Source organism: Micromonospora radicis (assembly GCF_003583405.1).
GTDB lineage: Bacteria > Actinomycetota > Actinomycetes > Mycobacteriales > Micromonosporaceae > Micromonospora > Micromonospora radicis.
The window spans coordinates 1-57,671 of the sequence record NZ_QXEC01000024.1 but is presented as its reverse complement, the minus strand read 5'-3'; the positions used below and the strand labels follow the sequence as shown (position 1 = coordinate 57,671).

Here is a 57,671-nt window from a genome sequence, read left to right as displayed (position 1 = left end):
CCTGGTCTGACCCTGGCCCGGTGGAGCCGGTCCGGCCGGCTCCACCGGGCCGCCATCGACGGGTCGGGTACGGAGAGCGGGGGTGGGCAGGTGGGCGAGGTGCGGCTGCGCGGCTTCGGCTGGCGCCACGCCGGGCGCCGGGCCTGGGCGGTACGCGGCGTGGACCTGCGGGTCCGACACGGCGAACGGGTACTACTGCTCGGGCCCTCCGGCGCCGGCAAGAGCACCCTGCTCGCCGCGTTGGCCGGGCTGCTGCCGGAGGACTCCGGTGAGCGGGAGGGCAGCATCGAGATCGACGGCCGGCCACCGGCGCAGACCCGCGAACGGGTCGGCATCGTCTTCCAGGATCCACAGTCCCAGCTGGTCATGGCCCGCAGCGGCGACGACGTGGCGTTCGGGCTGGAGAACCAGGGCGTACCCGCTGGGGAGATCTGGCCCCGGGTGGACGAGGCCCTGCACCGGGTCGGCTTCCCGTACCACCGGCACCGCCCCACCGCGGCGCTCTCCGGCGGCGAGCAGCAGCGGCTCGCCCTGGCCGGGGTGCTCGCGCTCCGCCCCGACCTGCTGCTGCTCGACGAGCCCACCGCCAACCTCGATCCGGCCGGGGCCGACCTGGTCCGCGCCGCCATCTCCCGCGCGGTCGACGACGACACCACGCTGATCCTGGTCGAGCACCGGGTGGCCGACGCCCTCCCGCTGGTCGACCGGGTGGTGGTGCTCGACGCCGGTGGCGGGGTCCGCGTCGACGGCCCGCCGGATGCCGTCTTCACCGACCACGGTGACGCGCTCGCCGCCGACGGGGTCTGGGTGCCCGGCCGCCAGGTCCCGGCCCGCCGGGCCGGCAACCCGCCGGGCGAGGTGCTGCTCACCGCCGACCGGCTCGGTCAGCCGCCCCGGCTGGCCGCCACCGACCTGGCGGTACGCGCCGGTGCGGCGCTGGCCGTGCTCGGTCCCAACGGCGCCGGCAAGTCCACCCTCGCCCTGCTGCTCGGCGGGCTGCTCAAGCCGGGCACCGGGCGACTGGTGGCCGACGCCGGCCTGGCCGGGGCGGACGCCCGTACGCCGCCGCACCGCTGGCGGGCACCCGCGCTGGCCCGCCGGATCGGTTCGGTGTTCCAGAACCCGGAGCACCAGTTCGTCACCGGCACGGTCTTCGACGAGTTGGCGCTCGGCCCCCGGCGTACCGGTGCCAGCGAGGCGGCGGTCCGCCGGCGCGTCGACGAGCTGCTGCAGCGGCTGCGGTTGGACCGGCTGGCCGGGGCGAACCCGTACACCCTCTCCGGCGGGGAGGCGCGACGGCTGAGTGTGGCGACCGCCCTGGCCACCGCGCCCCGGCTGCTGGTCTGCGACGAGCCCACCTTCGGCCAGGACCGGCGCACCTGGCGGGAGTTGGTGGACCTGTTCGCGGAGCTGCGCGACGCCGGTCACGCCCTGGTGGCGGTCACCCACGACGCCGAGTTCGTGGCCGCGCTGGCCGACCGGACCCTGACCCTGGCCCGCCCGCCGGACACCGGAGTCGCGCCGCCGGTGGCGCCGACCGCCCCGTCCGTGACCGCCCCGTCCCCCGAACCTCCGCCGCCAGCGACTCCGGCGGGGTACCGATGATCGGCCTCGAACCGGTCGCCCGGCCGGACGCGCCGCTGGCCCGGCGCAATCCGGTGGCCAAGCTGGCGGCAGCGCTGCTGTTCGCGGTCCCGCTGCTGGCCACGCTGGACCCGGTCGCACCGGCCATCGCGATCACGATCGAGTTGGCGGTCCTGCCGTTGTTCGGCGTGCGTTACCGGGTACTGTTCCGCCGGGTCTGGCCGCTGCTGGCCGCCGCCGTCGGTGTCCTGGTCACGCTGGTGCTCTTCGCCGCGGACCGGTCGGGCCGGGTGCTGCTCGACGCCGGGCCGGTCGTGGTCACCTCGACGGTGCTGCTCACCGCCCTCGGCCTGGTGCTGCGCCTGTTCGCGGTGGCCCTGCCCGGCGTGATCGTCTTCGCCACCACCGATCCCACCGACCTGGCCGACGCGCTGGTGCAGAACGCCCGCGCACCGGCCCGGTTCGCGATCGGCGCGCTGGCGGCGTTCCGGCTGCTGCCGCTGCTCGGGCAGGAGTGGCAGATGATCGTCATGGCCCGTCGGGCACGCGCCGTGGAGGCGGGACGCAACCCGGTGGCGAAGCTGCGGCTGTTCGTGTCCACCGCGTTCACGCTGCTGGTCGGGGCGATCCGCCGGGGCACCCGGCTGGCGGTGGCGATGGACGCACGCGGCTTCGACGCCGGAGTGCCGCGTACCGTCGCCCGCCGGCAGCACTTCGGTGCGGCCGACTGGCTGCTGGTCGTCGCCGCGACGGTGGTGGCCAGCGCGGCGCTGGGCGTCAGCGTCGCACTCGGCACCTTCCGCCCGCTGGTCGGCTGAACCCTGCGACCGTGGTGGGTAGATCTGTTGTCGTTCCAGCGACAACAGATCTACCCACCTGCGTTCACACGGGACGCACCGGCCGGTCAGCCACGCGGCGGCCGGTGACGATCCGCCCGCCGTAGCCGGTCACCTCGTGTCACACCACCGGCCAGGCTGGCGGCAGCACCACCGACCACGGGTGCCGGCGAGCGTTGTGCGACCACCTGATGACCAGCCGTGGGGGGACGGCGCACGGCCGGACCGGACCGCGATACCGTCGCAGCACTACAGGTAGACGGTGGAAGGTGGCGACGAGATGGCGGATCGGGCTACAGCGCAGATCGGTGTGACCGGGCTGGCGGTGATGGGCCGGAACCTGGCCCGGAACCTGGCCCGCAACGGCTTCACCGTGGCGTTGCACAACCGCTCGCCCGAGCGGACCCGGTCGCTGGTGGCGGAGCACGGCGACGAGGGCACGTTCGTCCCCACGGAGTCCCTGGCGGACTTCGTCGCCGCGCTGGAACGCCCCCGCGCGGTGATCATCATGGTCAAGGCGGGCGGCCCCACCGACGCCGTGATCGACGAGTTGGTGCCGCTACTCGAAGCGGGCGACATCATCATCGACTGCGGCAACGCGCACTTCGCCGACACCCGCCGCCGGGAGGAGGCGCTGCGGGCCCAGGGCCTGCACTTCGTCGGCACCGGCGTCTCTGGTGGTGAGGAGGGTGCACTGTGGGGGCCGAGCATCATGCCGGGCGGCTCGGCCGAGTCGTACCGCAAACTCGGGCCGATCTTCGAGAAGATCGCCGCGCAGGTCGACGGTGAGCCGTGCTGCCAGCACGTCGGGCCGGACGGTGCCGGGCACTTCGTCAAGATGGTCCACAACGGCATCGAGTACGCCGACATGCAGCTCATCGCCGAGGCGTACGACCTGCTGCGGGCCGGGCTGGGCGCCACCCCGTCGGAGATCGCGGAGATCTTCCGGGAGTGGAACACCGGCGAGCTGGAGTCCTTCCTGATCGAGATCACCGCCGACGTGCTGGCGCACACCGACGCCGCCACCGGTGAGGCGTTCGTGGACGTGGTGCAGGACCGGGCCGAGCAGAAGGGCACCGGCCGCTGGACCGTCCAGATCGCCCTGGACCTGGGCATCCCGATCACCGGTATCGCCGAGGCGACCTTCGCCCGGTCACTGTCCGGGCACGTCGACCAGCGCGCGGCCGCGGTCCGGGCCTTCCCGGAGCCCGGCGAGAAGTGGCAGGTCGCCGACCGGGAGGCGTTCGTCGAGGATGTCCGCCGGGCGCTGCTCGCCTCCAAGATCGTCGCGTACGCCCAGGGCTTCGACCAGATCCGCGCCGGCAGCGCCGAGTACGACTGGAACATCGACCTGGGCGGCACGGCGACCATCTGGCGGGGCGGCTGCATCATCCGGGCCCGCTTCCTGGACCGGATCAAGCAGGCCTACGACGAGCAGCCGGAGCTGCCCACCCTGCTGGTGGCGCCGTGGTTCGCCGACACCGTACGCGACGGGGTGCCGAGCTGGCGGCGGGTGGTGGCCGACGCGGCCCGGGCCGGTGTGCCGACGCCCGCCTTCGCCTCGTCCCTGTCGTACTTCGACGCGCTGCGCGCCGAGCGGCTGCCGGCCGCCCTCATCCAGGGCCTGCGCGACAACTTCGGGGCGCACACCTACCGCCGCACCGACCGCGACGGCTCCTTCCACACCCTGTGGGCCACCCCCGACCGCGCCGAGGTCGAAGCCTGACCCACCCCCGCGCGCCCGACGGCCGCCCGGCCCCCGCGAACGGGAGCCGGGCGGCCGTTACGTCGGTCAGAAGAAGCGGCGACGCTTGGCCTTCTGCGGACGGATCATGTCGGCTCCCTGGCTGAGCAGACGACTGGCCCGCGACGGGCCACGCCGGGACTCCAGCGACTGGCTGAGCCGGCGGGCACCGGCTGCCGCCACCGGAACCGCCACGGCCATCACCGCCCACTGGGCAACGCGCTTGCGGATCATGTGGGTTCACCTCCGTCAGTGGCTGCTATCAGCGGTGGTACCCAGTTCGGTCGGACGCTAAGCGTCAGGTGGTCGGCGCCACCGGGTTGGGCAACGCGCCACCGAAGCGACGGTCCCGTTGGGCGTACAGCTCGCAGGCGTACCACAGGTGCCGGCGGTCGAAGTCGGGCCAGAGCGTGTCCAGGAAGACCAGCTCCGCGTACGCGCTCTGCCAGAGCAGGAAGTTCGAGGTGCGCTGCTCGCCGGAGGGCCGCAGGAACAGGTCCACCTCGGGCACCTCGGGGTGGTACAGGTAACGCCCGATGGTCTTCTCGGTGACCTTGCCCGGGTCCAGCCGGCCGGCGGCCACGTCCCGGGCGATCGCGGCGGCGGCGTCGGCGATCTCCGCCTGCCCGCCGTAGTTGACGCAGAACTGGAGGGTCAGCGTCGAGTTGCCCCGGGACATCTCCTCGGCGGTCTGCAACTCGGAGATGACGCTCTTCCACAGTCGCCCGGCCCGACCCGACCAGACCACCCGTACGCCGAGGTCGACGAGTTGGTCCCGGCGGCGCCGGATGACGTCCCGGTTGAACCCCATCAGGAACCGGACCTCGTCCGGCGAGCGCCGCCAGTTCTCGGTGGAGAAGGCGTACGCGGACAGGTAGGGGATGCCCAGCTCGATGGCGCCCTCGACGGTGTCGAAGAGGGAGAACTCCCCCGCCTCGTGCCCCTTGGTGCGGGGCAGCCCACGGTCCTTGGCCCACCGGCCGTTGCCGTCCATCACCACGGCGACGTGCTGCGGCACCGCACCCGCCGGCAACGCCGGTGGCCGGGCACCCGACGGATGCGGGGTCGGCGGCACCGGCTCGCGCCGGCCGGACCTGCTGGCTCGGATCACTCGGTTCTCTCCCTGCTCACGTCCTGCGTCGCCCGCTCGGGCGCCGACCCGCCCGACGGCCGGGCCGCGGCGGTCGTCGGGCCGCCCCGGTCGACCAGCGGCAGCGAGCGTAACGCGCGTTCCAGATGCCACTGCAGGTGCGCCGCGACCAGGCCGCTGCACTCCCGGCGGACCGGGTTCTCGGTGGCGTCGGCGACCCGCCAGTCACCGACGACAAGCGCGGACATCAGGTCGATGGTGGCCGGCGCCGGGTGCGCGGCGCCGGGGGGGCGGCAGTCCGGGCAGACCGCGCCGCCGGCCGGCACGGAGAAGGCCCGGTGCCGCCCGGGGGTGCCGCAGACCGCGCAGGCGATCAGCGCCGGCGCCCAACCGGCCAGGGTCATCCCCCGCAGCAGGTACGCGTCGAGCACCAGGGTGGTGGCGTGGTCGCCCTCGGCCAGTGCCTTCAGCGCCCCCAGGGTGAGCTGGAACAGCCGCAGCGACGGTTCCCGCTCCACCGGGGTGAGCCGCTCGGCGGTCTCGGCGATCGCGCTGGCCGCCGTGTAACGGGGGTAGTCACCGAGGAACCGCTTGCCGTACAGGTCGATCCCCTCGACCTGGCTGACGCTGTGCAGCGAACTGCCCAACTCCCCCTTGGGGTCACCGGCGAGTTGCAGGTCGACGTGCCCGAACGGTTCCAGCCGGGCACCGAACTTCGAGGTGGTCCGGCGTACGCCCCGGGCGACCGCCCGCAGCCGGCCGTGCCGCCGGGTGAGCAGGGTGATGATCCGATCCGACTCGCCGAGCTTCTGGACACGCAGCACCACCGCGTCGTCGCGGTAGAGCTGTCGGCGGTACCCGGCCATCGCGCCATTCTCCCTCCCGGCCGGATCCCCGGTCCGACCCCGGGTCGGATTTCAGGGTCCGCTCGGGGTAACGGTGCCGACGAACCCGGATGTGCGCCGACCGGGACCGGCCGTAGCGTGCTCGCATGGCTCAGCACCGGACCGCCGCCGTCGCTCGACCCGCCGCCATCCGCCGGACCGGCGTGGCGCTCGCCGCGGCCGCCGCCCTGATCGTCCTCGCCGGGTGTGACAACCTCTCGTTCAGCCGGCTCGACTACGACACCACCGAGCAGGTCCGGATCACCAGCGTCCGGCTCCTGCCCGGCTCCGGTGACGTGGTGATCCGCGCCGACAGCCGCCCGGATCAGGTCCGCATCAAGCGGGTGGTGCGTTACCAGGGCGACCAGCCGGGGACCACGTACGAGATCAAGGGCACCGAACTGGTGCTGGACACCTCGTGCGGCCCCCGGTGCAGCGTCTCCTACGAGGTGATCACCGGCGAGGGGGTGCGGGTGCAGGGTGAGACCCGCTCCGGCAACGTCGACCTGAGCCGGGTCGGCCAGGTCGAGATCACGGTCGGCTCCGGCGACGTGCGGGTGGCCGGCGCCGCCGGCCCGGTCCGGGTGGAGAGCGGCTCCGGCAACATCGAGGTGTACGACGTCGCCGCCACCCTGATGCTGCGGGCCAACTCCGGGGACATTGACGCCACCCGGCTCGGTGGCGAGGTCGACGCGCAGGCCAGGTCGGGCAACGTCACCATCGAACTGGACCGCCCCGCCTCGGCCCGGGCCCACGCGTCGAGCGGTCACGTCGAACTGCGGGTGCCGGACGGCCCCTACCAGATCCGGTCGCAGGCCGGCTCCGGTGACGTGGACGTGTCCGTGCCGAACGATCCGGCCGCCGCCCTGGTGCTCGACGTGCGGACCGGCAGCGGCGACATCACCGTCATTCCGCGTTGACCTGGCCGCCGCGACCACGCTGACCCGGTACGCCGTCCTCCCGGCCCTCGCCGACCCGTGCCGCCGGTGCTCCGGCGGCACGTGCGGCCCCCACCGGCGGTGCCTCGGCGGCACGCCCGGCCTCGACCGGCGGGGAGTCGCCGGCCGGTCGGGCGGTCCGGTCGGGCTCCTCGCCGCGACGGGACTCCGCGTGGTGGCGGGCGGCGGGCAACGACGCCGGACGGCGCCCACCGGGGATCAGCTCCGCGGGCCGCTGCGCGGCCACGTCCTCGACCCAACCGACCAGCGCGGTGACCACGCCGACCAGCAGGAAGACCAGCGCGATCCGGATCGCCAGGCCCAGCGGATCCTGGTGCGACCAGCCGACCACGTCCACCAGCGGGGTGAGCGCCACCACGAACGCCATGTGCCACAGGTAGACGGTCAACGCCCGGCGGTTCAGCACGGTCACCGCACGACCGAACAGCTCGTTGCGGTCGACCCAGTGCGCGGTCGACGGGGCCCGACCCAACGCGACCAGGATGAACGCGGCCGACCAGAGGGCATTGCCGAGCGGGTTGTCGTTCAGGTCGTAGCCGCGCGGTCCGGGGTGGGCCAGGATCCAGGCACCGCCGACCCCGGCGAGGACGAGCACGGTCGGCACCAGTACCCGGTTGGCCAGGCGGCGCAGCATGCCGGCCTGGTGGGCGAAGCCCAGCAGCCAGGCGCCGAAGTAGAGGCCGAACTCGCGCAGCACCCCGGGCGCGTTCGGGTAGATGCCCAGCTCGATCGCCAGCAGCAGGCAGTACGGGGCGAGCAGGGTGGGCAGCGGGAACCGCCGGAACAGCCAGAGGGCGATCGGCGAGGCGAGGACGAACCAGAGGTAGTCCCGCAGGTACCAGATCGGGCTGAGCGCCAGCGCACCCCAGTAGTTGGCCGGCGGGTCGGACACCGGGAAGAGCCAGAGCAACACCTTCGGCGTCAGCGGCAGCCCGGTGAGCAGCATCGCCGGCACGAAGACCGCCGCCACCACCCACAGCGACGGCAACAGCCGACGCAGCCGGCGGCCGACCGCGGTGGGTCCGGACCGGTGCAGCGAGGCCGCCATCAGCGAGCCGGCCAGGGCGAACATCACCGACATCGCCGGGAACAGCAGCGTCAACGACGCCCAGCCGGTGACGTGGTAGACGACGACCCGCACGATGGCCAGGAAGCGGAGCAGGTCCAGGTAACGGTTTCGCATCAGCCTGCATCTATATCCGGGGGCAGAGGCATACCCCACCTACCCTCCGGGGCGCACCCGCGAAACTGCCAGCGTCCCGCCCGGATAGTGAAACTTCCCATATGCCTGACCGGTGCCGACCAGCGCCGCCAAGCACCGGACGTCCGATCCGGCGGACCGTTTCCGGACGCTACCCGACGCCGCTCAGAAGCCGAGCTTGCGCAGCTGCTTCGGGTCGCGCTGCCAGTCCTTGGCCACCCGAACATGCAGGTCGAGGTAGATCCGGGTACCCAACAGCTCCTCGATCTGCCGCCGGGCGGCGGTGCCGACCTCCTTGAGCCGACTCCCCCGGTGACCGATCACGATCGCCTTCTGGCTCGGCCGCTCCACGTACACGTCGGCGTAGATCTTCGTGAGCCGCCCCTCGGGGATCATCTCCTCCACCACCACCGCGATCGAGTGCGGCAGCTCGTCCCGCACCCCCTCCAGCGCGGCCTCCCGGATCAGCTCCGCGACCAGCACCTGCTCCGGGTCGTCGGTGAGCATGTCGTCCGGGTAGAGCTGCGGCGACTCCGGCAGGTACCGCGTCATCACCTCGACCAGCGTGTCCACCTGGTGCCCGGAGACCGCGCTGACCGGCACCACCTCGGCGAACTCACCCAGCTCGGTGACCGCCAGCAACTGTTCGGCCAGCCGCTTCTTGTCGACCAGGTCGGTCTTGGTGACCACCGCCAGCACGGTCGCCTTCAGCTCCGCCAACTCGCCGGTGATGAACCGGTCGCCCCGACCGATCGCCTCGTCGGCCGGGATGCACAGGCCGATCACGTCGACCTCGCTCCAGGTCTGCCGGACCAGATCGTTGAGCCGCTCGCCGAGCAGCGTCCGCGGCCGGTGCAGACCCGGCGTGTCCACCAGCACCAGCTGCGAGTCCGGCCGGTGCAGCACCGCCCGGATGACGTGCCGGGTGGTCTGCGGCTTGTTCGAGGTGATGGCGATCTTCTGCCCGACGATCGCGTTGGTCAACGTGGACTTGCCGGCGTTGGGCCGCCCGACGAAACAGGCGAACCCCGCCCGGTACGGCTGCCGCTGCACCCCGCCGCCACCGGCGCTCACTCGGTCACCGTGCCCAGCACCGTGCCGTCCGGCGCGGCCAGGTGCACCGGCGCGTCGGCGGCCAGGTCCCGCACCGCCGCGTACCCGGCACCGTCCAGGGTGGACGCCTCGGTGACCACCACCGCCGCCTCCAGCCGGGTCGCGCCGGCCGCCGCCGCGGAGGCGACCGCCAGCTGGAGCGCGGTGATCACCAGCGAGGGCAGCGACACGCTGGCCGCCGCGTACGTACGGCCGTCCTGGTCCCGCACGGCGGCGCCCTCCACGGCGCCCACCCGACCCCGGGCCCCCCGGGCGAGGATGACCAGCTTGGCGTCCTCCGCGCTCAGCTCGGAGCCGACGGGTCGAGCGGCTGGTACGGCGGGTGACTCAGGCATCGGCGGACTGCCTCTCCTCTGATCGATCGGTGTCGCCCCGGAGGGCGGACGGCCCACCACCCGGGTTGTCCTGCGCGTCGGCCGGCTCCGCCCGGCGCACCAGCACCGTGTCGATCCGGTTGCGCCGGCCGGTGGTCCCCTCGGCGAGCAGCCGGAGCCCGGCCACCTCGACCTCGGCACCCGGGATCGGCACCCGCCCGAGGGACTGGGCGAGCAGACCGCCCACGGTCTCCACCTCGTCGTGCGGCAGCTCGGTGTCGAACAACTCGCCGAGGTCCTCCACCGGCAGCCGGGCGGTGACCCGCACCTCGCCGTCGGGCAGCTGCTCGACGGGTGGGCGTTCCACGTCGTACTCGTCGGTGATCTCCCCGACGATCTCCTCAAGGATGTCCTCGATGGTGACCAGCCCGCCGGTGCCACCGTACTCGTCCACGACGATCACCAGGTGGTTGCGGGCCGCCTGCATCTCCGACAGCAGGTCGTCTACGGGCTTGGACTCCGGCACGAAGGTCGCCGGTCGCATCAGCTCGGCCACCGGCAGCTGGCGGTCCTCCGCGGCACCGCCCTGGGTACGCCGGACGAGATCCTTGAGATAGAGCACGCCGAGCACGTCGTCGACGCTCTCGCCGATCACCGGGATCCGGGAGAAGCCGGAACGCAGGAAGAGCGCCAGGGCCTGGCCGAGCGTCTTGCCGGACTCGATCCACACCATCTCGGTACGCGGCACCATGACCTCGCGGGCGATGGTGTCACCGAGGGCGAAGACCGAATGGATCATCTGCCGCTCGCCGTGCTCGACGACCCCCCGCTGCTCGGCGAGGTCGACCAGCTCACGCAGCTCGACCTGGGTGGCGAACGGCCCCTCCCGGAAGCCGCGCCCCGGGGTGACCGCGTTGCCGATCAGGATCAGCAGCGACGCGAGGGGATTGAGTACCCGGCCCAGCCAGCGCACCAGCGGCGCGGCGAACCGACCCACCGTGTACGCGTGCTGCCGGCCGAGGGTACGCGGACCCACCCCGACCACGACGAAACTGACCACGGTCATCGCCCCGGCGGTGACCAGCGCCGCCCGCCAGCCCGCCCCGAAGGTGTCCACCGCGACCAGCGCCACCAGCGTGGTGGCGGTCAACTCGGCGAGCAGCCGGAGCAGCAACAACAGGTTCAGGTGCCGGACCACGTCAGCGGCGACGGTCTGCAGGGTGGCCGCGCCCCGGGCCCCGTCCCGAGCCAGCTCGGCGGCGCGGGCCGGCGAGACGGCGGCCAGGGCCGCCTCGGTCATCGCGATGAGGCCGGCGAGCACCACCAGCCCGGCGGCGAAGACGAGCAGTTGCAGATCGGGAAGGCCGGTGGCGGGCGCGGCCAGCGAGGTATCCATCACCGGGTGCGGGTCGACCGCCAGCTGGACAACAGCCGGGCCTGGAGCCCGAACATCTCCCGCTCCTCCTCCGGCTCCGCGTGGTCGTAGCCGAGCAGGTGCAGGACACCGTGCACGGTGAGCAGGTGCAGCTCGTCGTCGGAGCTGTGCCCGGCGGCCGCCGCCTGTTTCGCCGCCACCTCCGGGCAGAGCACGATGTCACCGAGCAGCGCCGGTTCACCACCGGCGGCGGCGTTCTCACCTGGACCGTGGTCGACGCTGCCCTCGTCCATGGGGAAGGCGAGCACGTCGGTCGGACCGTCACCACCCATCCAGCGGTGGTTCAGGTCCGTCATGTAGGCGACGTCGACCAGCAGCACGGACAGCTCGGCGAGCGGGTTGACCCCCATCTCGTCCAGGGCGTGCCGGGCGACGGCGAGCACGGCGTCGGTGTCGACCACGACACCCGACTCGTTGGCGATCTCGATGGACACTTTCTTCCCTCGGTCTTAGCGGCGCCGGCCGGCGCGGTTGCCCTGGGCACTACGCCCGGGCACCGCGTGTACGCCCTGCCCCTGCTGGTTCTCCCGCTCGGCGTCCCACCGGGCGTACGCGTCGACGATCTCGCCGACCAGTCGGTGCCGCACCACGTCGGCGCTGGACAACCGCGCGAAGTGCACGTCCTCCACCCCGTTCAGGATCTCCTGCACCACCCGCAGCCCGCTGGTCGTGCCGCCCGGCAGGTCCACCTGGGTGACGTCACCGGTGACCACGATCTTGGAGCCGAAGCCGAGCCGGGTGAGGAACATCTTCATCTGCTCTGGCGTGGTGTTCTGCGCCTCGTCCAGGATGATGAACGCGTCGTTGAGCGTACGGCCCCGCATGTATGCCAGCGGGGCGACCTCGATGGTGCCCGCCGCCATCAGCTTCGGGATCGTCTCCGGGTCGAGCATGTCGTGCAGCGCGTCGTAGAGCGGGCGCAGGTACGGGTCGATCTTCTCGTTCAGCGTGCCGGGCAGGAAGCCCAGCCGCTCCCCCGCCTCGACCGCCGGCCGGGTCAGGATGATCCGGTTGATCTGCTTGGCCTGTAGCGCCTGGACCGCCTTCGCCATCGCGAGGTAGGTCTTGCCGGTGCCGGCCGGGCCGATGCCGAAGACGATGGTGTGCGCGTCGATGGCGTCGACGTACCGCTTCTGTCCCAGCGTCTTGGGCCGGATGGTGCGCCCGCGCCGGGAGAGGATGTTCAGGGTGAGCACCTCGGCGGGCCGCTCGGCGCCGCCCTGTTCGAGCATGCCGACGGTACGCCGGACGGCGTCTGTGGTCAGGGTCTCGCCTTTCTCGATGAGCTCGAGCAGTTCACCGAAGAGCCGCTCGGCGACGGCGTTGTCAGCGGGCGCGCCGGTGATGGTGATCTCATTACCCCGCACGTGCACGTCGCTGTTCACCGAACGCTCGACCAGTCGCAGGATCTCGTCACCCGCGCCCAGCAGGTTGACCATGATCTTCGAGTCGGGGACCGTGATCCTGGTCTGCACCCGGGGCGGGCCGGGAGGTGGGGTGCCGGTCATAGGTCGGGCCGAGGGGCCCTGCGCCACCTGCTCTCGATCTCGGCGCCGGGTCTGTCGCCACGGCGTGCTGACGTTACCTCCATCGTATCGGGTCAACTGCACGGGCACGCTGCCCAATTCCGCCGCCCGGCCGCCCCCGCACCAGCGGACAAAAGGGGCGGAAACTCGAAGGTCGGGCCACCTCAGACACGGAAGTCGTAACGGTCGAAGGTCTCCTGGTGCCGGGTGAACCGGTAGGTCGCCCAGTGCATCCGGACCACCACCCCGTCGCCGTCGCGGGTCAGCCGGAGCAACTCGCCGACCTCCCGCCCGGAGACCGTCCGGAACACGTCCGGCTGCTCCGGCACCGACGCGAAGACGGCCGGCGGGCGCCCGGCCGGATCACCGGCGCCCCGGGCCCGCAACGTGCCGTCGTGCCAGGAGAAGACGTACTCGAAGCCCTCGCCCCACCATCGGCCCAGCAGGCCGCGCAGGTGGACGGGGGCCGGCTCGCCGGGCCGCCAGGCAGCGATGTCGGCCGGGTCGTGCTCGACGGCGGCGGCGAGCAGCCGGTGCGGCAGCTCCAGCAGCTCCGTCGCGGTGCCCGAGGAGCCGAGCACGGCGGCTCCGAACGCGGCCGGGGTACCCTCGCCGCGCCGGCCGTAGACCCCGGCCAGGAAGCCGGGCATCGCCCCGTCGTGCCCGACGTGCAGCACCCGGTCACCCCGCGGCACCAGGATCAGCCCGAGGCCGAAGCCACCGGCCCACACCGTCTCGTCGGTGACCGTGACCGGCCAGCGCATCTCGTCCAGGGTGGCCGGGGCGAGCACCCGACCGGCGGTGTCCAGCGCCGCCGGATCGGCCAGGAAGGCCGCCCACCGGGCCATGTCACCGGCGGTGCTCCACAGCTGCGCGGCGGGGCCGACCGCGCCGAAGTCGGTCGGTGGTTCCGCACGGGCCTCGTCGGAGTACGCGTCGACCAGGAAACCGATCGCCGCCCGTGGACCCGGCGAGACCGTGGTGGCGGTCAGCCCGAGCGGGGTCAGCACCCGCTCGGTCAGCACCTCGGCCCAGCTGGCCCCGCGCAGCCGGCCGACCAGCCGGCCGAGCAGCGCCATGCCCAGATTCGAGTAGTGGTAACGCCGGCCGGGTGGCAGTACCCGCTCGGCCCGGGCCAACTCGGCGACCAGCCGGTCGGTGTCCGGCGCGTCCAACGTGTCCCACACGTCGCCGTACGGCTCGCGTTGCAGCCCGGCGGTGTGCGACAGCAGCCGGCGTACCGTCAGTTCACCGTGGGCCGGCAGGTCGAGGTGCCGCGCCAACGGGTCGTCGAGGTCGAGCAGGCCGTCGTCGCGGCACTGCATCGTCAGGACCGCGGTGAAGGTCTTGGTCACCGACCCGATCCGGAACCGGGTCTGCTCGTCCAGCGTGGTGTCGTTGCCGGTGCCGCCGACCGTGCACGTCCACAGCGCCCGGTCGGCCCGGTTCACCGCCGCCGCGACCGCCGGAACCCGGGCCTGCGCCTGGACCCGCCGGACCATCCGTTCCAGCTGGTCGGCGGCGGCGGTACGGCCGGCGACCAGGCTCACGCCACGCTCCGGGCCAGCATCGGGCCGAGCGGCGCCCCACCCAGCAGGTGTGCGTGCGCGTGGAACACCTCCTGACCGCCGTACGCGCCGGTGTTGAACAGCAGCCGGAACCCGTCGCCGAGCAGCCCCTCGTCCTCGGCCACCGCGGCGGCCGTGGCGAGCACCTCACCGGCCAACGCCGGATCACCCTGTCCGAGGGTGGCCACGTCGGCGTAGTGCTCCTTCGGGATGACCAGCACGTGCACCGGCGCCTTCGGATCGATGTCCCGGAAGGCGAGCGTGGTGGCGGTCTCGCGGACCACCGTGGCCGGGATCTCCCCGGCGACGATCCGGCAGAACAAGCAGTCAGGAGTACTCACCCGGGCAGTGTAGGAAACCCGGAGGCGTCCCGCCCCACCACGCACCGCACACCCCACCACGCACCCCGCCGCCAACTCACCCACGCCCACCCGGCCACACCAAGTCACCCACCCGCCGCCCGGCCACACCACCCGCCGCCCACGCCCACTCACCGCGTCCACCCACCCTCGCCCTACCCCTGCGTTCACCCACCATCGCCCGCCCTCTCCCTACTCCCCTTTGCTCTGCTTCACCGGACGCAACGGTTGCGACGCCGCCGATGGACGCAACGGTCACGACGCCACCGACCCTTGCGTGGGTTGAAGCAGAGCAAGGGCGCGCAGAGGAGTACCTGTCGGCTTCCCGGAGAGCTGGGTGGTCGGGCACCCGACGGCGGAGCGCGGCGCGGCCAGCGAGCTCGGGCGCGGCCAGCGGGGCCGGACGGCGCAGGCGAGGGGCGGACGCGGTGCGGCCGGGCAGGGTGGGCGGGTGGCGCGGGATGGTGTGGGGGCTACCAGCGCAGCAGGCGGGTGGCGAGGACCGCCAGGGCGGCCACCCCGGCGGTCGAGGTACGCAGCACCGAGGCGCCGAGCCGGACCGGACGGGCGCCGGCCTCCTGGAAGGCGGACAGCTCGGCCGGTGCGACGCCACCCTCGGGGCCGACCACCAGCACGATCTCGCCGTGGTCGGGCAGTTCGGCGGTGGTGAGCCGGTCGGTCGCCTCCTCGTGCAGGACGAAACCGGCGGCGGCACCGCTGATCCGCCGCGCGACCGAGCGGGTGGACTCGTCCGGAGCGCCCGCCACCACCGGCAACCAGGCGCGGCGGGCCTGTTTGGCGGCCTCCCGGGCGGTGGCCACCCACTTCGCCCGCGCCCGTACGCCCCGTTCCCCGCGCCACTGCACCACCGAACGGCCGGCCGCCCAGGGGACGATCTCGTCCACCCCGACCTCGGTCATCGCCTGCACGGCCAGTTCACCCCGGTCGCCTTTGGCGATGCCCTGCACCACCACCAGCCGGGGATTCGCCGCGTCGACGTACCCCCGGCCGGTCACCTCGACGTCGAGGGCGCCCCGGCCGACGGCGGTGACCACCGCGCTGGCCGTGCCGCCCCGGCCGTCGGCGAGGAGCAGTTCCTCGCCCACCCGCAACCGCTGCACGGTGGCCGCGTGGTGCCCTTCAGGGCCGTCCAGCACCATCGCGGCGGCGGTGGGCAGCGCCTCGACCAGGAACAACGGAGCGGACATGAGCCGGCAGCCTCGGTACGCGCCGGTCAGGCGTGGCCGTTGAAGGCGTCGCGCATCCGGGAGAAGAAGCCGCCCTGCTTGCTGAGTTCGGCGACCTCCTCGCCGCGGGTCTTGGCGAAGTCGCGCAGCATCCGCTCCTGGTCGGCGTCGAGCTTGGTGGGGGTACGCACGTCCAGGTGGACGTACAGGTCACCCCGGCCGGTGCCGCGCAGGTGCGGTACGCCCCGAGCCCGCAGCCGCAGCGTGCTGCCCGGCTGGGTGCCGGGCTTGACGTCGACCGGTTCCTCACTGTCCAGCGTCTTGATGGTCAGCCGGGTGCCGAGCGCCGCGGCGGTCATCGGGACGGTCACCCGGCAGTGCAGGTCGTCGCCCTTGCGGGAGAAGACGTCGTGCGGCCGCTCGTGGATCTCCACGTACAGGTCACCGGCGGTGCCACCACCCGGGCCGACCTCACCCTGCTGGGCGAGCCGGATCCGCATGCCGTCCTCGACCCCGGCCGGGATCTTCACGGTCAGCGAGCGGCGGGTGCGGACCCGGCCGTCGCCGGCGCAGGTCGGGCAGGGGTGCGGGATGGTGGTGCCGTAGCCCTGGCAGACCGTGCAGGGCCGGGCCGAGACGACCTGGCCGAGGAAGGTGCGCTGCACCGACTGGACCTCGCCCCGGCCGCCGCACGCCTCGCAGGTGGCCAGGTGGGTGCCGGCGGCGGTACCGGCGCCGGAGCAGGTGGTGCAGAGCACCGCGGTGTCGACCGTGATCGGCGCCTCGACACCGAACGCGGTCTCCTGCAGGTCCAGTTCCAGCCGCAGGATCGCGTCGGCGCCGGGCCGGGTACGCGGCCGTGGGCCCCGGCCGGCGCCGGTGGCACCGCCGAAGAACGCGTCCATGATGTCCTGGAAGCCGACGAACGGGCCGGCACCGCCGGGCCCGCCCGGGCCACCGGCACCACCGCCGCCCGGGGCCAACGGATCGCCGCCGAGGTCGACGATCTGCCGTTTCCGATCGTCCGAGAGGACCTCGTACGCGGCGTTGATGTCCTTGAACTTCTCCTGTGCCTCCGGATCCGGATTGACGTCCGGGTGGAACTGCCGCGCCAACTTGCGATAGGCGCGCTTGATCTCGTCGTCGGAGGCGCCTCGGCTCACGCCGAGAATTCCGTAGTAGTCCCTGGCCACTGCGTTCCGTGTCCTCGTGTTAGTCGCGTTACACGCCGTCGGCGGCGGCAGCCCGCCGTCGGCCCTGACTGGTCAGTTCTGGGCCAGCAGCTCGCCCACGTAGCGTGCCACGGCCCTCACCGTGGCGATGGTGCCGGGGTAGTCCATTCGGGTCGGCCCCAGCACACCCATCCCCCCGAGGATGGTCGCGCCCGGGCCGTAGCCGGTGCTGACCACCGATGCCGCGCGCAGGTTGTCGATCTGGTTCTCGTCGCCGATACGCACCCGCAACGTGCTCGGCTCCACCTCACCGATGAGCTTGAGCAGGACGACCTCCTCCTCAAGCGCCTCGAGGATGGGCCGTAGCGAGCCCTGGAAGTCCAGCAGGCCGCCGCGGGTCAGGTTGGCGGTGCCGGCCAGGGCGATCCGTTCCTCGTGCCGCTCGACGAGGGTCTCCAGCAACACGGTGGAGAGCGTCGTCATGGCCGGACGCAGGTGCGGCGGGCACTCGTCGATGAGCGCCTGCACCAGCGGCGGGGTCTCCGACAGTTGGATGCCGACCAGCTTCTCGTTGACCGTACGACGCAGTTCGAGGACGTCGTCGGCGGGAATCGGGGCGGGCAGCTCGACCAGCCGCTGCTCGACCCGGCCGGTGTCGGCGATCATGACCAGCGTCAGCCGGGTGGTGGAGATCGGCACCAGTTCCAGGTGCCGAACCCGGGAGCGGGCCAGGCTCGGGTACTGCACGACGGCTACCTGACGGGTCAGCTGCGCCAGCAACCGGACCGTGCGATGCACCACATCGTCGAGGTCGACCGCCCCGGCGAGGAAGCGCTCGATCGCCCGGCGTTCGGCCGGGCTGAGCGGCTTGACCCGGCTGAGCCGGTCGACGAAGAGCCGGTAGCCACGGTCGGTGGGCACCCGCCCGGCGCTGGTGTGCGGCTGGCGGATGTAGCCCTCCTCCTCCAGCACGGCCATGTCGTTGCGAACGGTGGCGGGTGAGACGCCGAGCTGGTGTCGTTCGACCAACGCCTTGCTGCCGACCGGTTCCTGGGTGGCGACGTAGTCCTCGACGATTGCCCGGAGCACGGCGAGCTTACGGTCGTCGAGACCCAACACTCCCACCTCCTGTCGCAGGTCAGCCCCGAGCGTCGAGCCGACGGCGGATCGCTCTGGCACTCGACTGTAGCGAGTGCCAGTCTACGTCGGGGCACCCGGCAACGCGATGATCAAGACCGCAGAGGTGTCCGGGGGCCGATCGGAGGGTTGACACCTGCCGGTGTCGCTATGGTGCGCCGTTGCCGGTGGCACCTACCGTGACCTCCATGACTGAACCACCTCGTCCCCCAGATGCCGGCGACGACCCCACGACTCCACTGTCCGGGTCGCCTGGCCAGGCCGGCTATCCCCCGCCCGGCGGCTATCCGCCTCCCTCCGGCGACCAGCCGCCGCCGGCCGGCTACCCCCCGCCGGGTGGCTACCCGCCGCCCGGTGGTTACCCGCCGCCCGGTGGTTACCCGCCGCCTGGTGTCGGCTACCCGACCGGCGGCTACGGCGCGCCGGGCGGCGGCTACGCCACCAGCGAGGACAAGACGTGGGCGCTGATCGCCCACTTCGGCGGTCCGCTGGGCGTGTTCGTCGGTGGCGGCCTGCTCGGCTGGGTCGCCCCCCTGATCGCGAACATGACCCGTGGGCAGCAGTCGCCGGTCGTCCGGGCGCACGCCGTGGCGTCGCTCAACTTCCAGCTCACCTGGGCGATCGTCGGGCTGCTGAGCTGGCTGTTGACCGCGATCACCTGCGGCATCCTCTTCTTCGTCCCGATGCTGGTCTGGGTGGTGCCGGTGATCTTCGGCATCATCGGCGGGGTGAAGGCCAACGAGGGCACCCTCTACCGCTACCCGATGACCTACACCTTCGTGAAGGGCTGATCCCGCTGCCCTGACCTCGGCCGACCCGTTCGACGGTCAGGGCAGCAGATCACGTACCACGGCGTCGGCGAGCAGCCGGCCGCGCAGGGTCAACACCGCGCGGCCGGCCGCGTGGGCGGGCCCGGCCAGCAGGCCGTCGGTCACCGCCCGCGCCGCCGCCACGCGGCCGACGTCGTCGAGAACCGCCAACGGCAGACCGTCGGCCAGCCGCACCCGCAGCATCACGTCCTCCATCCGGGCCTCGGCCGGGGTGAGCACCTCCCGCGCCAGGCCCGGCGACTCACCGGCGGCGAGGCGCTGGGCGTACGCGGTGGGGTGCTTGACGTTCCACCAGCGCACGCCGCCGACGTGGCTGTGCGCCCCCGGGCCGAGGCCCCACCAGTCGCCGCCGGTCCAGTAGAGCAGGTTGTGCCGGCACCGGGCGGCCGGCGTACGGGCCCAGTTGGAGACCTCGTACCAGGAGAAGCCGGCGTCGGTGAGGGCGGCCTCGGCCGCCAGGTAGCGGTCCGCGGCCACGTCGTCGTCGGGGTACGGCAGTTCGCCGCGGCGCATCCGGGCGGCCAGCCGGGTGCCGTCCTCGACGATCAGGGCGTACGCGCTGACGTGGTCCACCCCGGCGGCCACGACCTGCGCCAACGAGGCGGCGAAGTCCTCGGCCCGCTCCCCCGGCGTGCCGTAGATCAGGTCGAGGTTCACGTGGTCGAACCCGGCGTCGCGGGCCTCCAGCGCGGCGGCGGTGGCCCGGCCGGCGCTGTGCCGGCGGTCGAGCACGGCGAGCACTCCCGGTGCGGCGGACTGCATGCCGAGCGAGATCCGGGTGTAGCCGGCCGCCCGCAGCTCCTTCAGCGACTCGGGGGTGACCGACTCCGGGTTGGCCTCGGTGGTCACCTCGGCGTCGGCCGCCAACCCCCAGGTCCGGTCGATCGCGTCGAGGATCCGGGCCAGGTCGTCGGCGGGCAGCAGGGTGGGGGTGCCACCGCCGACGAAGACCGTCTCCACCCGGCGTGGCGGGGCGTCACCCAGCACCCGCGCGGCGAGCGCCAGCTCGGCCAGCACGGTGTCGGCGTAGCTGTCCCGGCTCGCGCCGCCACCCAGCTCGGCGGCGGTGTAGGTGTTGAAGTCGCAGTAGCCGCAGCGGCTGGCGCAGAACGGCACGTGGACGTACACCCCGAAGCCCCGCGCGCCGACGGCGGCGCGGGCGGACGTGGGCAGCGTGCCGTCGCCGGGGACGGGTTCGCCTGCTGGAAGGACGCCGGGCATGGCCACTAGTGTGCCCTCACATGACCTCTCCCGACGCGCTCGTACGGGTCACCACGGCCCGCGGGGTGACCACGCTCACCCTGGACAGCCCGCACAACCGCAACGCGCTCTCCACCCCGTTGATGACCGAGTTGCTGGCCGGGCTGGCCGCGGCGGTCGCCGACGACACGGTCCGGGTGATCGTGCTGGACCACACCGGTCCGGTCTTCTGTTCCGGGGCGGACCTGAAGGAGACGGCGGCGGCGTACGCGAGCGGGACGGTGCCCGCCGGGATGCTGGGTGACGTGCTCGCGGCGGTCTGGGAGTGCCCGAAGCCGGTGCTGGCGAAGGTCGCGGGCCCGGCCCGGGCCGGTGGCCTGGGCCTGATCGCGGCGGCCGACCTGGCGGTCTGCGCCGCCGAGGCGACCTTCGCCTTCACCGAGGTGCGGATCGGGGTGATCCCGGCGGTGATCTCGGCGACCGTGCTGCCCCGGCTGCATCCCCGGGCGGCGGCCGAGCTGTACCTGACCGGCGACACCTTCGACGGCCGGCGGGCGGCGCAGGTCGGGTTGGTCACCGCCGCGGTCCCGGCCGAGGAGTTGGACGCGGCGGTGGACCGGTACCGCGACTCGCTGCTGCGCGGCGCCCCCACGGCGGTGGCCGGGGCGAAGGGGTTGCTGCGCCGGCCACCGGCCGCGGACCTGCGGGCCGAACTGGCCGAGTTGGGTGCCCTCTCCACCGGGTACTTCCGCTCCGTCGACGGCGTCGAGGGGGTCCGCGCCTTCCGCGAGAAGCGGCCGCCGCGTTGGGTCGCCGAACTCGACAGGTGAACACCGGACCGGACGGGGAACCTCCGACAGCGGCGGGGCGTCGCGCGCGGGCCGGAACCGGTCGGACGACCCGGACCGGTCGATGCGGGACGTACGCTTTGCGCTGACGTCGTACGGGAGGTGTGGGTGCGGACTCGGGTTGTCGTGGCCGGTTTCGTGGTCCTGGTGCTGGTCGCCGTGATCGGCATCGTGCTGGGGATGCGGCAGGTCGGGGAGCGGCTGCGGCTACCGCTGGCCAGTCGCAGCTGCACGGTGCAGGCCGACGGGAAGGTCACCCTGGACGCGCACCAGATGGCCAACGCGGCCACCATCGCCGCCATCGGCATCCAGCACGACCTGCCGGACCGGGCCGTGGTGGTCGCCCTGGCCACCGCGTACCAGGAGTCCGGGTTGCGCAACCTGGCCGGCGGCGACCGGGACTCGGTCGGGCTGTTCCAGCAGCGGCCGAGCCAGGGCTGGGGTAGCCCCGAGGAGATCCGCGATCCGCGGTACGCGGCGGACCGGTTCTACGCGGCGCTGAAGAAGGTGCGCGGCTGGGAGGACATGCGGGTCACCGACGCCGCGCAGAAGGTGCAGCGGTCGGCCTTCCCCGAGGCGTACGAGAAGTGGGCCGACGAGTCCGAGGTGCTCACCCGGGCCCTGCTCGGCCACGCCACCGGCGCGGTGGTCTGCACCTTCGGCGGTGATCCGGCGATGCGTGGTGAGGCCGCGGCGGTCGCGTTGACCCGTGGGTTGAACCTCGACTGGGGGCTGACCGCCTCGGCCACCACGGCGAGCCTGACCGGGTTGACCGTGGCGGCGGGCAACCAGCGGGAGGGTTGGCGGTACGCGCACTGGCTGGTCGCGCACGCCAACGACCACGGGGTCAAGCGGGTCCGTTTCGGTGACCTGGAGTGGACCAACCGGGGCGGCTCGTGGAGCCGGATCGGCGACGGTTCGCAGCGGTCGGCCGAGGTGGTCGCGGAGGTCTTCGCGGACGCGTAAGCGACCCCGATCTCTTTACCCGCAGTAACCGCAAAATCCGGCAATTAACCCTCAATCCCCCCGCCCGACCACCCTGCGTAACGCCGGGTAGTTGCCTCGATGCCCTCCGTCGCGGTCTGGACGAGATCGACGGAGGGCCTCCCCCGACGGCCTCGGACGCGCGTTACGATCGGCGGCCTGTGCCAGAAATGGTTTCACCCTTGGGGAGGGGTACGCGTGGCATTCGACTACGGCGACCGGACCGGCTACGAACCGATCAGCGACGTCGACCGCAAGGAGTTCCATGAGCAGGGTTTTCTCCTGCTGCGCAACGTCCTGACCGAGGACCACCGGGCCGCCCTGGAGGCCGCCGTCGACCGGGTGTACGCCGAGGAGCAGGCCAAGGGCAACACCACCAAGGACGGCACCCTGCACCTGCTGGGCTTCCTCGAGCGCGACGAGCTCTTCGGTGACCTGCTCACCCACCCGATCGCCTTCCCGTACATGTGGGGCCTGGCCGGGTGGAACATCTACAGCCACCACAACCACCTCGACGTCACCCCGCCGGCGCTGGAGCCGGAGAAGCCGTACTGGGGTTGGCACCAGGACGGGTACCGGCAGAACTCCGACCCGGAGACGATGGACCCGAACCTGCCCCGGCCGATGTTCTCGCTGAAGGTCGCCTACGTGCTCTCCGACCTGTCGGAGACCGGCCGTGGCGCGACCAAGGTGATCCCGGGCAGCCACCTGTGGAACTCGCTGCCCCGCCCGGCGGACACCACGGTGCACAACCCGGACCCGGAGGGCACCGTCGAGATCACCGCCAAGCCGGGCGACGCGTTCATCTTCGACCGCCGCCAGTGGCACTCGCGGTCGACGAACCTGTCGACCATCACCCGCAAGATGCTCTTCGTCGGCTACACCTACCGGTGGATCCGTCCGCTGGACGAGCTGCACATCGACACCGACGGCGAGTGGTGGGCCAACCGCACCCCGGTCCAGCGCCAGCTCTGCGGTGAGGGCACCCACACCGCGAACTACTGGGGCATCAACTGGGACGGCTACATCGACGACGAGATCCCGCTGCGCAAGGAGCTCAAGGAACGCGGCCAGCTCAACCGCAACATCCCCTGGCTCCGCTGAGGCGTACGGAAGGGCACCCGCTCGACGCCTCGCGCAGTACCGGCGCCCCCTCCTGACGCCTGCTCCACCACGCGAAAGGCGCCCGACCTCGACGGTCGGGCGCCTTTCGCGATCAGGGGGGTTACCGATGCGTCACCCCGCGCCGGCTGCGCCCCACGCCGGAGACCAGCGCGACGGCCACGGCGGCCAGCAGGACCTGGAGCATCAGCTCCCGCCAGTCGATGCCGGCGGTCTCGGCGAAGCCGGAGGCCCGGGCGATCACGGTACCCAGCAGTGCCGCACCGACACCGATGAGCATGTGCAGCCAGATCGGCATGGGCTGGCGGCCCGGCACCACCAGACGGCCCAACGCGCCCACGATCAGACCCACGATCAGCGCGGTGATGATGCCCCAGACGGTGAGCTCCATGGTCGTTCTCCTTCACCAAAGACGATCCACGTTTGTGGTTTTCCTGTCGTGACCGCCTAGTGCCCGACCCGCGAAGATCCCAAACCGCTTTTTCTCTCCGTCACGCCGCTTCCGAGGTCGAATCCCACGTGTTCGCGGAGCACCGCACAGCGTCGCGGAAACCGAGCCGACCAGTCGCCCGCGGTACCGCGCGAACCCCCGCCGGCACCCGCCGGGACGCCGACGGGAGGCGGAGACGCAGGCGGGCGCCCGGCCGGTGGCCGGGCGCCCGCGAGAAGGCGTGGTGTTACCGGTGGGTGATGCCGCGTCGACGACCGCCGACGCCGGCGACCAGGGCCACCGCGATCGCGGCGAGCGCGACCTGGACGGCCAGTTCGGCCCAGTCGACACCGGCCGTCGCCGTGGCGATGCCCACGGCCCGGGCGAGCACGGTACCGAGCAGCGCCGCACCGACACCGATGAGCATGTGCAGCCAGATCGGCATGTCCTGGCGGCCCGGTACCACCAGACGGCCCAACGCGCCGACGATCAGACCGACGAACAGCGCGGTGATGATGCCCCAGACGGTGAGCTCCATGGTCGCTCTCCTTAACCAGAAGATGTCATTCGGCGGGTTCCTGTCGTGGCATGCCAGTTCCCTGGGCGCAGATTTTCCAAACCGGCCGCAAGTGCCGCCACCGCCCGCCGCAACATCCGGCGATCATGTCGTCGGTCGATGCCTCGACGTTTCCGCAGCTCGTCACAGGGTGCTGAGCGGCGGGAAACCGACGAGGCGGGCTCACTTCTTTCCGGGAGCCTTGCCGTCCCCGGAGTCGGAGGAGAGCGCCGCGATGAACGCCTCCTGCGGCACCTCCACCCGGCCCACCATCTTCATCCGCTTCTTGCCCTCCTTCTGCTTCTCCAGCAGCTTGCGCTTACGGCTGATGTCACCGCCGTAGCACTTGGCGAGCACGTCCTTGCGGATCGCCCGGATGGTCTCCCGGGCGATGACCCGGCTGCCGATGGCGGCCTGGATGGGCACCTCGAACTGCTGGCGCGGAATCAGGTTGCGCAGCTTCGCGGCGATCGTGGTGCCGTACGCGTAGGCCTTGTCCTTGTGCACGATGGCGCTGAACGCGTCCACCGGCTCACCGTGCAGCAGGATGTCGACCTTCACCAGGTCGGACGCCTGCTCGTCGGTGGGCTCGTAGTCCAGCGAGGCATAGCCCTTGGTACGGCTCTTGAGCTGGTCGAAGAAGTCGAAGATGATCTCCGCGAGGGGCAGCGTGTAGCGCAGCTCGACCCGGTCGGCGGAGAGGTACTCCATGCCGAGCAGGGTGCCGCGACGCCCCTGGCACAGCTCCATCACCGCACCGACGTAGTCGTTCGGGGTCAGCACGCTGGCCCGCACCGTCGGCTCGTACACCTCGGCGATCTTGCCGGTCGGGTACTCGCTCGGGTTGGTGACCACGACCTCCTGCCCGTCCTCGGAGATCGCCCGGTAGACCACGTTCGGCGCGGTCGAGATCAGGTCCAGGTTGAACTCCCGCTCCAACCGCTCCCCGATGATCTCCAGGTGCAGCAGGCCGAGGAAGCCGCAGCGGAACCCGAAGCCGAGCGCCCCCGAGGTCTCCGGCTCGTAGGTCAGCGCGGCGTCGTTGAGCTTGAGCTTGTCCAGCGCGTCGCGCAGCGCCGGGTAGTCCGAACCGTCGATCGGGTACAGACCCGAGTAGACCATCGGCTTCGGATCCTTGTACCCGCCGAGCGGCTCGGTCGCCGGACGCCCGTTGATGGTGACCGTGTCACCGACCCGGGACTGCCGGACGTCCTTCACGCCGGTGATCAGGTAGCCGACCTCGCCGACGCCGAGCGCCTCGGACTTGACCATCTCCGGCGAGATGACCCCGATCTCCAGCAACTCGTGAACCGCGCCGGTGGACATCATCTTGATCCGGTCCCGGGCGCTGATCCGCCCGTCGATGACCCGGACGTAGGTGACCACGCCCCGGTAGACGTCGTACACCGAGTCGAAGATCATGGCGCGGGCCGGTGCGTCGGCGTCGCCGACCGGCGGCACGAACTGCCGGACGATCTCGTCGAGCAGGTGCGGTACGCCCTCACCGGTCTTGCCGGAGACCTTGATGCAGTCCGCCGGGTCACCGCCGATCAGGTGGGCCAGTTCCTCGGCGTACTTCTCCGGCTGGGCGGCCGGCAGGTCGATCTTGTTGAGCACGGGGATGATGTGCAGGTCGTTCTCGAGCGCCAGGTACAGGTTCGCCAGGGTCTGCGCCTCGATGCCCTGGGCCGCGTCGACCAGCAGGACGGCACCCTCGCAGGCGGCCAGCGAACGGGACACCTCGTAGGTGAAGTCGACGTGGCCCGGGGTGTCGATCATGTTGAGCACGGCCTGCTCGCCGGTGCGCTCGCCGTCGCGGATGGTCCACGGCATCCGGACGGCCTGGCTCTTGATGGTGATGCCGCGCTCGCGCTCGATGTCCATCCGGTCGAGGTATTGCGCGCGCATCTGCCGCGGATCCACCACACCGGTGAGCTGCAACATCCGGTCGGCGAGGGTCGACTTCCCGTGGTCGATGTGGGCGATGATGCAGAAGTTCCTGATCCGCGCCGGGTCGGTGGCACCAGGAGCGTTCGCGCCGGATTCGAGCGTCGGTGGCACAGCGGTCCGTTCTGGTCGGCTGACGTGAGCAGGCCGGCACATGCCGGCCTGACTCTATGCTCCCACGTCCCCGCCGAGCATCGGCCGGGCGTCCGTCACTCCTGCGGCGGCTCGACGAAGAGGGCGGCGAGCCGGGGCAGCCGGCGTCGGGCCTCGTCGGGGTCGTCGAAGTCCCAGAAGTCGTTGAGGTCCGGCGTCCGCGCCGCCACCCGGTCCACCGGAAGATCGCTGGCGGTCGCCCCGCGGTACGCGTCCCACGGCACGGCCAGCATGTCGCCGCACTCGAACTCCTCACCGCTGAGCGAGGCGGACCGCACCCGGGGCAGGTCGGCCAGCGCGTCCGGATCGGCGACCGCCCGGGCGAAGACCTCCCGGCCCTGCGCCATCAGCCAGCCGCGAAAGTACTCGAACCCGTCGTCGGAGGCGCCCCCGTTGATCAGGTACGCGGCGCCCCAGAGGTCGACCCGGTAGGAGGCGGCGAGGACCCGCTGCTGGTGACGGGCGTACCCGACGATCTCCTCGGGATCGTGGGCGGCGAGCAGCGTGACGGCGCGGGCGGCGATGGCGTCGGGCTCTCCCCCACCGGCCCGAGCCCGGTCGATCAGCTGCCAGAAGTCGTCGGTCCTCATGGCCTGGCAGTCTGACAGACATCACCGCGCCCACCGCATGGCGCGCGGACGTCGCCCGCCACCGGGCCGACCGGCGACACGCGGTGTCGCTGCCGAGCGGCCACCGGGCAGCATGGTCGGGTGAGCAACCCGTCTTTGCCGCCCGTGCCGTACCACGCCACCGCCCAACGGCCCGGCTGGGCGGCGCTGCCGGCGGCGGTCCGGGACACCCTGTCCGCACGGCTCGGCGCGGACGTGGTCGAGGCCCGCAGCACCGGCGCGGGCTTCACCCGGGGTTTCGCCGCGGTGCTGCGCACCGCCGACGGCGGCAAGGCGTTCGTCAAGGCCGCGGCCCACGCCGAGCAACCGCACCTGGTCGACTGGTACGCCCGGGAGGCCGCGATCCTCGCCCGGCTGCCCGCCGGACTGCCGGTGCCGAGGCTGCGCTGGACGCTGTGGCAGGACGGCTGGTACGCGCTCTGCCTGGAGCCGGTCGACGGGCGCCCGCCCCGGCTGCCGTGGCGGCCGGCCGAGTTGGACGCCACCCTCGCCGGGTACGCCGACGTCGCCGCCGCACTCACCGACCCGCCGGCCGACCTGGTCGCCGTCGGCCTGCCCCACCTCGCCGACCTGGCCCGCGACGACATCCTCTGGTGGGGCGAGGTGGCGGCCGGCCGGGAACCCGTGCCGCCGCTGCCCGTACCGGTGGCGGGTCGACTGGCCGACCTGGTCGCCCTGGAGTCCCGGCTGCCCGGATACGCCGCCGCGGCGCCCGGGCTGACCCACGGTGACCTGCGGGGGGACAACGTCCTGATCGACTCGGCCGGGTCTGCCTGGTTCTGCGACTGGACCTGGCTGTGCCACGGCCCGGCCTGGTTCGACCTGGCCGGTCTGCTGATCGCCGGGTACGCCAGCGGGCTGGACGTCGACGCCCGCTTCGCCGCCCACCCGGCCGCCGCCGACGCGCCACCGGACGCCCTGGACGTGACGCTGGCCGCCCTCGCCGGCTACCACCTCACCGCCGCCGCCTCGGCACCGCCGACCGCCTCGCCCCACCTGCCCGCCCACCGACGGTGGACCGGCGAGCAGGCCCTCGCCTGGCTGGCCCACCGCCAGTCCTGGACCTGACCCGCCCGGACCGCACCCTCGCCGCCCCCGCCCGGGCCACCGTCCAGGCCGCCTTCGCCCGGACCCCACCCCCGCCCGGACCGCACCCTCGCCGCCCCCCGCCCGGGCACCGTCCAGGCCGCCTTCGCCCGGACCCCACCCCGCCCGGACCCCCACCCCCGCCCGGACCCCCCCTGCCCGGACCCCACCCCCGCCCGGGCCGCGCCCGCGCTGCCTCCGCACAGGCCGCGGCCGGGCCGGGCCGCCCGGAAACCACTGGATCCCGGATCGAGGGGCTTGCCCGTCGGCCGGAAGCCCCTCGATCCGGGATCGAGCACGATCATGGGGACGGCCGGGCGCGGACCAGCAGCACCTCGTACCGACAGGCGGAATCCGGTGGCACGGCGGAGCGCGGATCCACCGACGGCCCGACGCATACCCCCGGTGCCGTTTTGGCCCGTCCGGACCGACCTGGTAACCTGGCTCTTCGCGCAGCGATGACGCATGCTCGTCGCGCGCACAAGCTGACCAACCCGAGCTATCAAGACGAGGCTGTCGCGTGGCGAACATCAAGTCCCAGATCAAGCGCAACCGGCAGAACGAGAAGCGCCGGCTGCGTAACAAGTCGGTCAAGTCGTCGCTGAAGACCGCCATCCGCAAGTTCAACGAGGCTGCGGAGGCCGGTGACGTCGACAAGGCCACCGCCCTCATGCAGGACGCCTCGCGCAAGCTTGACAAGGCGGCCAGCAAGGGCGTCATCCACAGCAACCAGGCTGCGAACCGCAAGTCGGCGATCGCCAAGCGCGCCGCGTCGCTCGCTGCCTGAGCTGGCGACCCAGACCTGACGAAAGCCCTGGGGTGTCACCCCAGGGCTTTCGTACGTCGACCCCTCGGCGGCCCGGCGTGGCTCGATCCTCCGCCCGGCGCCCGACCGGGCGACGGCTCCGTCAGGCGATCATGAGCCCGGGTCGGCGGTACCCGAACGACGCTCCGTCGACCGCGCGGACGTCCGGCGGTCGCCCTCCGGCCGGGACGCGGCACGAAGGTCCGGCGGCTGCGCGGACGTCCGGCGGTCGCCCTCGTCCGGGGTGCTCGACCGGTGGCGGCCTTCCTCGACAGCTCGGTGCTCGACGATGCCGGACGGTTCGTCGGCGACCGGTTCCGTCCGGACCACCACACCGGGCACGCTGTGCGGCGACCAGTCGACCCGGGCCCGGCCGACGACCGGCTCGATCTCCCGCCGGAACCGGTCGCGTTCCTGTTCGGGTACGGCCGCGGCCGAGCGGACGACCACGGCGGCGACCAGGTCGTTGAGCTTGACCATGATGGCCACCGCCACCGGTAGCACCAGGACCGCCCACCAGCTGACGAGTTCGGCGAGGGCGAGCAGGGCCGCCAGTGCGATCGCACCCTCGAAGAACAGGAAGCAGAGCACCCCACCCGGGTTGACGAAGCGCAGCCCGAGCACTCGGGCATAGAGCGGACGGTACCGCTCCTCGTCGGCCGGGATCGTGGCCCATGAGCCACGGAGGGCTCCGCTCACCTGGCGCCGACCCGTCGCGCGGAAGCCACCGAGAACACGGCTTTCTCCAGGGCGTACGCCCGGTCGTCGGATCCGCCCTTGACGGCCGCGTTGCACTCGGCCGCCGCCTGCATCGCCTGGACCAGCCCGTCGGGCGTCCAGCCGCGTGCCTGCCGTTGGGCCCGTTCGACCTTCCACGGCGGCATACCCAGGCTGCTCGCCAGCTGGTACGGGCTGCCTCTGCCGGCCGAGGCGACCCGGGCGACGGTACGGATCCCGTCGGCCAGCGCATCGGCGATCGGCACCGGATCCACCCCCACGTGCAGGGCCCAGCGCAATGCCTCCAGGGCGCCCGGAAGGTCACCGACCATCGTGGCGTCGGCCACGGTGAAGCCGCTCACCTCGACCCGGCCCCGGTAGTACCGGGCGACGGTGTCGGCGCCGATCCGACCGTCGGTGTCGGCGATCAGCTGGGAGCAGGCCGCGGCGAGTTCCCGCAGGTCGTTGCCGACCGCCGCGATCAGCGCCTCGGCGGCGTCGTCGGTGCACCGTCCGCCGGCCCGACGGAACTCCTCCCGGACGAACGCCACCCGGTCCCGGTGCCCCTTGAGCTTCGCCGCCGGCACGATCTGGGCACCGGCCGACTTCAGTCCGTCGGCGAACGCCTTCCCCTTGGCCGCACCGAGGTGCTGCACGACGAGCTGCACGTCCGGATCGGGGTGCTTCGCGTACGCCAGCAGGGCCGCGACCAGGTCCTTGCGGGCGTCCTGACCGGAGCGCAGGACCAATACCCGGCGCCCGCCGAACAGCGACGGGCTGAGCATCTCGTCGATCTCGCCGACGGTGAGTTGGCCGGCCTGGTACTCGCGGACGTCCACGTCCGGCTCGGCGGCCCGGGCGGTGGCGACGGTTTCGGCCACCGCACGCGTGGCGAGCAGCTCCTCGTCGCCGAGGACGAGCACAATAGGAGCGGCACTGGCGGCGGTCACGCCGCCCATATTCGCACGCTCGGCGGTGCGGTCCAGCGTGGTCGCCGGCTGTGTACGGGCGGACCCCGCACACAGTGCAAATCCAGACATATACCTGATTCCACAGTTTTTACCGCGAATCGGTATCGGTTCACGGCTTTGTCCGGCCCAACTCCACGCCCCCCGCTCACCACCGCCAGCCCGGACGGCCCGACCACCGCCGCGATGTCCCCGTCCGTGTCGGTACGCAGCACCCGCGCCCCACCGCGACTCAGCCGGGCCAGCACCACCTCGCTCGGGTGGCCGTAGGTGTTGCCCACCCCGACCGGTACCAGAGCGACTGCAGGGCGGACCGCGTCCAGAAAGGCCGGATCCTGGTATGCGCTGCCATGGTGGGCGACCTTGAGCACGTCGGCCCGCAGCCCACCCGGCGGTGGTCGCTCCAGCAGCGCCCGCTGTTCCTCGGTCTCGGCGTCCCCGGTCAGCAGGATCCGTACCCCGGCGACCGTGGCGAGCACCACCAGCGAGTTGTTGTTCGGGTCCGACCGCGTCCCCCGCATCGGATAGGGCGGGCCGACCACGAGCAGGTCGGTCACGCCGGAGCGGTAGCGCCACCCGGCCGGCGCCGCCACCAGTGGGGTGCGCCCGGTGGCCGCGGCGTCGTGCACCAGGTCCCGTCCGGTCGCCGGCTCGGGCCACTGCGGAGTCAGCACCAGGTCGACCCGCCGGCCACGGAACACGCCCGCGACGCCGCCGGTGTGGTCGACGTGGAGGTGGCTGACCACCAGCAGCGGCACCCGACGCACGTCGAGTCGGCGCAGGCAGGCGTCGACCGCCGCCGGATCCGGGCCGGCGTCGACCACGATCGCCCGGCCCGCCGCCACCGGCAACACCACAGCATCGCCCTGACCGACCGCACAGACCGCGATCACCCATCCCTTCGGCGGCCACCCGGGCGCGATCACCCGCACCGGAACCGTACCGAGCACGACCGCGACGGTGGCCACCGCCACCAGTCGGCGCACCATCGGCCGCCGGGCCGCGACCAGCAGCAGCACGGTCAGCACCGCCAGCAGCAGTGCGCCGGTGACCCCACCCGGCCACGGCAGGTTGCCCGCCGGCATCCGGGCCCCGTACCGGGCCACGAGCACCAGCCACCACGCCGGCCAGTGGGCCAGCCAGGCGATGGCCTCGGCGCCGGCCGGCCAGATCGGCGACACCATCGCGGCCACCACACCGAGGATCGTCGCCGGCGCGATCGCCGGCACCGCGAGCAGGTTGGCGGGCACCGCGACCAGGCTGACCACACCCGACAGACCGGCGATCACCGGCGAGCAGGCCAGTTGGGCGGCGGCCGGCACCGCCAACGCCTCCGCCGCCCCCGGCGGCACGCCCCGCCGCCGCAGTCCGTCCCGCCATGCCGGCGCCAGCAGCAGCAGACCACCGGTGGCCAGCACCGACAGTGCGAAACCAGCGTCGCCGGCCAGGTCGGGGTCGACCAGCACCAGCACGGCCACCGCCGCGGCCAGTGCCGGCGTCGCCGCCCGGGACCGACCGGCGGCCAGCGCGGCGAGCCCGATCGCGCCCATGGTGGCCGCACGGACCACGCTCGGCGACGGCCGGACCAGGATGACGAAGCCCACCAGGGCCAGCCCGCAGAGCCCGGCGGCCAGTAGCGGACCGGCACGGGCCCAGCGGGCCAACAGCAGCACCGCCCCGACCACGATCGCCACATTGGATCCGGAGACCGCGTTGAGATGGGTCATGCCGGTGGCCCGGAAGTCCTCCTCCACCGTGTCCGGGAGCCGGCTGGTGTCGCCGACGACCAGCCCCGGCAGCAGTCCACCCGGCTCGTCGGGCAGCGGCGCGCAGGCTTGTTGCAGGCCGGCCCGGAGCAGGCCGGCGGCCCGTTGCAGCGGCGAGGGCGCCCCGTGCGGTCGGGGCGGGCCGTCGGCGGTGAGCACCGCGGCGGTCAGGTCGCCGCCGCGCGGTTCGGCCAGGCGCCCGTCGGCCGTCAGCCGTTGCCCGGGCAGCAGCCCGCGCCAGGCCGGGTCGTCGGCCAGCACCAGGACGCGGGCCGGCGCGGTGACCCGCTGGTGCGCCGGGCCGGTCACGGTCACCAACCTGGCGCGGACCAGCAGGGTGGGCGGGCGCCCCACGATGCCGCCGCGGACCGGCCGGGGATCGTCCCGGACGACCAGTTCGATGGTGACCCGGGCCCGCTCGTCGACAAGCGTGCGCAGCGCCTCGGCGTCGCGTACGGCGAGGCGGGAGGAGGTCGCGGCGCCGCCGCAGAGCACCCCGATCAGGATCGCCACCGCGATCCACCCGTAGCGCCGCGGGAACGGACCCGGACGGCCGGCGATCCCCAGCAGGTGCAGGGTCGTCAGCACGGCGAGCCCCGCTGCGACGGCCGCCACCAGCAGGGTCCGCCGGACGTCGAGGTGCAACCCGGCCAGGGCGGTGAGCCAGGCCGACACGGCCAGCCCGGCCAGCCGGAGATCGGGCGTCGCGCCCTGCGGTACAACGATCATCTCAGCCGCCCGGGTCACGGTTGTGCCACCCGCGCGGACGGTGGCCGCGACGCTGCCGGTCGGCTCGACTGCGGGTGTTCCGCGCGCCGTCACACCGTCACCAGGTCTTTGAGCTGTTCGTACCGCGCGTCACCGATGCCGGTGACCTGGCGCAGGTCGCCTACGGTCCGGAACCCACCGTGCTGATCGCGGTGCTCGATGATGCGCCGGGCGAGCACCGGCCCGACGCCGGGCAGCGTCTCGAGCTGGGCCGACGTCGCGGTGTTCAGGTTGACCCGGCTCCCGCTGGCGGGATCGGCGCCCACCACCGGTCCACCGGCCTGTGGCACTCCCGGCGGTGGGGTGGGTGCCGGTACCCCGACCAGGATGAGTTCACCGTCGGTGACCTTCCGGGCCGGGTTGAGCAGGGCCACGTCCCCCCCGGTCAGGGCGCCGCCGGCCGCCTCGATCGCGTCGGCGACCCGCGCGCCGGCCGGGACGCGTACCAGGCCGGGTCGGCGCACCTTGCCGGCCACCGCGACGACCAGATCCCCGGCGGGGGTGGCGGTCGGCTCGGCATCGGCCGGAGCCGCCGGGTCGGTGGCCGTGGCGCCGCCGGTCACGGTGACCACCGGCTCCACCTGGGGGCGGGACCGCCAGGCCCAGACGGCACCGGCGAGCACCACCAGGGCGGCCACGGCGGCGAGCGCCCGGACGCCCCGCCGGCCCGGGTCGAAGGCGCCCGGCCCCGGCAGCCGCGAAGCCGGTGCCGCCTCGGCCGCCGGTTCCTCCGGGGCCACGTCGGGTCCGGCGGCGCGACCCCACCCGGCGGGGTGCTCCGGATCGGCGACGGGTTCCGGACCGGCCGTCGACCACGGGGGCCGCCGGGGTGTGGGTGAGGTCGAGGCCGGTGCCGCCTCCGGCATCAGCCGCCGGGGTGTGGGTGGGGTCGAGGCCGGTGCCGCCTCCGGCATCAGCCGCCGGGGTGTGGGTGGGGTCGAGGCCGGTGCCGCCTCCGGCATCAGCCGCCACAGTCGCTGCCGGGCCGCCGTCTCCTCGTCGTTGGACACGGCGCGAGGCTAGGCCGCACCGGCCGGGCCGCGCCGACTCCGCGGCCCTCCCCTGTGGATGGCGCGTGGACTGTGGACAACGCCCTGATCATGCCGGAATCTGCTACCGGTGTACGCCCGCGCGGGTCCTGGGCAGTTCCGTCGGCCGACGGATCAGCGAGCTTCCGGGTCCAGACCGAGCGCGGCGCGGCCGCCGTCCACCGGCAGGGTGACGCCGTTGACGAAGCTCGCCGCCGGTGACAGCAGGTACGCCACCGCCTCGGCGATGTCCTGCGGCTGACCGATCCGGCCCACCGGATGCAGCCGGGCCAGGTCGGCCTCGACCTGCCGGGCGTGCGCCGACTCCTGGGCGGCGAGGAACGCCTCGTGCCGTTCGGTCGCCACCGAGCCGAGCGCGACCGCGTTGGCCCGGATGCCGTGCTGGCCGTACTCCACCGCCAGGGCGCGGGTCAGCCCCTCGATGGCCGCCTTCGCCGTGGCGTACGGCAGGCACCCCGGCACCGGGCGGCTCGCCTGGTGGAGGAGATGTTCACGATGGCGCCCGCGGTTCCGGCGGCGAGGAAACGGCGTACGGCGGTGGCGGCCCCGACCACGGCGGGACGCAGGTTACGGGTGATCAGGTCGACCACCTCACCGACCGGAGCCTCGTGCACGGAGGCGTCCCGGAACACGGCGGCGTTGTTCACCCAGCCGCTCATCGGCTGGACCCGCTCCGCCAGATCGGCAGCACGGTCGGCGACGCCCTCGTCAGCAGCGTCACCGATCACCGTGACCAGCCGATCCCGGTACGGATGCCGCTGGACCCAGGACACCGCGTCCGCGTCACGTTCGATCACCACGACGACCGTTCCGCCGCCGACCAACCGTTCGACGATCCCTCGCCCGACGCCGCGCCCGCCTCCGGTCACCACACAGGACACCGCACGCCCCCTTTCTCCCGTCCCATCCTCCCGCGCCCGCTCCACCCGCCGACCGCACCCGCCTGGTCGCCCTTCGCCCGGCAGTTGTCGAAACCCGGGTGGCAGCGGCGGGCCGCGGGTCAGGCCGGGTGGCGGTGGGTGACGATGCAGGCGAGGCCGGGCCCGGCGTGGGCGGCGACGGCAGCGCCGGCCTCGGAGACGTACGCGTCGTGCAGGCGGTCGCCGAGCCGGGCGGTCAGCGCCCCGAGCAGGTCTTCGGCGCGTCGCGGTGCGGCGAGATGGTGTACGGCGACGTCGACCTGCGCGTCGCCGGCCGCCTCCACGGCCAGGTCGACCAGTCGTGCCACACCCCGGCTGGCGGTGCGCACCTTGTCCCGCAGCACGATGCCGCCGTCGGGCATGTACAGGATCGGCTTGACCGACAATGCCGTACCGAGCAGCGCCTCGGCGGCGTTGATCCGGCCACCCCGGCGCAGGAACTCCAGCGTGTCCACGTAGAAGAAGATGGTCGTGCGACCGACGGCGGCTACAGCGGCGTCCCGTACCCCGGCCAGGTCGGCGCCGTGCGCGGCGGCCCGGGCGGCGGCGATCGCCGGGAAGCCCAGGCCCATGCCGCAGGAGCGGCTGTCGACCACGCTCACCCGGCCGTCGAACCGCGCGGCGGCCAGTTGCGCGGCTTCGACGGTGCCGGAGAGCCCGGCCGACAGGTGCACCGACACGACCCCCTCCGCGCCGGCCGCCAGCAGATCCCGGTAGGTACGGGCGAACTGTTCGGGTGCGGGGCGGGAGGTACTCACCGACACCCGCCGGGCGGTCAACGCTTGGGTGGCGTCCGCCGGGGAGGTGTCCACCCCCTCCAGCCCTTCGACACCGTTGAGCACGACGGTCAGCGGTACCACGGTGAGCCGGTACGCCGGCAGCAGCTCAGCGGGAAGGTAGGCGGTGGAGTCGGTCACGACCGCGACGGGCATGCCCGGCACGGTAGCTGATCGCTGGTCAGACCGGCTCGGCGGAGACCGGTGCGGCCGGTACGGCCGGCGCCACGGGCGTGACCGGCGCGCTGATCGGGCCGACGTTGTGCGCACGCAGGTGCCAGCCGCGGTCGAGGTCGTGGCGCAGTTCGGTCCAGTGGCAGTTGCGCAGCGAGCCGATGGTGCGCAGCACGTCGTGTTCCCAACCGAGCAGGTGACCGCAGCCCTGCCGGGCCGCGCCGCCGTGGGTGGCGATCACGATCGTGCCCCCGGCGGCCTCGTCGGCGGCCTCCTGCAACGCGGTGCCGACCCGCTTGCCCAGCTCACCGAGGGGCTCGATGTCCGCGCCCGGGTCCGGGTCACCGGCCCGCCAGCGGGCGAACTCAGCGGGGAAACGCTCGGCGGCCTCGGTGAGCAGGAGCCCCTGCCAGCGACCGAAGTGGCGTTCCCGCAGCCGGGCGTCGGAGCGCACCGGCAGGCCGGTGAGGGCGGCCAGCGCGGCGGCGGTGTCGGCCGCGCGGCTCAGGTCGCTGGCGACGACGGCATCCGGACGCAGCGCGGCGAGCAGCGGCGCGGCGGTCCGCGCCTGCTCCCGACCAAGGTCGTTGAGCGCCACGTCGGTCTGTCCCTGCACCCTGCTGGCGGCGTTCCAGTCGGTGTTGCCGTGCCGCCAGATGACCAGCCGGGTCACTCGCCCGATCCGGCACCGGCCTCGGCGGAGGCCAGGTCGCGGTCGACGAACGGGATGGTCGGGCAGTCCTTCCAGAGCCGGTCGAGGGCGTAGAACTCGCGCTCCTCGGTGTGCTGGACGTGCACCACGATGTCGACGTAGTCGAGCAGCACCCAGCGGCCACCGCGCTCGCCCTCGCGCCGGATCGGCTTGGCCTTCTCCGGCAGTTCGAGCAGCGCCTCTTCGACGGCGTCGACGATGGCCAGCACCTGGCGCTCGTTCGGCGCCGCGGCGAGCAGGAACGCGTCGGTGATGGCGAGTTGGTCACCCACGTCGATGATGACGATGTCCTGAGCCTTCTTGTCGGCCGCGGCCTGGGCCGCGGCGATCGCCAGCTCGTGGGCGCGTTCGGAAACTGTCACCGTTCTCCTTCGATCAACCGTGCGATACGTCAAGCCTCTCACACGGCCCGGAATCTCGACCCGCCAGTTTCAGCCCGAGACCGGCACGACCCACCCGATAAGCACCCAGATCACACCTGGTAGAGGCGCCGTTTCGCGATGTACTGCACCACACCGTCCGGCACCAGGTACCAGATCGGCTCGCCCCGGATCACCCGCGCGCGACAGTCGGTGGACGAGATCGCCATCGCCGGCACCTGCACCAGGCTGACCGTGTCGGCGGGCAGGTGGGCGTCGGTCAGCTCGAACCCCGGCCGGGTCACCCCGATGAAGTGGGCAAGCTCGAAGATCTCGTCCAGGTCCTTCCAGCTGAGGATCCGGGCCAGGGCGTCCGCGCCGGTGATGAAGAACAGCTGGGCCTTCGGGCCGTACACGGCATGCAGGTCGCGCAGGGTGTCGACGGTGTACGTGGGGCCGCCACGGTCGATGTCCACCCGGCTGACCTGGAACCGGGGGTTCGACGCGGTGGCGATCACCGTCATCAGGTAACGGTCCTCGGCGGAGCTGACCGGAAGATCCTCTTTCTGCCACGGCTGACCGGTCGGCACGAAGATCACTTCGTCGAGCCCGAACCGGTCCGCGACCTCGCTCGCCGCCACGAGGTGCCCGTGATGGATCGGGTCGAACGTCCCGCCCATGATCCCGACCCGCCGGATGTCGTCCGTCACCCCATGATCGTAGTCCGAGCGAGCCTCACCTCGGGCCGGACAGTGACCGGCAGCACCCGTCCGGCCACCACGGGTCAGCCACTCACCGCGGCCACCGCAGTCCGTGCCACCAGCGCCCGGCGCAGGTCGTCGTCGGCGTCGGTGACCACCCGGCGCAGGCCCTGCGTGAGGTCGTCGCGGGCCAGCAACGCCGCGGCCTCGTCCCGGGTCGCCCGGGTAACGGCGTAACGGGGGAAGGCCAGCTTCGCGACCTCCTCGGCCACCCAGGGGGTACGCAGCCGAGCAGCGGCCGGCTGGTCGGTGAAGTAGCGTGCCACGTAGTCCACGGTCAGCTCCGCCTGCTCGGGCTGCCAGAAACCCGCCGCGGTCGCCTCGACCAGCCGGTTGGACAGCTCCGTGCTCGCCACGATGATCTCCCAGGCGGCCTGCTTGGCCGCGGGGTCGGGCAACGCCGCCCGCCACCGGGCCGCGCGCTCCGCGCCGGTGGCGCTCGGATCGGCGGCGGCCTCCGCCGCGATCTCGGGCTCCCCGGCCGCGCCCAGCACCACCAGCCGACCGAGGACCGACCAGCGCAACTCGGTGTCCACGGCCAGTCCGTCCGGTACACCCCGACCGGCGAGCCAACCGGCGAGCAGCTCGACATCGATGGTCGCACCGATCAGGCCACGCGCCGCGGCCAACTGCAACGAGCCCCCCGGCGCAGCGCCGTCGAGCAGCCGTCGGCAGGCTTCGGCGATCACGGCCAGCGATGCCTGCCGCGCCGACGGGTCGAGGTAGCGGTCGACCAGCGACCGGCTCAGCGCCAACACGTCCTCCGCGATGATCACCTCGGTCTCGGCGGGCAGCGCCGCCCCGATCAGGTCGACCAGAGCGGTCACCGGCCGCTCGCCGTCGGTCGCCGCGTCCAGCGCCTCGCCCCACAGCAACGCCCGGGGCAACGGGTCGGCCAGCCGGGGCAGCAGCAGCCGCACGGCGTCGGCCGAGGCGGAGTCGAGCCGGATCTTGGCGAAGGTGAGGTCACCGTCGTTGGGTAGCAGGACGGCGGCGGCCGGCGCACCGACGAACTCGGCAAGGACGGTACGACCACCGTCGTGCTTCGGATCCAGGTCGACCTCGACCCGGTCGGCGGTGCCGTCGACGGAGTACCGGCCGACCCCGATGCGGTGCGGACGCAGCACCGGATGGGTCGCCGGTGCGCTCTGCCCGATGGCCACCTCGGTATAGCGCCCGTCGGCGTCGACCGCCACCTCGGCCCGCAGGGTGTTGACCTGAGCGGCGCGCAGCCAGCTCTGCGCCCAGTCGCCCAGATCCCGGCCGCTGGCCTCGGAGAGGCTGGTCAGCAGGTCCGCCAGGGTGGCGTTGCCGAACCGGTGCCGGGAGAAGTGGTCGTTCAGCCCGGCCAGGAACGGCTCGTCGCCCAGCCACGCCACCAGCTGCCGCAGCACGCTGGCGCCCTTGGCGTACGAGATGCCGTCGAAGTTCAGCAACGCCTCGGCGGCGTCGGTGACCTGTTCCGGCGCCACCGGATGAGTGGAGGGGCGCTGGTCGGCGGCGTACCCCCACGCCTTGCGCCGCAGGGCGAAGGTCGTCCACGCCTGGTCGAACCGGGTCGCCTCGGCGGTGACCCGGGTGCCCAGGTACTCCGCGAACGACTCGTTCAACCACAGGTCGTCCCACCAGCGCATGGTGACCAGGTCACCGAACCACATGTGCGCCATCTCGTGGGCGATGGTGGTGGCCCGCAACTCACGCTCGGTGTCGGTGACCGCCGAACGGAAGACATAGTCGTCCCGGAAGGTGACCAGGCCGGGATTCTCCATCGCACCGGCGTTGAACTCCGGCACGAACGCCTGGTCGTACTTGCCGAACGGGTAGCGCTCGGCGAACAGTTCGTGGAACCGGTCCAGGCACTGCTTCGTGACCGTGAAGATCTCCTCCGCGTCGGCGTCAAGGTGCTCGGCCAGGGACCGTCGGCAGTAGACCCCGAGCGGAATGCCGTCGTGGCTGTCCCGGCGTACGTGCCAGGGGCCGGCGACCAGCGTGAACAGGTACGTCGAGATGGGCAGGGTGGGTGCGAACTCCCAGCGCCCCGGGATCGGGTTGGCCGCCACCTCGGCGTTGGCCGCGACCGTCCAGTCCGCCGGGGCGGTGACCGTGAGGGTGACCGGCGCCTTCAGGTCGGGCTGGTCGAAGGCGGCGAAGATGCGCTGCACGTCGTCCAGGAAGGACATCGCGTACAGGTAGGTCGCGCCGTCGGCGGGGTCGACGAACCGGTGCATCCCCTCGCCGGTGTTGGTGTACGCCATCTCCGCGTCCACGGTCAGGGTGTTCTCCTCGACCAGCCCGGTCAGCGCCAGCCGGTTGTCGTCCAGCCCGGCCGGGTCGAGGTCGGCGCCGTTGAGGCGTACCGCCAGCAGTCTCGCGGGCTTGACCTCGACGAAGCTCGCGCCGCCGGTGGCCCGGAACCGGATCGTGACGTGCGAGCGGAACCGCTCACCGCCGCCGGTGAGGTCGAGGTCCACGTGATAGGACACGACGGCGATCGACGCGCCACGCGCGGTCGACTCTGCACGGGTCAGGCTCGGCATCCGCTTATCCTGCCGGATGGGGCGGCCACCGGGCCTCCCCATTTCCCCTGACGCTGGAGGACTGGACCCATGACAACGCACCCCAAGGGCGACTTCGACCTCTCCCGCGCGGTCTGGCAGCGGGCCGAAGGCGACACCTCCGAGGCCGCGGTGGAGGTCGCCTTCGTCGACGACCTGATCGGCATGCGCAACTCCGCCGAACCGGACGGCCCGGTGCTGGTCTTCACCCAGGCCGAGTGGGACGCCTTCGTCGCGGGCGCCCAGGACGGTGAGTTCGACCTGGACTGACCCGGTCGCCGCGACGCCCCGGTCGGTGGGTCCGCCCGCCGTGCCGGACCGGGGCGGGCCACTAGACCTGGTCACCGTCGCCCCAACCCAGTCCGCCTGGACCGGGCGCGTGGTGGAACCCGGGATGACCGGCGACGTCGACGCACCGCTCGGCGTCGGGACCGACCGCGCCACAGAACAGCCGCTCGGCCCGCTGCCAACCGTCGGCCGGGGACAGCGCGCAGCCGCCGAGCACCAACTCGGGACGCAACAGGCTCAGCGCCTCCGCGTACCCCACCGCGGTCTCCCGGGCGGCGGCCAGGTCGGGCGCGACGAAGCCCAGGTGCGCGGTGTAGCGGCGATCGGGGCGCGTCGCCCGCCGGGGCGCCGCGACCAGCGGCGGATCCCCGCCGGGCAGTGCGCCGAGCATCCGCCGCCAGTACGTCGACCTGTTGTCCCGCATCCGTCCTCCCCGTGGCCACCCCGACCCGGCTGCCCGCCGCCGGCGCGCCGGCCGCCCCGAGCCGGGCGAACTGCCACGGACGGATGGCCGACGTGGTGCCGCCACCGCGTTGGGCAGTGGCGCCACGAGACCAGGAAACCAGGTTCGTCGGCCCCGGGGAGGGGCCAGCCGGGCCACCGGTGGTCAGGCCGGATGCAGGACCGTACGCAGACACCCGTCCTGCTTCCGCTCGAAGATCTGGTAGCCGCGCGCCCACGCCTGATCGGCCGTTTCGCTGCGGGATCCGTCCGGCGGCCGACAGAATTGAGGATCAGCGGGTCAGCGAGCCCGCCAGTCACGGTTGCCGCACCTCGCCGCCCCGGCGGCCGCGGACGTGTCCGGGATCCACAGAGGTGACATCGATGGCGCATCAGTCAGGCCGCAGCCGGACCCGCCGCAGCCCGGTCCAACTCGCCGCCCTGGCGGTGGCGGTCCTCTTCCTGGTTCTCGGCGTGGCGGGTTTCGTCCCCGGCATCACCACCGGCTACGGCGAGATGACCTTCGCCGGGCACCACTCGGAGGCGAAGCTACTCGGCATCTTCCAGGTCTCGATCCTGCACAACCTGCTGCACCTCGGCTTCGGCCTGGCCGGTCTGGTGCTGGCCCGCCGGGTGGCCGGCGCCCGGCTCTTCCTGGCCGGCGGAGGCGCGGTATACCTCGCCCTGTGGCTGTACGGGTGGGCCACCGAGGACGAGAGCGCGGCCAACTTCATCCCGGTCAACGGCGCCGACGACTTCCTGCACCTGGGACTCGGCTTCGGCATGCTGGCCCTGGGCCTGCTGCTCTCCAACAACACCGGTACCGGTGGCCGGCTGGACACCCCGATCGACCGCCCCTGACAGCCCCGGCCGGGTGCCGGCGCGAAACCGCCCGTCGAGGGCAGCCTCGCACCGGCACCGGCGGAACTACTTCGCTACTCGGCGTCGACCTCGTCGGGCGTCGCCGCCTCGGCGTCGCTGCGTGTCGGGGCGATCTCGTCCGCGGGCCGCTGCCGGCGCGCCTTGCGGGCCGCCAGCCGCTCGGCCGCACTGGGCCGGGTGATCTGCTCCTCCAGCCGCACGTCCCGCCCCCGGGCCCCGGGTACGAACTCGACCCCGGCGAAGAGCGTCGGCTGCCAGTCGAACTCCCGCTCGCCGATGCGGACCAGGTCACCCGGCTGGGCACCGGCCTTGGCCAGTTGGTCCTCGACGCCGAGGCGAGCCAGCCGGTCGGCGAGATAGCCGATCGCCTCGTCGTTGTCGAAGTTCGTCTGGCGCACCCACCGCTCGGGGCGGACACCCCGCACCGTGTACGAGCCGTCCGGTTCCGCCTCGATGGTGAAGCCGGCGTCGTCGACCGCCTTGGGTCGAAGCACGACCCGGGTCGGCTCGGCGGGCGCCACGACCGAACGCGACTGCTCCACCAACTCCGCCATCGCGTAGACGAACTCCTTCAGCCCTTCGCGGGTGGCCGCCGACACCTCGAAGGCCCGCAGGCCGCGCGCCTCCAGGTCGGGCCGGACGATCTCGGCCAGATCCCGTCCATCGGGCACGTCGACCTTGTTCAGCGCGACCAACCGCGGCCGGTCCGCCAGACCGCCGTACGCGGCCAACTCCGCCTCGATGGTGTCGATGTCGGCCAGCGGGTCCCGACCCGGCTCCAGGGTGGCGGTGTCGATCACGTGCACCAGCACGGCGCAACGCTCGACGTGCCGCAGGAACTCCAGGCCCAGCCCCTTGCCGGTGGCCGCGCCGGGGATCAGACCGGGTACGTCGGCGACCGTGAAGGTGTGGTTGTCGACCCGCACCACGCCGAGGTTCGGCACCAGCGTGGTGAACGGGTAGTCGGCGATCTTCGGCTTGGCCGCGGAGATCACCGAGATCAGCGACGACTTGCCGGCCGACGGGAAACCCACCAGGCCGACGTCGGCGACGCTCTTGAGCTCCAGCACCACGTCGAGCTGTTCGCCCGGCTCGCCGAGTTCGGCGAAGCCGGGTGCCTTGCGGCGGGCGTTGGCCAGCGAGGCGTTGCCCCGGCCACCCCGGCCACCCCGGGCCACCTCGAAGGTGGTCCCGGCGCCCACCATGTCGGCCAGCACGGTGCCGTCCGGGGTCTGCACCACCGTACCGTCGGGCACCTTGAGGACCAGGTCCGCGCCGTTGGCGCCGTCCCGGTTGGAGCCGGCGCCACCCCGACCGTTGGCCGCCTTGACGTGCGGGCGGAAGTGGAAGTCGAGCAGCGTGTGCACCTGCGCGTCGACCACCAGCGAGACGCTGCCGCCGTGTCCGCCGTTGCCCCCGTCGGGGCCGCCGAACGGCTTGAACTTCTCCCGGTGGATCGAGACACAGCCGTGCCCGCCGTCGCCGGCCTGCAGGTGCAGGACGACCCGGTCAACGAACGTAGTCACGCCGCAATCCTTCCAGCGGGGCCACCCCCGCGCATGAAAAGGCGAAGCGGGCCGGGACATCAGGTCCACGGCCCGCTTACGCCGGAGAGCTACTGCTGCGGCACGATGCTGACGGTCTTGCGACCGCGCCGGGTGCCGAACTGGACCGCACCGGCGGCCAGCGCGAAGAGCGTGTCGTCGCCGCCGCGGCCGACCAGGTCACCGGGGTGGAACTTGGTGCCACGCTGCCGGACGATGATCTCGCCCGCGCTGACGACCTGACCACCGAAGCGCTTCACGCCGAGTCGCTGGGCCGCGGAGTCCCGGCCGTTACGCGAGCTGGACGCACCCTTTTTGTGAGCCATCTTGAGACGACCTACTTCCCGCTGGAGATGCCGGTCACCTTGACCTGGGTCAGCGGCTGGCGGTGACCCTGGCGCTTGTGGTAGCCGGTCTTGTTCTTGAACTTGTGGATCCGGATCTTCGGGCCCTTGGTGTGCGCGGCGATCTCGCCGGACACCTCGACCTGCGCGAGCTTCGCCGCGTCGGTCACCAGGTCGTCACCGTCGACGAGGAGCACCGCGGCGAGCTTCACCGCGTCGCCGGGAGCACCGACGAGCTTCTCGACCTCGATCACGTCGCCTTCGGCGACCTTGTACTGCTTGCCGCCGGTCTTGACGATCGCGTACATCGGAGGCGCACTCCCTGTCGTTGAGGCTGCTAGCGTCTTTTCCCACCGTTGCCGGTCGGTCGTCCCCACGGCGGCTCGCCGGGTAGCAGAGGCACGGCGGCGCGGGCACGCGGGAACTCGGCACACAAGGGTGCGCCGCAGGCAAGCGTACGCCATGGTCGTCCCCGACCCCAAACCGGCCCCCACGCGACGAGCCCGGCGGGCGAGCACCCCGCGCACACGACGCGGCCCCTCCCGGATGGCGTTCGCCGCCCGGGAGGGGCCGTCGATGCGTACGGCCGCTCAGGGCCGGGTACGGCGACGCGCGCCACCCCGGCGGGACCGACGGCGCCCGCCGCCGGCCTCGCCGCCGTCGTCCTCGTCGCCCTCGGCGAGCGCGTCGGGGTCGTCCGGCGCCGCCAACCGGGCCGACTCGCCCTGCTGGCTGTCGGCGATGTCCGGCGCCGACGGCGTCTCCGTCTCGTACCGCGACAGGTCGTAGCCCATGGTGTCGTGGTAGTCGGCGTCCGCGGCGCTCGTGTTGTCGACCTCGGCGACCTCCACCACGGTCCGCTCGGCCTGGGCACCCTTGCGCGCCCGACGGCGGGAGGATCCGCTCGGCTGCTCCACCGCCGGGACGCCGGCCGAGGCCACCGCCTTGACCTTGTCACCAGCAGCACCGGCGGCGCGCGGCTTCTCCGGCACCGGCTCGGTGTGGACGATCAGACCCCGGCCCTTGCAGCACTCGCAGGTCTCGCTGAACGCCTCCAACAGGCCGGCGCCGATCCGCTTACGGGTCATCTGCACCAGGCCCAGCGACGTGATCTCGGTGACCTGGTGCTTGGTACGGTCCCGGCCCAGGCACTCGGTCAGCCGGCGCAGCACCAGTTCCCGGTTCGACTCCAACACCATGTCGATAAAGTCGATCACCACGATGCCGCCGATGTCCCGCAGCCGCAGCTGGCGGACGATCTCCTCGGCCGCCTCCAGGTTGTTGCGGGTGACCGTCTCCTCCAGGTTGCCGCCGGCACCGGTGTACTTACCGGTGTTCACGTCGACCACGGTCATCGCCTCGGTCCGGTCGATCACCAGGTGACCGCCCGAGGGCAGGAAGACCTTGCGGTCCAGCCCCTTGAGGATCTGCTCGTCGATGCGGTACTCGGCGAAGACGTCCGTGGTGCCCACGTGCCGGCGCAGCCGGGCGACCAGGTCCGGCGAGACGTGCGACAGGTACGACTCGACCATGTCGTACGACTGGTCGCCCTCGATCACCAGATCGCGGAAGTCCTCGTTGAACAGGTCGCGGACCACGCGGATGACCAGGTCCGGCTCCTCGTAGAGCAGCACGGGCGCGCCACCCTCGGTGGCCTTGGCCTGGATGTCCTCCCACTGCGCCTGGAGCCGCTTCACGTCCCGGGCCAGTTCGTCCTCGCTGGCGCCCTCGGCCGCGGTCCGGACGATCACCCCGGCGCCGTCGGGCACCAGCTTCTTCAGCGCGTCCCGCAGCCGCTTGCGCTCGGTGTCCGGCAGCTTGCGGCTGATCCCCGAGGCGTTGCCGCCCGGCACGTAGACCAGGTGCCGGCCGGAGAGCGCGATATGGCTGGTCAGCCGGGCACCCTTGTGCCCGATCGGGTCCTTGGTGACCTGCACAAGCACCGAGTCGCCGGACTTGAGCGCCTGCTCGATCGAACGGGCCCGCCCCTCCAGACCGGTGGTGTCCCAGTTGACCTCGCCGGCGTACAGCACCGCGTTGCGGCCCCGGCCGATGTCGACGAACGCCGCCTCCATGCTGGGCAGCACGTTCTGCACCTTGCCGAGGTAGACGTTGCCGGCCATCGTGCCGGACGAGTTGCGGGTGACGTAGTGCTCGACCAGCACGCCGTCCTCGAGCACGGCGATCTGGGTACGGTCGCCCCGCTGGCGTACCGCCATCACCCGGTCGACCGCCTCCCGGCGGGCCAGGAACTCGGACTCACTGAGGATCGGCGGGCGGGTCCGACGCTGCTCACGACCGTCCCGGCGGCGTTGCCGCTTGGCCTCCAGCCGGGTCGAGCCGGAAACGCCCTGCACCTCGTCGACCGTCCGACGCGGCTCCCTGATCTTCACCACCGTCGGCACGCCGTCGTCGGCGCCGCCGTCGGTGTCCCCGGCGCCCCGCCGCCGACGCCGCCGACGGCGCCGGGTCAGCCCGTCGCCACCCTCGGCCTCGTCGCCGTCCTCGTCCGCCTCGGCCTCGTCGGCCTCCGCCTGGACGGCCTCTTCGGCTTCGTCGTCCTCAGCGTCCTCGCTGTCCTCGGCACCGCCCTTGCCCCGGCCCCGGCCCCGGCGGCCACGGCGGCGACGCCGCCGGCCGGAAGCGGTCTCGTCGTCCTCGTCCTCGTCCTCGACGGCCTCCTCGGCCGGCTCGGCGGGCTCCTCCTCGACCTCGACGGCCACCACGGGTTCGGCCTCCCGGCGGCCCCGACGGCGGCGACGGGTCGGTTCGGCCCGCTCCTCCTCGGCGGCCTCCTCCTCGACCGAGGCCGCGGCAGCCGCTGCTGCGGCGGCGGCGCGAGCGGTGATCTCCTCCGGCGCCATGAACAGCACGGCGGGCGGGGTGAGCGCGGCCCGGCGCCGGCGGGACCGGGGCTCGACGGCCGGCGCCTGCTCCTCGGCCGCGGCTCGCGGCGCCGGCTCGGCGGCGTCCTCGTCGCCCGGCAGCGGGGCAGCATTCCCGGCCGGCGCGACAGCGGCACCGAAAGCGGTACCGGCGGCCGGCGGCTCGGTCGCGGGGGGCTCGACGGCCGGCGGCTCGGCGTGTTCCTCGGCTGCCGGCTCGGCCTGGTCCTCGGCTGCCGGCTCGGCCACCGCGGGCGTCGCCTTCCTGCGCCGGGTCCGGGTCACCTTGACCGGCGGTACGACGTCACCGGCGGCGGCTTCGACCTCGGCCGCGGCCAACGGCTCCTCGGCGGCCTTCGCGGTGGTGGCCTTGCGCCGCCGACGGGTGGTCTTCGGCGCGGCGTCGAGGTCACCGGAGACCGGGGCGAACACCTCGGCCTGGGGGGCTTCGCCGCTGCCCACGGTCGGAGCGCTGGATGCCTCCACCGGCGCCTCGGTCTGCTCCGGCTGGCCGACCGGGGTGGCCCGGCGCCGGGTGGTCCGCCGCCGGGGTGGCGCCTCGGCGGCAGGCGTACCCAGGTCGGCGGCGCCGCTCACGGTGCCGCCCGCGTCCTGCGGCACGCCGGCCTCCGGCACGACGCCGGCCGCGTCCGGTGGCGCACCGGCTCCGGTCGCCTCACTCGCCGCGCTGGCGGTGCTGTTCTCGGCGGTCTCGGCGGCCGGGTTCAGGCCGGTCCGTTCGCCGCCCTCGGGCTCGTTCTCGAGCATGGACGTTCTCCAGTTCTGGCTTCCCCGGGCGCGGGTGAGCGCTGCCACGCAGGGTTGCCGCAAAGGTGTTTCCCCGGGCGCACGGCGTGCGCGACCGGCGAAGTCTGCCTGCTTGGGCGCCGACCGTCGGTCAGTGCCCGCCGATGGTTGCCCCGTCGCGGTCCGCGTCCAGCGGATCCACGATCGCACCCTGCGTGGTCAGCGTGCCCTGAGCCAGCCGGATCACCTTCGGGGCCACCGGCGGCTCCAGGCCGGCCACCACGCGGAGGCCGGAAAGGACGTCATCGGGTCGTACGGACGGGGTGACCTGCCGCACGACCAGTTCGAGTATCGCACACGGTACGGCCGACGCCCCGGAAGGCGTCACCGATGACGCGCTCACATCGATGGTGATGACCGCGCCGCGGGCGTCGAAGACCCGCCGCCCCTGCTTGGTCATCCGCTCGACCTGCACCTGCTCGGCGGCGCTGAAGGCAGCCACCGCCTTCGCCAACAACTCGGGCTCGACCTGCGGCAACTCGATGCGCCACCGGGACGCCTCGATCCGCTCGGCCAGCCCACCGCCGGTGGCCACCACGGCGTCTAGCACGTCGAGGCCGGGCGAGAGCGCCGCGTCCAACGCCGCGCGCAGGGCCGCCGGATCGACCGGCTCGCGCAGGCCGATCTCCAGGTACTCGGCCTCGCTCGCCACCCCGGTCGGCGCCGCACTGGCGTACGAGATCTTGGGGTGCGGGGTGAAGCCCTGCGAGAAGGCCACCGGCACGCCGGCACGGCGCAGTGCCCGCTCGAACGCCCGGGCGAAGTCCCGGTGGGAGGTGAACCGCAGCGGGCCACGCTTGGCGTACCGGATCCGGACGCGCTGGACGACCGGCGCCTGGCCGCCTTCGGGCTGTGGTCTCTTACTGATCTTCTTGCTCCTCGCTGGCAGACCCGATCAGGTCACTGCTGGGCGCCGGTGGGCAGCTTCAGGCCGTTGACCGGGGTCAACGGGAGCAGCTTCTGGCCGGTCGGGCCAATCTGGATCTCGGTGTCCATGGCCGGGCAGACGCCGCAGTCGAAGCAGGGCGTCCACCGGCAGTCGTCCTGCTCGTACTCGCTGAGCGCGTCCTGCCAGTCCTGCCAGAGCCAGTCCTTGTCCAGGCCCGAGTCCAGGTGGTCCCAGGGCAGGACCTCCAGCTCGTCGCGCTCCCGGGTGGTGTACCAGTCGAGGTCGACCCCGAAGCCGGGCAGCACCTCGGCGGCGGCCTGCACCCAGCGCTGGTACGAGAAGTGCTCGCTCCAGCCGTCGAACCGGCCGCCGTTCTCCCAGACCCGGCGGATCACCGCGCCGACCCGGCGGTCGCCCCGGGAGAGCAGGCCCTCGATCAACGACGGCTCGCCGTCGTGATAGCGGAAACCGATCGCCCGGCCCAGCGAGCGATCCGCGTTGATCGCCTGCTTGAGCAGTCGCAGCCGTCCGTCGATCACCTCCGGCCGCTCCATCGACGCCCACTGGAACGGCGTGTGCGGTTTGGGCACGAACCCGCCGATGGACACGGTGCAGCGGATGTCCTTGGAACCGGTGGCGGCACGGCCGGCCCGGATGACCTCGTGCGCCATGTCGGCGATCTCCAGGACGTCCTCGTCGGTCTCGGTGGGCAGCCCGCACATGAAGTAGAGCTTCACCTGCCGCCACCCGTTGGTGTACGCGGTGACCACCGTACGGATCAGGTCGTCCTTCGACACCATCTTGTTGATGACCTTGCGGATCCGCTCCGACCCGCCCTCCGGGGCAAAGGTCAGACCGGTCCGTCGGCCGTTACGGGACAGCTCCTGGGCCAGGTCGATGTTGAACGCGTCCACCCGGGTCGACGGCAGCGACAGCGACACGTTGGTGCCCTGGTACTGCTCGGCCAGACCGGAGCACATGTCACCGATCTCCGAGTGGTCCGCCGACGACAGCGACAGCAGGCCCACCTCGTGGAAGCCGGAGAACTCCAGCCCCTGCTGGACCATCTGCCCCACGGTGGTGATGGAGCGCTCGCGGACCGGCCGGGTGATCATGCCCGCCTGGCAGAACCGGCAACCCCGGGTGCAGCCCCGGAAGATCTCCACGGCGTACCGCTCGTGCACCGTCTCGGCCAGCGGCACGAGCGGCTTCTTCGGGTACGGCCAGGCGTCCAGGTCCATCGTCGTGCGCTTGTGCACCCGGAACGGCACGTCCGCCCGGTTCGGCACGACCCGCTGGATCCGGCCGTCGGGCAGGTAGTCCACGTCGTAGAAGCGCGGTACGTAGACACTCTCGGTGCGGGCCAGCCGCAACAGCAACTCGTCCCGGCCGCCCGGGCAGCCCTCGGCCTTCCACTGCCGGACGATCGAGGTGATCTCCAGGACCGCCTCCTCACCGTCGCCCAGCACGGCGGCGTCGACGAAGTCGGCGATCGGCTCCGGGTTGAACGCCGCGTGCCCACCGGCCACGATCACCGGGTCGGCGTCGGTACGGTCGGCCGCCAGCAGCGGAATCCCGGCCAGGTCGATCGCGGTGAGCAGGTTGGTGTAGCCCAACTCGGTGGCGAACGACACACCGAACAGGTCGAAGTCGCGCACCGGCCGATGGGCGTCGACGGTGAACTGCGGCACGCCGTGGGCGCGCATCAGCTTCTCCAGGTCCGGCCAGACCGCGTAGGTCCGCTCGGCGAGGGTGTCGGGCAGCTCGTTGAGCACCTCGTAGAGGATCTGCACGCCCTGGTTGGGCAGCCCGACCTCGTACGCGTCGGGATACATCAGCGCCCAGCGCACGGTCGCCGCGTCCCAGTCTTTGACCACCGCGCCCAGCTCACCACCGACGTACTGGATGGGCTTGGTCACCTGGGGCAGCAGCGGCTCCAGCCGGGGCCACACGGAGTTGGCCGCGACGGGACGCGGTGTGGTGGACGGGACGCTCATGATGCCCAAGGGTACGCGCCCGCCCACCGGGCCCGGCGCCACACCTGGCCCACCGGCCGGTCGCGGCCGGGCTGTTGCCCCGCCCGTTGGTACGGCGGGGGCGCCCCGGCTACCAGCGGGGCCGGAACAGACCCGCCGGGTCGTAGCGTCGCCAGGCTCGCAGCACCCGCTTGCCGGTCCGGCCGGGGTAGATCCGGTCGAACGCGGCCCGACCGGGGCGGCTCTCGAAGTTGACGTACGCCCCGTCGGTCCGTCCGGCGAGTGCCCGCCAGGCGGCGTCCAGCACCGCCGCGCCCTGCGGCGGGAACACCGAGGCCACCACCAGGGTGTCCTGGTGCCGGTGCGGGTACGCGGTCTGCTCGGGCGCGACGTCGTTGACCGCGCCGCCGACCGAGCGGAGCTGGATCACCGCCCGGCCGGCCGCCCGCATCACCGCCCGGGCCGGTCCGGCGTCCATGCCGGTGAGCAGGCCGTTGGTGGTCAGGCCCGGCTGTTGCCCCAGGTTTGCGTGCAGGTGCGCGGTGGGCACCAACGCCGGGTACGGCATCAGGTCGATCCGGTCGTCCAGCAGTTTGCCGATCTCCCGCAGCGGGGCGACCAGCGGCCGGACCCGGCGCAGGCTCTCGGCGGCCACCACCGCGGTGAGCGACATGACCGTGCCATGGCCGTACGGCGTCAGGGTCACCGCGGTCGACAGCTCACGGGGCGCCTGCCGCAGCACGTCGGCCCAGTGCCGCAGGGTGCTGCCGTCCGGCCGGGCCTGCACCGCGAGCTGCGCCACGCCGACCTGACGCAGCTCGGCCGCCTCGATCTCGAAGGCCACCACGATGCCGACCCCCGCACCGGCACCGCGGACCGCCCAGAACAACTCGGGTTCGGTGGTGGCGTCGGCCCGCACCACCCGACCGTCGGCCAGCACCACCTCCACGGCGCGGACATGGTCGATGGTCAGGCCGTACGAGCGCACCAGCCAGCCCACCCCGCCGCCGGTGGCCAGCCCGCCGACCCCCACGTTGCCGTGGTCGCCGGAGCTGATCGCCAGGCCGTGCGGGGCCAGCGACCGGGCCACCTCGGCCCACCGCGCGCCGGCCTGCACCCGGACCAGCCGGGTCGCGCGGTCCAGCACCTCGACCCGGTTCAGCCCGGACAGGTCGAGCACCACGCCGCCGTCGACCGAGGAGGTGCCGGCCAGGCCGTGCCCGCCGCTGCGGACAGCGATCGGCCGTCCCTGTTGGCGGGCGTACGCCAGGGCGGCCACCACCTCGGCGGTGCGTCGCGGCAGCAGTACCGCCGCCGGACTGGCCCGTCGGGTGTAGGTGGAGCGCAACTGGGCGTAGCGCCGGTCGCCGGAGGTCACCACCCGCCCGGCCAACTCCGCCGGGACCGGGCCCAACGCGGGGCCACGGGCGGGTCGCCCGGTCGGGGCCCGGCGGGCGGCGGACGGCGCGACGGTGGAGGTGACCGGATGTCCGTGGTCCTTCATGCGTCAACGATCGGCGATCACGGCCCACTGGCAAACAAGAGGTTGGTCACTGATCCAAGACACTGGAAGCCGACGGCCTGCTCGAACGCACGGTCCGACCGGACACCCCGGTGCGGATCGGGCACCCGCCCACCGGCGCGCTCGCCGACCGCCGGACCGGGCGCCCGGATTCGGCCGAAGTGGCACACCGGTACTAACCTCGGGTCGGCGCGAGAGGAGATTGCCGCGATGCCGGAGCCGCAGCCGGGCGCAGACCGGCCGGTCGACGGGAACCGCCCGGATTCACCCCGGGACGGTGAGCCGGCGGTCACCCAGGATCGGTTGTCCGCCCCCGCACCACCGCACGGCCCGGGCGACGCCCCGGCCGGTGATCAGCCGACCGTCCCGGCGTCCCAGGCCGACCCCACGCCGGCCGACGCGGCACCGGCCGACCTCGGCCCGCAGGGCACCCGGGTGCTGCCGGAGGCGACGGACGAACCACCCCGCTGGAGCGGGTCGGCGCCCGTACCGCCGGCCCCGCCGCGGCGACCGGCGTGGGGCGAGTCGGCCGAGCCGACCCCGCCGCCGCCCGCGCCGCGGCAGGAGCCCGAGCACCAGACCCCGGTGGACCCGTGGGCGGGCGTGGACACCAGCGGCTGGGATCTGCCGTCGACGGACTTCCCGGCGGTGCCACCGACGCTGTCCTACCCGACCCCGCCACCTACCCGCCCGTACTCCGGCCCGCCCGCACCGCCGGTCTCCCCGGCGCCGCCGGCCGCTCCGGCGTATCCCGCGGCACCGCCGTACCCCCCGGCGCCGCCCGGGTACCCGGCCCACCGGTCAGCACCGGCCCACCACGGCCACCCGGCCCCGCCCGGCCACTCGGTGCCGCCGTATCCGCCGGTACCGGCACGTCCGGCGGCGCATCCCGGCGCGCCGGGCCGACCGGCGACCGCTCCGCCGGCTCCGGCCGCACCACCGGCCCGCCGCCGGTGGGGGAAGAAGTCCGCGCCGCCCCCGCCATCGAACTGGCCGGCGCCGGGGCACCCACCGGTCGCCGCCCGCAGGCGGCGGCGCTGGCCCTGGGTGCTGTTGTTGACCATCGCCTGCTGCTGCGGCTGCCCGGCCTACTACGGCACGCCGATGTTCAGCCAGTACCCGTCGAACGCGGCACTGCCGGCACAGGTGGCGGACCTGCGGCTGCGGGAGGACCCGCGCAGCGCGCAGACCGCCCGGCAGTTGGAGACGCAGATGCGCCAGGCGCACCTGCTCGCCGAGGACACCTTCGCCGGCGTCTACACCACCAACGTCGGCAAACGGGTGACGGTCTTCGGCGGCACCGGCTTCCGGCTCACCCCGTCGTCCGACGCCGACGCCGAGATCGAACGGCTCACCGAGCAGTACTCCCTCGGCGACGCCGAGGTGGTGGAGAGCGGTGTCCGGGGTCGACACGAACGTTGTGCGGTGGGCCGCGCCGACGGTGTCGGGGTGGTCGTCTGCACCTCGGTCGACCACGGCAGCATCACCAGCGCGGTGTTCACCGGCCTGTCGATGGACGACAGCGCCCGGCTGCTCGGCACCCTGCGGGAACAGATCGTCTCCACCAAGGGCAGTTGAGCCACCGCTCCCCCCGCCCCCGGGACACCAGCCCCGAAGCGTACCGGCTCAGCCGGCGGCCGGCGGTTGGGCCCGGGGCGGCGCGTACCGGGGGATGTACTCCTGGCCGGTGAGCTTCTGGATCTCGCCCATCATCTCGTCGGTCAACCGACGCAGCGAGAGCCGGTCGTCCGGTTGGCCGGTGAAGTCCAACGGCTTGCCGAACCGTACGGTGATCTTCCCGGTGAAGGGTCGCGGCACCCGGGCGCCGATCGGCTGTACCTTCTCCGTACCGATCATGCCGACCGGGATGATCGGTACGCCCGCCGCGAGGGCGAGGCGGACCGCCCCGGTACGGCCCCGGTACAGCCGCCCGTCCGGCGAGCGGGTGCCCTCCGGGTAGACGACCACCAGGTCACCGCCCTTGAGCGCGGGGATGGCGGCGTCGAACGCGGACAGCGCCGCCCGGCCACCGGCCCGCTCCACCGGGATGGCGCCGAGACCGGTGAGCACGAACTTGGCGAACCGCCCCTTGACGCCGCCGCCCTTGAAGTACTCCGACTTCGCCCAGAAGGCCAGGTGCCGCGGGACGATCGTGCCGAGGAACAACTCGTCGGCCACCGACAGGTGGTTGCTGGCGAAGATCGCACCGCCGGTGGCGGGTACGTGCTCCAGCCCCTCCACGGTCGGCCGGAACGCCAGTCGCAGCGTGGGGGCCACGGTGAGCTTGCCGATGGTGTAGAGCAGCGGCACTGGTCCTCCGGCGATGGGTGATGTGCGCAGTGGGCGCTGACACCGTAGCGGACCGGCGCACGTCGACACGCGCGAGGTGGGGCGGGTCCGCTGGCTGGGTGCCGGGGGGCCCGGCGGTCGTCCGGGGGGCCCGGCGGTCGTCCGGGCCCCCCGGCGTTCACGTCACACCCGGCGTACGGCGACCGTCACCGGCTCGCCCTCACCGACCTCGCCGACGAACCCGTCGACCTCCTCGGCGAAGTCCACGTTGTCGGCCAGCACCTCCCGGGCCACGAAGTCGGCGTACGCCGAAACGGCGGCCCGCACCGGCGCGGAGGCGACGACGGTCGCCACGATCCGGTCGGAGACGTCCAGGCCGGCGTCGCGGCGCGCCTGCTGGACCACCCGCACCACGTCCCGGGCCAGCCCCTCGGCGGCCAACTCCGGGGTGACCGTGGTGTCCAGCACCACCACCCCCTCGCCGCCGGGCAGCGGCGCCGAGTGCTCGGCGTCGGCGGCGACCAGCCGCAGCTCGTACTCGCCCTCGGTGAGGCTGACCCCGGCGGCGACCGGGGCGCCGTCGACGAGTTCCCACTCCCCCGCCTTGACCGCCTTGATCACCTGCTGGACCTGCTTGCCGACCCGCGGCCCGAGCGCCCGGGGCACCACCGTCAACACCTGCTGGCAGTACGCCGACACCTCGTCGGTGAAGACGACCTGCTTCACGTTGACCTCGTCGGCGACCAGGTCGGCGAAGGGGCGCAGCCGGTCGGCGACCGGGCTGGCCACGGTCAGCGTCGCCAGCGGCAGCCGCACCCGCAGCCCCTTGGCCTTGCGCAGGGACAACGCCGCCGAGGCCACCGCCCGCACGTCGTCCATCGCCGCCACCAGCTCGTGGTCGGCCGGGAACTCGTCGGCGTCCGGCCAGTCGGTCAGGTGCACCGACCGCTCACCGGTCAGCCCGCGCCAGATCTCCTCCGCGGTCAGCGGCGCCAGCGGCGCCACCACCCGGCACAGCGTCTCCAGCACCGTGGCGAGGGTGTCGAACGCGTCGGCGTCACCGGCCCAGAAGCGGTCCCGGGACCGGCGCACGTACCAGTTGGTCAGCGCGTCCAGGTAGGACCGGACGGTGGCGCAGGCACCCGAGATGTCGTACGCGTCCATCTGCGCGCCGACCGTGGCGACCAGCTCGTTCGTCTTGGCCAGCAGGTACCGGTCGAGCAGGTGCATGCTGTCCACCCGGCGCCGGGCGGTGTACCCGTCGGCGTTGGCGTAGAGCGAGAAGAAGTACCAGACGTTCCACAGCGGCAGCAGCACCTGCCGGACGGCGTCCCGGATGCCCGGCTCGGTGACCGGCATGTCGCCGCCACGCAGCACCGGCGAGGACATCAGCATCCAGCGCATCGCGTCGGAGCCGTACGAGTCGAAGGCGTGGTAGACGTCCGGATAGTTCTTCAGGCTCTTGGACATCTTGCGCCCGTCGGAGCCGAGCAGGATGCCGTGGCTGAGGCAGTTGCGGAACGCCGGCCGGTCGAACAGCGCGGTGGCCAGCACGTGCATGGTGTAGAACCAGCCGCGGGTCTGCCCGATGTACTCGACGATGAAGTCACCCGGGTAGTGGTGCTCGAACCAGTCGGCGTTCTCGAACGGGTAGTGCACCTGGGCGAACGGCATCGAGCCGGACTCGAACCAGCAGTCCAGCACCTCCGGCACCCGACGCATCATCGCCCTGCCGGTCGGGTCGTCCGGGTTGGGCCGGACCAGCTCGTCCACCGCCGGCCGGTGCAGGTCGGTCAGGCGTACGCCGAAGTCCCGCTCGATCTCCGCCAGCGACCCGTACACGTCGATGCGGGGGTAGTTCGGGTCGTCCGAGCGCCACACCGGGATCGGCGAACCCCAGAACCGGTTCCGACTGATCGACCAGTCCCGGGCGTTGGCCAGCCACTTGCCGAACGAGCCGTCCTTGATGTGCCCCGGCGTCCAGTTGATCTGCTGGTTCAGCTCGACCATCCGGTCCTTGAACTTGGTCACCGCGACGAACCACGACGACACGGCCTTGTAGACCAGCGGGGTGTCACAACGCCAGCAGTGCGGGTACGAGTGGGTGTAGGTGTCCTGCCTGAGCACCACCCCCCGGTCCTTCAGCTCCCGGATCACCGGCTTGTTGACGTCGAAGACCTGCTCGCCCTCATACGGCGGGACCAGCGCGGTGAACCGGGTGTGGTCGTCCACCGTGACGATGGTCGGGATGCCGGCGGCGTTGCAGACGTTCTGGTCGTCCTCACCGAAGGCCGGGGCCAGGTGCACGATCCCGGTGCCGTCCTCGGTGGTCACGAACTCCGCGCCGAGCACCTGGTACGCGTTGGGTCCGGCCTGCTCGACCAGGAAGTCGAACAGTGGCCTGTACCGCCGCCCCACCAGGTCCACGCCGCGCACCGTGCCGACCTGTTCGTACCCCTCCAGCTCCTTGGCGTACGCGGCCAGCCGGGCCGCGCCGACGACGAACCGGGCGCCGTCGCGCTCCAGCACCGCGTACTCGATGTCCGGGCCGACGGCGAGTGCCAGGTTCGACGGCAGGGTCCACGGCGTGGTGGTCCAGACGCCCAGCTTGACCGGCCCGCGGACCAGTTCCGGTGCGGACTCGTCGGCCGTCAGCTCGAACCACACCGACAGCGTCGGGTCGTGCCGGTCCCGGTAGACGTCGTCCATCCGGGTCTCGGTGTTCGACAGCGGCGTCTCACACCGCCAGCAGTACGCGAGCACCCGGAAGCCCTCGTAGACCAGACCCTTGTCGTGCAGGGTCTTGAAGGCCCACATGACGCTTTCCATGTAGTCCAGGTCGAGGGTCTTGTAGTCGTTGGCGAAGTCGACCCAGCGGGCCTGCCGGGTGACGTACCGCTCCCAGTCCTGGGTGAACTCCAGCACCGAGGTACGACACGCCTCGTTGAACCGGGCCACCCCCAGGTCGAGGATCTCCGCCTTGCTGGTGATGCCGAGCTGCTTCTCCGCCACCACCTCGGCGGGCAGGCCGTGGCAGTCCCAGCCGAAACGCCGCTCCACCCGCCGACCGCGCATGGTCTGGTAACGCGGCACCACGTCCTTGACGTACCCGGTGAACAGGTGCCCGTAGTGCGGCAGGCCGTTGGCGAACGGCGGGCCGTCGTAGAAGACGTACTCGTTGTCGGCGGCTCCGCCGCCGGCGGCGGAACCGGCCGCCGTGTCCGATTGCCGGCCCGAGGCCGGCCGCTGCTCGATGCTGGCCTCGAAGGTCTTGTCGGCCGTCCAGTGCTCCAGCACCCGGCGCTCGACCGCGGGCAGGTCCGGGCTCGCCGGGACACCGGCGGCGGTCGGGTCGTGCAACGGATAGGCCATCGCCTGTCGCTCTCCTCGCTGACACTCACTGTGGTGTGGGTCTGCGAGGACGAGCCGTCACCGGTACGCCGTCACCGACGCCCCGGGCCGGGCCCGCGGTACCACCCCGCTTGACGGTCAGGATCGACCGCCCGCTCGTTAGGCCGGCTGTAACGGGCCGAACCCGTCCGGTTCTACTGAGCCGGTCACCCGGCCGTTCTTCCGGAAC

General features: G+C 72.8%; 50 protein-coding genes and 3 pseudogenes (1 of these 53 running past the window's edge). 14 read left to right on the top strand and 39 right to left on the bottom strand.

The features are described from left to right. The 4 genes from D2L64_RS21445 to gndA all read left to right on the top strand — a co-directional run. Positions 1-10: the 3' end of an ECF transporter S component gene (locus D2L64_RS21445; protein WP_119579004.1), read on the top strand. Its footprint begins 581 nt before the window's first position; 10 of the gene's 591 nt are visible here — the last part of the coding sequence; its start codon lies beyond the left edge, outside the window; it ends in the stop codon at positions 8-10. A gap of 80 nt (positions 11-90) precedes the next feature. After that, positions 91-1,605 carry an ABC transporter ATP-binding protein gene (locus D2L64_RS21440; protein ID WP_119579003.1) on the top strand — a complete coding sequence of 505 codons (1,515 nt, stop codon included), beginning with the start codon at positions 91-93 and terminating at the stop codon, positions 1,603-1,605. Next, entirely contained in the window at positions 1,602-2,402 is an 801-nt protein-coding gene (locus D2L64_RS21435) for an energy-coupling factor transporter transmembrane component T family protein (RefSeq protein ID WP_119579002.1), read from the top strand. The genes D2L64_RS21440 and D2L64_RS21435 overlap by 4 nt, the downstream gene beginning before the upstream one ends. Before the next feature lie 298 nt (positions 2,403-2,700). Then, the gene (gene gndA / locus D2L64_RS21430) at positions 2,701-4,146 is read left to right on the top strand and encodes an NADP-dependent phosphogluconate dehydrogenase (RefSeq protein ID WP_119579033.1); all 1,446 of its coding nucleotides are present in this window, start codon (positions 2,701-2,703) and stop codon (positions 4,144-4,146) included. A 66-nt stretch (positions 4,147-4,212) separates the two neighbouring features. On the opposite strand, the gene D2L64_RS21425 is transcribed toward gndA, so the two are convergent. From D2L64_RS21425 to recO, 3 genes are all read right to left on the bottom strand, one after another. After that, a complete protein-coding gene (locus tag D2L64_RS21425) occupies positions 4,213-4,398 on the bottom strand; it encodes a hypothetical protein (protein WP_119579001.1) in 186 nt (61 codons plus the stop codon). Between the two features lie 64 nt (positions 4,399-4,462). Continuing rightward, the gene (locus tag D2L64_RS21420; protein WP_199714699.1) at positions 4,463-5,239 is read right to left on the bottom strand and encodes an isoprenyl transferase; all 777 of its coding nucleotides are present in this window, start codon (positions 5,237-5,239) and stop codon (positions 4,463-4,465) included. Between the two features lie 32 nt (positions 5,240-5,271). Then, positions 5,272-6,120: a DNA repair protein RecO gene (gene recO, locus D2L64_RS21415; RefSeq protein WP_119578999.1), complete on the bottom strand. Its 849-nt coding sequence runs from the start codon at positions 6,118-6,120 to the stop codon at positions 5,272-5,274. A gap of 125 nt (positions 6,121-6,245) precedes the next feature. Between recO and D2L64_RS21410 the strand changes: the two genes are divergently transcribed. After that, entirely contained in the window at positions 6,246-7,058 is an 813-nt protein-coding gene (locus D2L64_RS21410) for a DUF4097 family beta strand repeat-containing protein (RefSeq protein ID WP_119578998.1), read from the top strand. Here D2L64_RS21410 and D2L64_RS21405 read toward each other — a convergent pair. The 11 genes from D2L64_RS21405 to hrcA form a co-directional block, all read right to left on the bottom strand. Further along, on the bottom strand, positions 7,045-8,280 hold the full coding sequence (locus D2L64_RS21405; RefSeq protein WP_233559078.1) for an acyltransferase family protein: 1,236 nt from the start codon (positions 8,278-8,280) through the stop codon (positions 7,045-7,047). The two genes, D2L64_RS21410 and D2L64_RS21405, sit on opposite strands and share 14 nt — an antisense overlap. 183 nt (positions 8,281-8,463) lie before the next feature. Further along, a complete protein-coding gene (gene era / locus D2L64_RS21400) occupies positions 8,464-9,372 on the bottom strand; it encodes a GTPase Era (RefSeq protein WP_233559077.1) in 909 nt (302 codons plus the stop codon). After that, complete coding sequence (locus tag D2L64_RS21395) at positions 9,369-9,746, bottom strand: cytidine deaminase (protein ID WP_119578997.1); 378 nt, start codon at positions 9,744-9,746, stop codon at positions 9,369-9,371. The genes era and D2L64_RS21395 overlap by 4 nt, the downstream gene beginning before the upstream one ends. After that, entirely contained in the window at positions 9,739-11,145 is a 1,407-nt protein-coding gene (locus D2L64_RS21390; protein WP_199714697.1) for a hemolysin family protein, read from the bottom strand. Before D2L64_RS21390 ends, D2L64_RS21395 begins: the two co-directional genes overlap by 8 nt. After that, positions 11,121-11,594: an rRNA maturation RNase YbeY gene (gene ybeY, locus D2L64_RS21385; protein WP_119578995.1), complete on the bottom strand. Its 474-nt coding sequence runs from the start codon at positions 11,592-11,594 to the stop codon at positions 11,121-11,123. The genes D2L64_RS21390 and ybeY overlap by 25 nt, the downstream gene beginning before the upstream one ends. 15 nt (positions 11,595-11,609) lie before the next feature. Continuing rightward, positions 11,610-12,668 carry a PhoH family protein gene (locus D2L64_RS21380; RefSeq protein ID WP_119578994.1) on the bottom strand — a complete coding sequence of 353 codons (1,059 nt, stop codon included), beginning with the start codon at positions 12,666-12,668 and terminating at the stop codon, positions 11,610-11,612. 182 nt (positions 12,669-12,850) lie between these two features. Then, positions 12,851-14,188 carry a serine hydrolase domain-containing protein gene (locus D2L64_RS21375; protein WP_119579031.1) on the bottom strand — a complete coding sequence of 446 codons (1,338 nt, stop codon included), beginning with the start codon at positions 14,186-14,188 and terminating at the stop codon, positions 12,851-12,853. Positions 14,189-14,232: 44 nt separating this feature from the next. Beyond that, a complete protein-coding gene (locus D2L64_RS21370) occupies positions 14,233-14,595 on the bottom strand; it encodes a histidine triad nucleotide-binding protein (RefSeq protein ID WP_119578993.1) in 363 nt (120 codons plus the stop codon). Positions 14,596-15,086: 491 nt separating this feature from the next. Continuing rightward, positions 15,087-15,821, bottom strand: coding sequence for a 16S rRNA (uracil(1498)-N(3))-methyltransferase (locus D2L64_RS21365; protein WP_119578992.1), 735 nt, complete (start codon positions 15,819-15,821; stop codon positions 15,087-15,089). 26 nt (positions 15,822-15,847) lie between these two features. Continuing rightward, the gene (gene dnaJ / locus D2L64_RS21360; RefSeq protein WP_119578991.1) at positions 15,848-16,993 is read right to left on the bottom strand and encodes a molecular chaperone DnaJ; all 1,146 of its coding nucleotides are present in this window, start codon (positions 16,991-16,993) and stop codon (positions 15,848-15,850) included. Positions 16,994-17,065: 72 nt separating this feature from the next. Continuing rightward, positions 17,066-18,088, bottom strand: a complete 1,023-nt coding sequence (gene hrcA, locus D2L64_RS21355; protein WP_119579030.1) for a heat-inducible transcriptional repressor HrcA — start codon at positions 18,086-18,088, stop codon at positions 17,066-17,068. 209 nt (positions 18,089-18,297) lie between these two features. Here hrcA and D2L64_RS21350 point away from each other — a divergent pair, with 209 nt between their 5' ends. Continuing rightward, positions 18,298-18,900, top strand: coding sequence for a DUF4870 domain-containing protein (locus D2L64_RS21350; protein ID WP_119578990.1), 603 nt, complete (start codon positions 18,298-18,300; stop codon positions 18,898-18,900). A gap of 36 nt (positions 18,901-18,936) precedes the next feature. Here the strand turns inward: D2L64_RS21350 and hemW are convergent, their stop codons facing one another. Then, positions 18,937-20,160, bottom strand: coding sequence for a radical SAM family heme chaperone HemW (gene hemW, locus D2L64_RS21345; protein WP_119579029.1), 1,224 nt, complete (start codon positions 20,158-20,160; stop codon positions 18,937-18,939). Positions 20,161-20,180: 20 nt separating this feature from the next. On the opposite strand from hemW, the gene D2L64_RS21340 reads away from it, so the two are divergent. The 3 genes from D2L64_RS21340 to D2L64_RS21330 all read left to right on the top strand — a co-directional run bounded on the left by D2L64_RS21340 (position 20,181) and on the right by D2L64_RS21330 (position 23,075). After that, positions 20,181-20,969 carry an enoyl-CoA hydratase-related protein gene (locus D2L64_RS21340; protein ID WP_119578989.1) on the top strand — a complete coding sequence of 263 codons (789 nt, stop codon included), beginning with the start codon at positions 20,181-20,183 and terminating at the stop codon, positions 20,967-20,969. Between the two features lie 120 nt (positions 20,970-21,089). Continuing rightward, a complete protein-coding gene (locus D2L64_RS21335) occupies positions 21,090-21,953 on the top strand; it encodes a hypothetical protein (protein ID WP_119578988.1) in 864 nt (287 codons plus the stop codon). Positions 21,954-22,169: 216 nt separating this feature from the next. Further along, positions 22,170-23,075: a phytanoyl-CoA dioxygenase family protein gene (locus tag D2L64_RS21330; protein WP_119578987.1), complete on the top strand. Its 906-nt coding sequence runs from the start codon at positions 22,170-22,172 to the stop codon at positions 23,073-23,075. A 121-nt stretch (positions 23,076-23,196) separates the two neighbouring features. Here the strand turns inward: D2L64_RS21330 and D2L64_RS21325 are convergent, their stop codons facing one another. The 4 genes from D2L64_RS21325 to D2L64_RS21310 all read right to left on the bottom strand — a co-directional run bounded on the left by D2L64_RS21325 (position 23,197) and on the right by D2L64_RS21310 (position 26,769). Continuing rightward, the gene (locus tag D2L64_RS21325; protein WP_119578986.1) at positions 23,197-23,484 is read right to left on the bottom strand and encodes a GlsB/YeaQ/YmgE family stress response membrane protein; all 288 of its coding nucleotides are present in this window, start codon (positions 23,482-23,484) and stop codon (positions 23,197-23,199) included. A gap of 286 nt (positions 23,485-23,770) precedes the next feature. Then, entirely contained in the window at positions 23,771-24,061 is a 291-nt protein-coding gene (locus tag D2L64_RS21320; protein WP_119578985.1) for a GlsB/YeaQ/YmgE family stress response membrane protein, read from the bottom strand. 201 nt (positions 24,062-24,262) lie between these two features. Continuing rightward, positions 24,263-26,140: a translation elongation factor 4 gene (gene lepA, locus D2L64_RS21315; protein WP_119578984.1), complete on the bottom strand. Its 1,878-nt coding sequence runs from the start codon at positions 26,138-26,140 to the stop codon at positions 24,263-24,265. 95 nt (positions 26,141-26,235) lie between these two features. Next, a complete protein-coding gene (locus D2L64_RS21310) occupies positions 26,236-26,769 on the bottom strand; it encodes a DUF4240 domain-containing protein (RefSeq protein ID WP_119578983.1) in 534 nt (177 codons plus the stop codon). A gap of 120 nt (positions 26,770-26,889) precedes the next feature. Between D2L64_RS21310 and D2L64_RS21305 the strand changes: the two genes are divergently transcribed. Both D2L64_RS21305 and rpsT read left to right on the top strand, forming a co-directional pair. Further along, entirely contained in the window at positions 26,890-27,876 is a 987-nt protein-coding gene (locus D2L64_RS21305) for a phosphotransferase family protein (RefSeq protein ID WP_233559076.1), read from the top strand. Positions 27,877-28,414: 538 nt separating this feature from the next. After that, on the top strand, positions 28,415-28,681 hold the full coding sequence (rpsT, locus tag D2L64_RS21300; RefSeq protein ID WP_119578981.1) for a 30S ribosomal protein S20: 267 nt from the start codon (positions 28,415-28,417) through the stop codon (positions 28,679-28,681). Positions 28,682-28,960: 279 nt separating this feature from the next. Here the strand turns inward: rpsT and D2L64_RS21295 are convergent. The 10 genes and pseudogenes from D2L64_RS21295 to pepN all read right to left on the bottom strand — a co-directional run. Next, positions 28,961-29,398 (bottom strand): annotated as a pseudogene (locus tag D2L64_RS21295) (hypothetical protein); the annotation flags it as partial. After that, positions 29,395-30,375 carry a DNA polymerase III subunit delta gene (gene holA, locus D2L64_RS21290; protein WP_119578980.1) on the bottom strand — a complete coding sequence of 327 codons (981 nt, stop codon included), beginning with the start codon at positions 30,373-30,375 and terminating at the stop codon, positions 29,395-29,397. The pseudogene D2L64_RS21295 and the gene holA, both read right to left, overlap by 4 nt. Positions 30,376-30,524: 149 nt before the next feature. Continuing rightward, positions 30,525-32,879, bottom strand: a pseudogene (locus tag D2L64_RS21285) (ComEC/Rec2 family competence protein); the annotation flags it as partial. Between the two features lie 89 nt (positions 32,880-32,968). Beyond that, on the bottom strand, positions 32,969-33,928 hold the full coding sequence (locus D2L64_RS21280; protein ID WP_199714693.1) for a ComEA family DNA-binding protein: 960 nt from the start codon (positions 33,926-33,928) through the stop codon (positions 32,969-32,971). A 153-nt stretch (positions 33,929-34,081) separates the two neighbouring features. Then, positions 34,082-34,848: pseudogene (locus D2L64_RS21275) on the bottom strand (SDR family NAD(P)-dependent oxidoreductase). Between the two features lie 119 nt (positions 34,849-34,967). Continuing rightward, the gene (locus tag D2L64_RS21270; protein WP_119578979.1) at positions 34,968-35,819 is read right to left on the bottom strand and encodes a DegV family protein; all 852 of its coding nucleotides are present in this window, start codon (positions 35,817-35,819) and stop codon (positions 34,968-34,970) included. 25 nt (positions 35,820-35,844) lie between these two features. After that, entirely contained in the window at positions 35,845-36,510 is a 666-nt protein-coding gene (locus D2L64_RS21265) for a histidine phosphatase family protein (protein ID WP_119578978.1), read from the bottom strand. After that, entirely contained in the window at positions 36,507-36,911 is a 405-nt protein-coding gene (rsfS, locus tag D2L64_RS21260; protein WP_119578977.1) for a ribosome silencing factor, read from the bottom strand. The genes D2L64_RS21265 and rsfS overlap by 4 nt, the downstream gene beginning before the upstream one ends. A gap of 110 nt (positions 36,912-37,021) precedes the next feature. Beyond that, on the bottom strand, positions 37,022-37,618 hold the full coding sequence (gene nadD, locus D2L64_RS21255) for a nicotinate-nucleotide adenylyltransferase (RefSeq protein ID WP_119578976.1): 597 nt from the start codon (positions 37,616-37,618) through the stop codon (positions 37,022-37,024). A gap of 74 nt (positions 37,619-37,692) precedes the next feature. Further along, complete coding sequence (gene pepN, locus D2L64_RS21250; RefSeq protein WP_119578975.1) at positions 37,693-40,206, bottom strand: aminopeptidase N; 2,514 nt, start codon at positions 40,204-40,206, stop codon at positions 37,693-37,695. Positions 40,207-40,275: 69 nt separating this feature from the next. Between pepN and D2L64_RS21245 the strand changes: the two genes are divergently transcribed. Beyond that, a complete protein-coding gene (locus tag D2L64_RS21245; protein WP_012014682.1) occupies positions 40,276-40,494 on the top strand; it encodes a DUF397 domain-containing protein in 219 nt (72 codons plus the stop codon). A 61-nt stretch (positions 40,495-40,555) separates the two neighbouring features. Here D2L64_RS21245 and D2L64_RS21240 read toward each other — a convergent pair whose 3' ends face one another. Then, positions 40,556-40,936 (bottom strand): hypothetical protein, encoded by a 381-nt coding sequence (locus D2L64_RS21240; RefSeq protein ID WP_119578974.1) that lies wholly within the window; start codon positions 40,934-40,936, stop codon positions 40,556-40,558. A 401-nt stretch (positions 40,937-41,337) separates the two neighbouring features. Between D2L64_RS21240 and D2L64_RS21235 the strand changes: the two genes are divergently transcribed. Beyond that, entirely contained in the window at positions 41,338-41,814 is a 477-nt protein-coding gene (locus D2L64_RS21235; protein ID WP_119578973.1) for a DUF4383 domain-containing protein, read from the top strand. 74 nt (positions 41,815-41,888) lie between these two features. Here the strand turns inward: D2L64_RS21235 and obgE are convergent, their stop codons facing one another. From obgE to D2L64_RS21200, 7 genes are all read right to left on the bottom strand, one after another. Beyond that, complete coding sequence (gene obgE, locus D2L64_RS21230; protein WP_119578972.1) at positions 41,889-43,361, bottom strand: GTPase ObgE; 1,473 nt, start codon at positions 43,359-43,361, stop codon at positions 41,889-41,891. Between the two features lie 89 nt (positions 43,362-43,450). Continuing rightward, positions 43,451-43,705: a 50S ribosomal protein L27 gene (gene rpmA, locus D2L64_RS21225; protein WP_119578971.1), complete on the bottom strand. Its 255-nt coding sequence runs from the start codon at positions 43,703-43,705 to the stop codon at positions 43,451-43,453. Positions 43,706-43,716: 11 nt separating this feature from the next. After that, a complete protein-coding gene (gene rplU / locus D2L64_RS21220) occupies positions 43,717-44,031 on the bottom strand; it encodes a 50S ribosomal protein L21 (RefSeq protein ID WP_013735422.1) in 315 nt (104 codons plus the stop codon). 282 nt (positions 44,032-44,313) lie between these two features. Then, positions 44,314-47,376, bottom strand: a complete 3,063-nt coding sequence (locus D2L64_RS21215) for an Rne/Rng family ribonuclease (RefSeq protein ID WP_119578970.1) — start codon at positions 47,374-47,376, stop codon at positions 44,314-44,316. Between the two features lie 130 nt (positions 47,377-47,506). Then, entirely contained in the window at positions 47,507-48,226 is a 720-nt protein-coding gene (locus D2L64_RS21210; protein WP_119578969.1) for a TIGR03936 family radical SAM-associated protein, read from the bottom strand. Between the two features lie 89 nt (positions 48,227-48,315). Then, on the bottom strand, positions 48,316-50,301 hold the full coding sequence (locus tag D2L64_RS21205) for a TIGR03960 family B12-binding radical SAM protein (protein WP_119579026.1): 1,986 nt from the start codon (positions 50,299-50,301) through the stop codon (positions 48,316-48,318). 109 nt (positions 50,302-50,410) lie between these two features. After that, positions 50,411-51,784, bottom strand: coding sequence for an FAD-binding oxidoreductase (locus D2L64_RS21200; protein ID WP_119578968.1), 1,374 nt, complete (start codon positions 51,782-51,784; stop codon positions 50,411-50,413). A gap of 228 nt (positions 51,785-52,012) precedes the next feature. Here D2L64_RS21200 and D2L64_RS28005 point away from each other — a divergent pair, with 228 nt between their 5' ends. Then, the gene (locus tag D2L64_RS28005; RefSeq protein WP_233559074.1) at positions 52,013-53,380 is read left to right on the top strand and encodes a hypothetical protein; all 1,368 of its coding nucleotides are present in this window, start codon (positions 52,013-52,015) and stop codon (positions 53,378-53,380) included. 48 nt (positions 53,381-53,428) lie between these two features. Here the strand turns inward: D2L64_RS28005 and D2L64_RS21190 are convergent, their stop codons facing one another. Then, the gene (locus D2L64_RS21190; RefSeq protein WP_119578967.1) at positions 53,429-54,112 is read right to left on the bottom strand and encodes a lysophospholipid acyltransferase family protein; all 684 of its coding nucleotides are present in this window, start codon (positions 54,110-54,112) and stop codon (positions 53,429-53,431) included. A 162-nt stretch (positions 54,113-54,274) separates the two neighbouring features. Next, entirely contained in the window at positions 54,275-57,463 is a 3,189-nt protein-coding gene (gene ileS / locus D2L64_RS21185; protein WP_119578966.1) for an isoleucine--tRNA ligase, read from the bottom strand. Positions 57,464-57,671 lie beyond the last annotated feature (208 nt).

Coding starts and splice junctions, on each gene's coding strand:
- D2L64_RS21435 (WP_119579002.1), top strand. CDS start 1,602: ATGATCGGCCTCGAACCGGTCGCCCGGCCGGACGCGCCGCTGGCCCGG.
- gndA (WP_119579033.1), top strand. CDS start 2,701: ATGGCGGATCGGGCTACAGCGCAGATCGGTGTGACCGGGCTGGCGGTG.
- D2L64_RS21425 (WP_119579001.1), bottom strand. CDS start 4,398: ATGATCCGCAAGCGCGTTGCCCAGTGGGCGGTGATGGCCGTGGCGGTT.
- recO (WP_119578999.1), bottom strand. CDS start 6,120: ATGGCCGGGTACCGCCGACAGCTCTACCGCGACGACGCGGTGGTGCTG.
- D2L64_RS21410 (WP_119578998.1), top strand. CDS start 6,246: ATGGCTCAGCACCGGACCGCCGCCGTCGCTCGACCCGCCGCCATCCGC.
- D2L64_RS21405 (WP_233559078.1), bottom strand. CDS start 8,280: ATGCGAAACCGTTACCTGGACCTGCTCCGCTTCCTGGCCATCGTGCGG.
- D2L64_RS21395 (WP_119578997.1), bottom strand. CDS start 9,746: ATGCCTGAGTCACCCGCCGTACCAGCCGCTCGACCCGTCGGCTCCGAG.
- D2L64_RS21380 (WP_119578994.1), bottom strand. CDS start 12,668: ATGACCGGCACCCCACCTCCCGGCCCGCCCCGGGTGCAGACCAGGATC.
- D2L64_RS21375 (WP_119579031.1), bottom strand. CDS start 14,188: ATGGTCCGGCGGGTCCAGGCGCAGGCCCGGGTTCCGGCGGTCGCGGCG.
- D2L64_RS21365 (WP_119578992.1), bottom strand. CDS start 15,821: ATGTCCGCTCCGTTGTTCCTGGTCGAGGCGCTGCCCACCGCCGCCGCG.
- D2L64_RS21350 (WP_119578990.1), top strand. CDS start 18,298: ATGACTGAACCACCTCGTCCCCCAGATGCCGGCGACGACCCCACGACT.
- hemW (WP_119579029.1), bottom strand. CDS start 20,160: ATGCCCGGCGTCCTTCCAGCAGGCGAACCCGTCCCCGGCGACGGCACG.
- D2L64_RS21340 (WP_119578989.1), top strand. CDS start 20,181: ATGACCTCTCCCGACGCGCTCGTACGGGTCACCACGGCCCGCGGGGTG.
- D2L64_RS21325 (WP_119578986.1), bottom strand. CDS start 23,484: ATGGAGCTCACCGTCTGGGGCATCATCACCGCGCTGATCGTGGGTCTG.
- D2L64_RS21320 (WP_119578985.1), bottom strand. CDS start 24,061: ATGGAGCTCACCGTCTGGGGCATCATCACCGCGCTGTTCGTCGGTCTG.
- D2L64_RS21310 (WP_119578983.1), bottom strand. CDS start 26,769: ATGAGGACCGACGACTTCTGGCAGCTGATCGACCGGGCTCGGGCCGGT.
- holA (WP_119578980.1), bottom strand. CDS start 30,375: ATGGGCGGCGTGACCGCCGCCAGTGCCGCTCCTATTGTGCTCGTCCTC.
- D2L64_RS21270 (WP_119578979.1), bottom strand. CDS start 35,819: ATGCCCGTCGCGGTCGTGACCGACTCCACCGCCTACCTTCCCGCTGAG.
- pepN (WP_119578975.1), bottom strand. CDS start 40,206: ATGCCGAGCCTGACCCGTGCAGAGTCGACCGCGCGTGGCGCGTCGATC.
- D2L64_RS21245 (WP_012014682.1), top strand. CDS start 40,276: ATGACAACGCACCCCAAGGGCGACTTCGACCTCTCCCGCGCGGTCTGG.
- D2L64_RS21240 (WP_119578974.1), bottom strand. CDS start 40,936: ATGCGGGACAACAGGTCGACGTACTGGCGGCGGATGCTCGGCGCACTG.
- D2L64_RS21235 (WP_119578973.1), top strand. CDS start 41,338: ATGGCGCATCAGTCAGGCCGCAGCCGGACCCGCCGCAGCCCGGTCCAA.
- rpmA (WP_119578971.1), bottom strand. CDS start 43,705: ATGGCTCACAAAAAGGGTGCGTCCAGCTCGCGTAACGGCCGGGACTCC.
- rplU (WP_013735422.1), bottom strand. CDS start 44,031: ATGTACGCGATCGTCAAGACCGGCGGCAAGCAGTACAAGGTCGCCGAA.
- D2L64_RS21215 (WP_119578970.1), bottom strand. CDS start 47,376: ATGCTCGAGAACGAGCCCGAGGGCGGCGAACGGACCGGCCTGAACCCG.
- D2L64_RS21205 (WP_119579026.1), bottom strand. CDS start 50,301: ATGAGCGTCCCGTCCACCACACCGCGTCCCGTCGCGGCCAACTCCGTG.
- D2L64_RS21200 (WP_119578968.1), bottom strand. CDS start 51,784: ATGAAGGACCACGGACATCCGGTCACCTCCACCGTCGCGCCGTCCGCC.
- D2L64_RS28005 (WP_233559074.1), top strand. CDS start 52,013: ATGCCGGAGCCGCAGCCGGGCGCAGACCGGCCGGTCGACGGGAACCGC.
- ileS (WP_119578966.1), bottom strand. CDS start 57,463: ATGGCCTATCCGTTGCACGACCCGACCGCCGCCGGTGTCCCGGCGAGC.